This window comes from Streptomyces sp. NPDC056987 (genome assembly GCF_042673865.1).
Taxonomy (GTDB): domain Bacteria; phylum Actinomycetota; class Actinomycetes; order Streptomycetales; family Streptomycetaceae; genus Streptomyces.
Genome location: NZ_JBHURV010000019.1, coordinates 113239 through 154292, shown reverse-complemented (window position 1 = coordinate 154292; position 41054 = coordinate 113239). Strand labels below are relative to the sequence as shown.

Genomic DNA, 41054 nt, shown 5'->3' with positions numbered 1-41054 from the left:
ACCCTCTTTCCACCCCCCCCCCACCTTTTACGCCCCCCCCCCCCCCAAAACCCCCCCCTCCGCCGTCAACACCCCCCCCGCCCGCCCCCCGCGCCGCCCCCCGACAACCTGCTTCGCCCCTCAGGTTCTCACCACACTTTGCGTGAGCGTGCCTCGACGACCAGGTCGGGGTCGGGAACCAGCCGCTTGGCAGCGACGGTGGCGAGCATCTGCTGCGAGAAGTGGAAACCGAAATCTTCGGCAACGAGCTTGCGCCAGGGGCGAGACACGATGTTATGGGTTGCCCAGCGGGCGAACCGCGGGCGCTTCATGATGTCGCCCGCGATCGCCCACGCCTTCGGCAGGAGCTCCTCACGCGGAAGTACGTCGCTGACGAGTCCGTAGTCGAGTGCTTTTCGCGCAGGGATGGAACGGCCACTGTAGATGTCGTAGGCCGCCCGCTTCGTGCCCATCAGGTGCTGCAGGGCGAGCGAGAGCCCATCTCCCGGCGCGGTGCCCGCCATGAAGTGCGGATCCATGAAGTCTGCGTCTTCCGCGGCCAGAGTGATGTCGCAGAGTAGCGCGAACTCGGTGTGGATCCCGGGACCGTTTACCGCCGCGATCGTCGGGATGTCGAGGTTGTTGACGAAGTTCTCTATCAGCTTCCACGCATCGATGGTCTGCTGGAAGATGTAGTCGGGCTCCTCCTCGACGACGGGCCGCGGCCACGTCTCCTCCGGGTCGCCTCGGAACCAGGTCTCGCCGGTGCCGGTCAGGATGAGGACGTGGTTGTCGGGGTCGTTGCCCACTTCCTGCCACACCCGGTTCCACGCGTTGTGGGCGGCCCAGTTGTGGACGTACGGGCCGCCGTCAGTGTGGAGCCGAAGCTCGATGATCCCGTTCTCCCTGCGCATCTTGAAGAAGGCGGCGTACTTCTCGGAGTACTCCTCAAATGCGGTCGGTGGAACGTGGCCTTCCCACCGGGGGTCTGACATGGTCGCCAAGGTCGTCCTCCTTCGTCAGCGCCGGGATACCGACGCTCTCGTTGACGCGAAGATCATTACTCCGCGAGGAAGCGGCATGACCGGCGACGCAGGATAAATCCTCAGAGGTCGACCGCGGCGAGGTTTTACGTCAGGCAGGCATGCCTTTCTGCCGCAATTCGGCCAGGTGTCACGAGCTCCGCACCGGCACTCGATGGGCATCGTGATTTGCGTCGTCCGGGATCTCCGTACGTACGGTGCCACGGCAGGATGTTTCGGCGCACGGCACGTGAACAGCCGCATGCCCGCGGAAACAGCGAGCCTTCTTGTACCATAGAGTCAATTTTTATGAGTGATTTGGACGAGAGTCGGCAGGACTACGACCTGGATGAGCTCGATCGGCGGCTCATCCATGCCCTCCAGATCAACCCGCGATCACGCTGGGCTGCGCTGGCGCCGATTATCGGGGTCGACGCGGTCACCCTTGCCCGGCGCTGGGAACGGATCGTCGAGGCCGGCATCGCATGGGTGTCCGGACATCCCGGCCCGGAGCTGAGAGGGCCGTCGGCAATACTGGAGATTGAAGCCCACCCTGCCGCCACGCTCGGTCTCGCACAGGAGATCGCGGCGGACAGTGAAGCGTTCACGGTGGACCTCACGGCCGGGGGACGCGAGATGCTCGTGCTGGTGGCCACATCCAGCATGAATGCGCTGACGGAATACTTGATGATGCGGGTACCGGCACTTGACGGGATTCGGGCGACCCGGGCCCACTTGTTCTCGTCGCCGTTCGTGGACGGAGGACAGTGGCGCCTTCGCTCCCTGTCTGCCGAGGAGATCGCTGCCGTGGAGCGGAGCGTCGAGGTCTCGCGATCCCCGAGCAGCCGCGTCGACTCTCATCTGGAGGATCAACTCCTTCGCCTGCTGGGGCCGGATGGCAGGGCGACAGTGGCTTTCCTGGCGAGAACCCTCGACGTGGGCCAGCGTCGGGTGCGGGATGCGGTTGCTGCCATGACTGCACAAGGCCGATTGGACACCCGCCTGGATATGGCAAAGGCGCAATCAGGCCGGCCGGTTCATGCGTGGTACTTCCTCCGGGTCCCTGCCGCGCTCGTGCAGCGCGTCGGGTCTGTGCTCACGCGTATCGGCGAGATCCGCCTCGCGGTTTCAACCGTCGGTCAGTACAACCTCATCCTAGCCGTGTGGTTGCCGACGCTGGCTGATGTGCAGCGGCTCGAGGTCATCCTGGAGGAGAAGCTTCCCGGCGTCAGCATTGCCGACCGTTCCGTCGTGCTGCGCACGGTCAAGAAGGAAGGACACCGCCTCGATTCCCGTGGGCACGCCACCGGCGAATTCAGCCCTCTGCTGACCAATATGCCTCAGCCAAACGCGCGTTTCGAGTGAAATCCTGCACCAGGCCGGGACCATTAGGTGCACGGACTACCGTCCTGCTTCATGACCACTTCGACAGCTCCTGTCGGTGTCTTCGACCTGTTCACTATGGGGATTGGGCCCTCGAGTTCGCACACAGTCGGGCCGATGAAGGCAGCCGCCGCCTTTGCGAAGGACCTGCGACGAGCGGGCGCGGCGGACTGCGTCGAGTCAGTGCGAGTGGAGATCTTCGGCTCGCTCGCCGCGACCGGGCACGGGCACGGCACGTTCACCGCAGTTCTTCTGGGCCTGGATGGTGCGCAATCAGCCAGGATCGACTCCGGCGAAGTTGAGCGAAGGCTGGCGGACATCACGGCATCCGGCACGGTGAGCCTGGGCGCAGGGCAACGAATCCCCTGCCGGATCGAGGACTTCGTACTGCGACCGTTGACCGTACGTCCGCGCCATCCGAACGCGTTGACGATCACCGCATACGACCGTGCCGGCGCTGCTGTTCGATCGGATACGTACTACTCCATCGGGGGCGGGTTCGTTGTCCGCGACGGCGACGAGGAGCGTCCCGGCGGCGCGCAATGGACCTCGATTCCACACCCGTTCCGCACGGCGGCGGAGCTGCTTGCTGTCTGCGACCAGACAGGTTCCCGCATCTGCGACGTGATACGCGAAAACGAACTCGCAGGACGCTCACACGCGGACCTCAGCCGGGGATTGCGCGAACTGTGGGACACGATGCAAACATGCGTCACCTCGGCTGTATCGCGGACAGGGGTGCTCCCTGGCGGCCTCGATGTCCGTCGGCGAGCCGGTGCATGGGCGTCGCGTCTGGACCGCGAGGACCCCGAGCACAGTGAGCAGTACTGGCAGGAGCGTGTCAACTTCATCGCGTTGGCGGTGAATGAGGAGAACGCCAGCGGTGGTCGCGTCGTGACCGCACCGACCAACGGTGCGGCCGGCATCATCCCCGCCGTACTGTTTTACGCATTGAACTACACGGCTGCCGGCAAGGGCGCCGACGACGATTCACGCAACGACATCGTCGAGAGGTTTCTGCTCACCGCCACGGCGGTGGGCAGCCTCTGTAAGGCCAACGCCTCGATCTCCGGTGCCGAGGTGGGTTGTCAAGGCGAGGTCGGCTCTGCATCGGCGATGGCTGCGGCCGGACTGACCGAGATCCTCGGCGGTACACCGCGCCAGGTGGAGAACGCCGCCGAAATCGCGCTGGAGCACAATCTCGGCCTGACCTGTGATCCTGTTGCCGGCCTTGTACAGGTGCCCTGCATCGAACGCAACGCGATCGCCGCAGTGAAAGCGATCAACGCCGCGCGAATGGCGCTCTGGGGCGACGGCAACCATCACGTCTCGCTGGACCAGGTCATCGCCACCATGCGTGAGACCGGGGCGGACATGAACCACAAATACAAGGAGACGGCCCTGGGCGGGCTGGCCGTCAACGTTGTCGAGTGCTGAAGCCGCGTCAGGCGCCCCCCCCGTGCCCAACCTGCGCAGTCGAACCATCAGGAAATGAGGAGCTATGGCAGTCCGCACAGTCTTCAAGAATGGGACCGTCTTCGACGGAACCTCAGCAGGCATGGCCGACCTCGTCATCGAAGGCCGCCACGTCGTCGATGTCGGGACCGATCTGGACGGTGATCACGTTGTGGACTGCTCTGGAAAGTCGGTCCTCCCCGGGCTGTTCGACTGCCACGTGCACGTGATGACCCGAGACTTCAACCTCGCACGCGCCGAACAACAAGCCTTCTCCCTGCAGTATTACGAAGCAAAGCGCAACCTGTCACTCCTGCTCGACCAAGGCATCACCTCTGCCCGAGATGCCGCAGGCGCAGACCTAGGGGTGAAGCAAGCGATCGCACAGGAACTCATCGAGGGACCGCGACTGCAGATCGCGATCTCGATGCTGTCCCAAACGGGCGGGCACGGCGATGTCCATCTCCCCTCGGGAGGTCATCGATCGATCCCGATGATGACGGCACACCCTGGACGGCCCAACCCGGTCGTCGACGGCCCGGACGGAGTGCGGCGAGGAGTCCGTGAAGTCCTGCGCGCGGGAGCCGACGTAGTCAAGATCGCCACCACCGGCGGAGTCATGTCTTCAGGCGATAATCCCCGCCACGCCCAGTTTCGCGCCGACGAGCTAGCGGTGATCGTCGCCGAAGCCGCCGCGGCCGACACCTACGTATTCGCCCACGCGCAGGGGACCGAGGGAATCAAGGCAGCCTTGCGGGCCGGCGTCCGTTCCATCGAACACGGCTACTACCTGGACGACGAAGCAGTCGACCTCATGCTCGAGCGTGGCGCCTGGCTCGTTCCCACGCTGTCAGCGACACGCGCCATCATTGACGCCGCTGACAGCGGCATACCGATCCCGGAAGAGAACGCCAACCTTGCCCGTGAGGCCGTCGAAGCTCATCAGGCGAGCTTCGCACTCGCCGTCCAGGCGGGGGTGAAGATCGCTATGGGGACCGACAGCCCGCCCTACTGGAGCCCGGCAGCGAGCAACCTCAGAGAACTCGCTCTGATGGTGAACTCCTCGTCGATGTCCGCGCTGGATGCCTGGCGCGCCACGACGTCGAGCCCGGCCGAACTCCTCCGATTCGACACCGCCGGAAAGTTGGCAGCCGGCAAGCTCGCGGATGTGGTCGTCATCGCAGGCAGTCTGTCCGATCTCGACGACCTTCGCGGCCGGGTCCGTCAGGTGTGGCTCGACGGCACGCGAGTACGGTGACGCGTTGTGCGCATGCCCTCGATCAAGCCCAGCGAACTGACAGCCGAGCAGCGCTCGCTCGACGATCACGTCCGACAGCTCATGGCCGGCTTGCCCGCGCCGTTTACCTCGACTGATTCCGACGGCGCGCTGATCGGCCCTTTCCCGGTGTTGCTCCGCTTTCCCTGGCTCACCCGCCCGCTGCTGGAGTGGTTCACGGCCGGCACCGGCGCCTCAGTCCTGCCCGCCCGGGTGCGCGAGGTTGCGATTCTCACCACGGGCTCGCGGTATGCCGCGGCCTACGAGCTGTACTCACACTCTCGGGTTGCGCTCGCCGTCGGTCTGCCGGAGGACATCATCGAGGGCCTGGTCGCGGGGCAGCGCCCGGCAGGCATGACCGACGAGGAAACGGTCGCTCACGATGTGGCATCCCGGCTGCACAGCGGCGCGCCTTTGCCGGGAGCGCTTTACCGAGCCGGGATCCGCACCTTCGGCGACTCCGGTACGGCTGAACTCGTCTTCCTGGTCGCGCAGTATGCCGCCATCTCGACGATCCTCAATGCGTACGACGTGCCACTGCCGCCCGACGGCGACTGACTGTGCGTCAGCGAGCCCTGGCACGCCGGACCGGGTGCCCGCCGCTTCCCTGGCCCGGTGCGGCTGTCATACTCCGGCGCTGCTTCCGACGGGGTTTGTCAGCCTGCCCGCGCCTTTCATCTGACTTGTACGCCGTCGGCGATCTTCAAGCGTCCTGCCGTGTTTGGTGCTTTCGTCAGGATCACCCCGGATGGCGGGAGTCTGCCGGGCGCTCGGATCCGGGGATCCTGGGCTTGATGCACCGACGGCCTCGCGGCGCGTACACGGTCACGTCCACACCGGCGAGGCGGACAAGGACGCCGATTAGGTCGAAACACTAGGCCAGTGACCACGGCCTACTTCAACATGTTGAACTTGACAGGGAACAGACCCGGTCGGTGTAGAGCTTCGTCGTCAGCTGGCCGCCGCAGCACACCTGGGCAGCCGATCGCGAGCGGTGCCGCGAAGCCGGCGTGCCCGACGCCGTCCCCTTCCGCACCCGCCCGCAGCAGGTCCGGCTCGTGGTCGAGCGGGCGGTTGCGGCGAAGGTGCCCTTCGCTTGGTTCGGATGGTCAGGGTGAGCCCGCATGGGCGGTCGGGGGGGAGTTATCAGGTCGTACGGATCATCCGGCTGGCGACCGAGTTGTGGGACAAGGATTCTGTGGACGAGCAGGAGCGGATCACCGGGCGGCGCCGGGATGGCCGGTGGCTCGACGGGGCGCCCGTGGACGAGCAGCCGAACTACCGTGCCGACCCCCGGGGCTCGCTGACCCCGCTCGACTCCCATGTGCGGCTCGCCACTCCCGATCGCCGTAACCCGGCCCCGCTCGTCCGGCGCGGGTACAGCTACGACCGGGGTGACGGGGACACCGGGCTGGTCTTCTCCTGCTTCCAGCGCGACCTCGCCGACGGGTTCGAGGCTGTACAGAAACGCCTGGAGGGGGAATCGATGGCCAAGTACCTGCTGACCACCGGAGGCGGGTACTTCTTCGTTCCCCCGCCGGGCGACGCGTGGGCCGAGGCGCTGACTTCCGTGCGGTGAGCGGCCTCTGAAACCGACTTGCTGTACCGGTAGTCCCGCGTGCCGGGACTACCGGTACGGGTGCCGGGCGCTCACTGGTCCGGGGCGGTGTTCGGCGGGGTGCCGAAGATCTGCCGGAAGAGCACCGGATCGTCCAGCGCCCGAAGCTCCGCTCGGAGTAACTCGGCCCGTACGGTTTCGAGTTCCGCGCGCATGGCCTCGCGGTGGCGGCGCAGGGCGATGCGGCGCCGGAGCAGTTCCAGCTCGGACGGGCCGTGGACCGGGTTCCCGTAGTCCTCGTACAACGACCGTGCCTCGTGCGCCGGGTGTGTGCGGCGGGGGTCGAAGAGTCGCGCGGGCCTGCTGGACCGGCCCTCGCGGGCCCACCCCATCGCACCGGCCCTCCACTTGGCTGTCAGCCATGCCCGCGCCGCCCGTACGGTCCTCATCGCGCGTCCGGCTCGAAGTCGGCATCGGCGCCCGGCTGTTCGGGGTCGTCCGGGCTGCGGTAGTCGGGGCAGATGGCGTTGCCGCACTCGCAGGGCGGCCACGTGAGCGGTGCGCCGGGGGCGGTCTTCTTCACGACCAGGACTCCGTCCGTGCCGTACGTCTCGATGAGCAGCGACAGGCGTCGCCGGGCTTCACTCCGTGCCATTGCCGAGCCTCCTGTGGGTCGCGCCGGGCTGGCAGTTGCGCCAGCACCTGGCCTTGCGTCAGCATCTATCCGCCCGCCATGACGCGCAATCACCCTTGAGAGTGCAATTGCATGCAGCTTGGAAATTGGAGGCATGAGCGGCCAGACTGGTGGCCGTGACGACAACGAGCCCCGTAGTGCGGCGCAGACGGCTGGGCCTGGAGCTGAGGCGCCTGCGCGAATCGGCGACCCTCAAGGGAGCCGAGGTGGCGAAGGCCCTGAAGTGGTCGACCTCGAAGGTGTCCCGCGTCGAGGCCGGAAGGACGGCCCCGACCCTGGCCGATGTGACCCGGCTCCTCGATCTGTACGGAGTGGATGACCCGGAGCAGCGCGACAGGCTGGCGATACTCACCCGGGAGGCTCGTAAGAAGGGCTGGTGGCAGCTCTACAGCGACATTCCGCACTCGACCTACATCGGGTTGGAGGCGGAGGCCGAGTCCATCCTGACCTACGAGAACGTCGTTCCCGGTCTGTTCCAGACCCGTCGGTACGCCGAGGCGATCAACCTGGGTACGGTTCCGGGGCTGTCGGACGAAGGGCAGGAGCAGCGCGTCGACGTCAGGATGCAGCGTCAGCAAGTGCTGACCGGTAACAGCCCGCTTGAGGTTCGCGCCGTGCTCGACGAGTCAGCGCTGCGCCGGATGGTGGGCGGGGTGGACGTGATGCGCGAGCAGTTGGAGAGGCTGCTGGAGGTGGCGGAGCTGCCCAACGTCATCCTCCAGGTGATTCCCTTCTCCTGTGGCGCCCACCCTGGGACAATGGTGGGACCGTTCATTGTCCTGCGGTTCCCGCATCAGGAAGACCCCGACGTGGTGTACACCGAGGGCAACACTGATTCGTATCCCGCAGATATCCAGCGGTACGAGGTGCTGTTCGACTACGTGCGAGCCAACGCAATGAGTGTTGTCGACTCGGTGGCGTTGATCCGGAACATGGTGGACGAGCTGTGAGCTACGAAGGAGGCAAGGGCATGGACCTTGCTCACGCCCGCTGGCGAAAGTCGCGCCGGAGCCAAGGGGATGGCGCGTGCGTCGAAGTGGCCGACGGCGTGCCGGGGGTGGTTCCGGTGCGGGACTCCAAGGCTCCCGACGGCCCGGCGCTTGTCTTTCCGCTGCCCGCGTTCGGTTCGTTTGTGTCGGCCCTTCGGCAGGGCGAGCTCGGCTACCGCGCATGAGCGCCGGCTTGAGCCGCACCTCTGTCGAGTGGATCAAGTCCTCCTACAGCGATGCCAGTGGCGGGCAGTGCGTCGAGGTCGCCCACGGCCTTCCCGGCATCGTCCCCGTACGCGACAGCAAGGCCCCCGAAGGGGCTCCGCTCGTCTTCCCGGTCGGCGTCTTCGCCTCGTTCGTCGCCGCCGTTCAGGCGGACACCTTCGGCGACGGCTGACTCGCGGACGTGTAAGGGCCGGCACCGTTCCACGGTGCCGGCCCTCACACGTGCCCGATCAGGCGTGGACCGTCAGCACTTGACGGTCTTGCTGTAGGTCGCGAGATTCTTTCCGTGGTGCCAGCGTGTCTTGCCCTTCTTGATGGTCATGCAGCCGCTGTCCTTGCCGTACTTCATGATCACCTTCGCCTTCACGGTCGACTTGCAGTTGTTCTTGACCGCGACGTCGACGAACGAGGGCTGGTAGTACGCCGTCGTCTTGACGCAGCGTCCGACCGCCTTGCCCGGAGCCGCGTACGCCTGGCCCGAGGCGCCGACCACGCCGGTGCCCAGTACGGCCACGGCAGCGAGAGAGCTGATGAGCGACTTGGTTTTGGGTGATGCCTTCATGGTGTCCCCTCCGTTTGTTCTTGAGCCTGGTCCCGATGGCGTGAGCTGCATCGTTGTTCCGGCTGCTTGGGAGAGAGCTTCCCCGGAGCGCGGTCCGGAGCGGGAGGGGAGCTCGGCATGGTGGGACATCGTGGGACGTCCCACAGGACGAACTGCTGTGACACCGATGCACGTGAGGCACTTCTGGGACACCAGCCGCGCGCATTTCGTGAGTGAACGCCCCCACCTCGTCCGTGGCCGCCGGTCAGGCAGGCACCTTCGGCAGTGGCTGATCCGCGGCCTGGTCCGGGGAGCGGTAGCCCAGGCGGCCCCGGGTGGCGATGAGGAGGATGACGGCCACCACGCCTGAGGCGATCAGCGAGATCCGGCTGGCGTCGCTGTGCTCGAAGTTGATCGTCGGGAACATGTCGGACGCCGCCACCGAGGCGAAGTTGTTGATGCCCACGTGGAGCAGGAGTGCCATGGGCATGCTCTCGCCCGTCCGGTTGAACACCCAGGTGATCACCACGCTGATGGTCGTTGCGGCCAGCACGAACTCGGCGATGGCGAGCGCGCTGATGTGCGGGTAGCCGCCCCACTCGCTGAAGAACAGCGGCAGGTGCCACACGCCCCAGAGCGGGCCCAGGATCAGCGTGCCCACCAGCGGTCCGAAGCGGTCCTGGAGGCGCGGGAGGGCGAAGTCGCGCCAGCCGGGCTCCTCCGAGAGGCCCGTCGTGAGGATCTGGATGACCAGCATGGGGAGGTACGCGACCAGCACCGCCGCCGAGGGGAACCGGATGTCGCCGCCGGACAGGGGGAGCGTGGCGAGGATGAGGGCCGCGGGTACGCCCACGATGATCCCCGCGTACCAGCGCCAGCTCACCCGCCACTTCGTCAGCCGGCCGACCCACCGCTTGAGCCCTTCCCGGCCCTCCGTGGCCGCGGTGACGAGGAACGCCGACAGGATGGGGCCCAGGTAGGCGCCGGGCAGGACGCCCAGGAACTGAGTGGTGCCGAGGAGCGCCGGGAAGCGGAAATCCAGGACGCCGAGTCCCGTCGCCGAGAGGATATACGGCAGCCACGCGATCCAGCTCAGCACCATCGCACCGGCGAAGAACCAGAGCATGGGGCGGCGGTTGATCGCGCCGCGGATCCCGGCGTGCCGGGTGGTGGTCGGGTCGGTGGTGGTGACGGGTGGGTGCTCGTGAACGGCCACGGTGCTCCTCGGCGTGGGGGCGGTTTTCGGTGTGATCAGCACACCAAAAGCCGGGCAGGGTGGTCACTCCCGCTCACTGCCGAATGGGGGTGGAGTCAGCTCCACCTCGGTCACGGGGCAGCCGGGACGCCGGCCGCCCCGGCCGGCCGTCAGACGAAGAGGAACGCCGCCGCCGTCGAGGCGCCCAGCGCCGTGCCCGCGAGTGTCTGCGCGACCGTGTGGTACGTGAGGGCCACGCGGGACCAGCAGACCGCCGCCACCAGCGTGTACGCCGTCAGCCACCACGGGGAGTGCGCCGCCGAGAGCAGGGCCACCAGGCCGGAGGCCACCGCCGCGTCCACCGAGATCTTCCACACCGTGTTGACGGCCAGGATTCCCACGGTCATCACCCAGAGCGCGAGCATCGTCGCCAGGATGCCCGTCGGGGCGTTGCCCAGCATCATCGCGAGCGCCCCGGTGCCGATCGAGCCCAGGATGACGAAGAAGATCGGCGCGCGCTGCGTACGGTCGACCACGTGGCGGTCGCCCCACGCGCCGCGCTTGCGGCGCCATTCGATGTAGCCGGCGGGTATGAGCCCCGCGCACAGCGCCGCCAGCAGCCCCCAGGGGATCCCGGTCCAGTCGCCCGCCGTCGCGAGGCCGATGCCGGGCATCGCGGCCAGGATGATGTTGCGGGGCTGGAGGATGTTCGTGACCGCGAGCGCCCATGGCCGGTCGGGGGTCACGTACGGCTGGGGAGCGGCCGATGCGGTGAGGGACGGGGCGTCCGTGGTGTCTGTGGTGTTCTTGGTGTTCGTGGTTTCGGTGGTCATGCCGGTTGCTCCATGGACGCCAGCACCCGCCGCGTCCGCTCGTCGGTGATGGTCCGGTACGCGGCGGCCACCCGCGTCAGCCAGGCGACCTCGTCGTCCTGGTCGGCGGCGTGCTGCGGCTCCACGGCCGCCGCCGGGCCGGCGGGCGCGCCGTCGGTCCTGGCGGTCAGGGCCGCCTTGATCCAGTACGCGTCGGCCAGCGGGCCGGCCTGCTCCGGGTCGCCGGTCTCGGCCGCCGCCGCGCTCTTGGCGGCAGGAAGCAGGCTGTCCGGTACGTAGTGCCGCAGCTTCTCCATCGCGTCCGCGATGTCCGCCGCCCACCGGTCGACGCGCAGGTCCGCCGGGGTGTCGAAGCGGGTCAGCTCGCGGGACAGCGACGCGGGCGGCTCGAACGGCTGGTCCGGGAAGGCCGTCATCAGCTCGTACCAGAGCGGGTGCAGGGCGGCCTGGGCCCGCCACAGCCTGGCCCGCCGCCATCCCTTTCTGAAGGCGGGGATGGACGCGCCCAGCGCGAAGAAGGCGAAGAGCACGATCTGCGCGGCCTCGGTGACCTCGTCGAAAGTGAGCGCGAAGGAGGGGCTGGGGGTGTCGACGACGCTGACCCACATGAACAGGGTCCGGCTGACGGTGTAGCCGACGCCGATGAACATGGCGAACGTCATCATGCCGAGCCCCACCCGCAGATGGCGCAGCGTGGCAGCGCCGGTGGCCAGTGCCCACTGGTAGGCGCAGACGGCCGAGGCGGCGCCCAAGTAGAGGTAGAACACGCTCATGTAGAGCGTCGCGCCCCACTGGCCGGCGTGGTCGGAGACGAAGCGGTCCGACGGTACGGAGCGGTCGACGACGGTGAAGAAGAGGACCGTGAGCAGGATCAGCGTGGCCACGGACGCCTTCGCCGCCACGTGCTGGACCGTCCGCGCGAACCGTACGTGCCGGGGGACGTCCCCGTCGTCCGGGTAGCGTCCGTAGATCGCGACGATGTAGCTGAGAATGGCCAGAATCGCGATGGTCGCCGTGTAGTGCTTGATCAGTACGGCGAGATCGGTGACGGGGCTGTTGTTGAGGCTGATCCGTACGATTTCGGTCTTCGTCCACAGGGCGATCGCGAACCCCGCGTAACACCCCCACAGCGCGCGCCGGCGCTTGTCCTCCTCGTCGCCCCAGAGCGCGGCGGGCATGCGCCACAGGGCCACGGCCGTCATGAGGCCGGCGATGAGATATCCGGCGAGGTCGAGCGCGGTCACGGGCGTCCTTCCTTCAAGGCTTCAAGGAGCGGTACGGGAGGGGGGGGAGGGTGAGGGGGGACGTACGGGGCGCGGGTTACGTGGGGGGGGCGGGCTCGGGCCGCCGCCCCTGCGGCGGTACGCCACCGGCCGGGAGAGGGAGTTGGCCAGCCGGCCCACCACGTCGTCGCTCGTCAGGTCCCTGGCCATCCGGGGGATGAGCGACGCGCCGAACTCCGCCACCCGCTCGTCGTGGGCGTCGTACTGCGCGCGTGCCTGGATCGTCGGCGGTTCGTCGGTCGCGAGGACGCGGCTGATCAGCGAGGTGTCGAAGACGGGGAGGAAGCGGCGCAACTGCTCCTCGTCGAGCCCCGTACCGTGGTCGAACCACTCGTGGCACAGCTCGTGCAGGATCACGTGCTGGGTCTGGTACGCGGTCGGGCGCCGCCGGTACAGGACGAGGCTGGTGTCACCGGCCGAGATGCGCAGGCCGCACGCGGCGTCGAGGCGGGCCAGGGCGTCGGGGAGTTCGTGCAGCACGATCGTACGGCCGCGTGCCGCCGCCATGTTGGCCACCAGGCCCTCGACGGTGAACGGGGTGGGCAGGGGCAGATCGGCGAGGCCGGACTCGCACTCCCGCCGCAGCGCGCGCATGGATCGGCTGGAGCGCATGGACATGGCGGGCCCTTGATCGTCGTCGCGCGTGCGGGTGGCATGCGGTCGGCGATTCTAGCCAAAGGACATGTGCATGCCCGCTCGGCGCATCGGGATCCGGCTGATCTCGACAGCGCCCCCGACGGCCTCCCGGACGGCCCCGAACGGCCTACCGAACCGCCCCGGACGGCCTCCCGGGCCCTCGGTCAGGCGCCCGGCCCGGAACTCGGTCCGGAACCCGCGTCGGTTCCCGGGGCCGGCCGCTGGTCCCGCTGGGCCGCCTTCGTGTCCTCCAGGAGCGAGAGCGCGAACTTCAGCAGCTCGGGCGGGAGTCCGCCGTCGTCCAGGCCCCGCGCGGCCAGCCCGCTGATCTCGCCCGTACGGCGCTTCACGAGGAACTGGAGGCCGGCCACGACCTCGTCCACCACCTCGGACTCCTCCTTGAAGAAGCGCCAGTCGACGCCGAATCCGAGCCCGAGCGCCCGCAGGATGTCCTCGGAGGGGTGAGTGACCTTCCCGGCAAGGATGTTGGAGAAGTAGCTGTGCGAGAGGGAGCCGCCGCGTTCCTTGACCAGATCCGCGAAGACCCGGCCGGAGATCCGCTGGTCCGGGAAGGTCTTCTCCACCATGTACTCGACCTTCTGCTGCAGCGTGCGCAGTTCAGGGGTCTCTTCGCCGGTGGACCGCCGGTCGGCGGGGCGCTGCTCCGGGGCCTGCTCTTCGCCGCTGTCCATTCAGCCCCCCCACGTCCACGTACGGCTTTGGTCAACGGGCTCGTACTGTAACGGACCCTGAGCCGGCGGGGCACCGGCGGCGGTGAGAAGTGGAGCGTCCTGGTCCAGCCAGCAGTACAGGGTTGCGCAAACAATCACGGGCGCTGTTAACTCAAGAAAACATGGGCAGGGGACCACGAGGGGAGTCCCCTGCTCATGGCGGCGCGCGCACACGGAAAGGCCCCGGTCGCCTGGGGCGTGCCGGGGCCGTAGAGCTTTGGGCAGAGGTGTAGCCCTTCGCGACGGGGGATGCACGAAGGGCTACGCGAGCCATTATGACACCTTGTCAGCGCGTTCGACAGCCGACCTGCCAAAGAGTGTCTGTTTTTGCAGGTCAGATGCGTCTCTTGAATGCGGGTCAGGCTCTCGGGCGGTTCGGGGCCCTGATGGGTCGAAGGCGGGCCGCAGGTGGGCCGCAGGTGGGTCAGACCACCGCGTTCACCGGCTCCTCGCCGCGCAGGACGCGCACCACGTCGGCCGCGACCGTGGTGCCCATCGCCTGGTTGGCCTGGTCGCTGAACGCCGCGCAGTGCGGGGTCAGTACGACACCGGGTGCGTCCAGGAGCCGGTTGCCGACGGGCGGTTCGCTGCTGAACACGTCGATTCCGGCGCCGCCGAGGTGCCCGCTGTGCAGCAGATCGGCGAGGGCCTCCTCGTCCACCAGGCCGCCGCGCGCCGTGTTGAGCACCAGTGCGCCGGGGCGCAGCGCCGTCAACTCCCGGCGCCCGAGCAGCGGCTGCTCCGACGTCAGCGGCATGTGCAGGGTGACGACATCGCTCGCGGTGAGGAGTTCGCCGAACGGTACGGAGCGGACCCCCGCCGCCGCGAACACCTCGGCGGGCAGATGCGGGTCGTACGCGACGACGTCCATGTCGAAGCCCTTGGCGCGGCGTGCGACGGCCTGCCCGATCCGCCCGAACCCGATGATCCCGAGCGTACGGCCGCCCAGCTCCAGGCCGAAGAACCGGTCCCAGCGGCCCCCGGTGACCGCCGCGTGGGCCGGGACGATCTTCCGGGCGGCGGCGAGCAGCAGGGCGAAGGTGAGATCGGCCACCGCGCCGGTGTTGGTGCCGGGCGCGTTGACCACCCGTACGCCCCGCTCCCGTGCGGCGTCGAGGTCGATGTTGTCGGTGCCGACACCGTGTTTGGCGACGACCCTGAGCCGGGGCGCGGCGTCCAGGACGCCCGCCGTCACCGGGTCGAGGCCGACCACCAGGGCCGACATGTCCCGTATCTCGCCGGTGAGTTGCGCCTCGCCGAGAGGGTGGGTGAAGGCGCTGCGGCGGGCGGGGACGCCGGCGGTCTCGAAGACCTCCCAGGGGGCGCGGGAAGTCTGGCCGAAACTGGGCGTTGTCACGAGGATTTCGCCCAGGGGGCCATGTCCCGACGGGCCACGACCCGGGGTGCGCGCGGGGGCGCCCGCAGGCGCCGGATCCGTGGGGGTCTCTTCCGTGTCCGTGCTCATCGCGTACTCATTCCGTCCCGTACTCATTCCGTCGTCGCTCCGAACTCACTCCGGTTGTTCTCGGTGCTGTTGTCCTCAGCCCAGGCCCAGGCCGAAGACCTCCAGCACCGAGTACACGCCGAGGGCGCCGATCGCCGTACTGCTCGCCACGAGCGCGGCATTGAGGCCCTTGCTCCGCTTGAAGCGCGCGTCCACGTCCGCCGCCCGCAGGTTCCATACCGCGATGACCACCGCGAGCAGGAAGATCCCGCCCGCGACACCGCCGATCTGGACCATCAGCACCGGTGACTGGATGAACAGGTAGAAGGAGGCCCACAGCGGCGGCAGCGCCACCGTGAGGATGCGGATCATGCGCGTCCGCGCCCGTACGTCGGTCCAGTCCAGCAGGCCCAGCAGGCCCAGGGTGTTCGTCCACAGCCTGGGGACACTCGCGGTCGATCCGACGAGGGTCGAGCCGAGGACGGCGATGGCGCCCGCGAGGAAGAAGTAGTGGGCCCAGGGGCCGAGGGTGTCGGTGTAGATCCGGGAGAGGGTGGTGATCATCTCGTTGCCCTGCGGGACCAGGCCCTGCGGGTGCAGCACGGCCGCGCCGATGACGTAGAACGCGAGGGTGCACAGGGTGCACACGGCCCAGGAGACGAGCGCGTCGATCCGCATCACCCTGATCCAGCCCTCGGCGCGGCGGGCGCGCTCCTCGGTGCCGTCGTCGGGGCCGGTCCAGCGCGCGTAGCCCTTCTCCAGGCACCAGTAGGTGTACGTGGTCATCTCGTCGGCGCCGACGCCGGTGATGCCGAACATGGCGATCGCGAAGCCGACCGTGCCGGCCGGGATGGCGAAGGTCAGGCCGGAGGCGAGTTCCGCGCCGCCGTACGAGAAGTCGGTCCAGGGCAGGCCGAGCGCGAGGCCGACGGTGATGAGGGTGAAGATGACGACCGCGACGAAGGCGCTCTTCTCGACGGCGCTGTAGCGGCCCGAGTACATCATGGCGATCACGACGGCGACGACGATCACGGTCCAGACGGTCAGCGAGGTGGTGCCGAGGGCCGGGCCGCCGAGGGGCAGGAGGATGCTGCACGCCGCGGCGGTGCCGCCGATCAGGCCGCCGCGCTGGAGCATCTTGGCGAAGTCCATGAGGATCCACAGCACGTTGATCCAGCCGACCCCGGCGCCGGGCCGGCCGCGTCCGCCGAAGCGGGGGCCGACCTGTGCGTAACCGGAGAGCGCGGTACGGCCGGTGAGGATGGTCCAGCGGGCCAGTTCGATCTGCACCCAGACCTTGACCAGGGCGCTGATGACGACCAGCCACAGCAGGACGAAGCCGGCCTTCGCGCCGAGCGCGGTGGTGGTGATCAGCTCGCCGGAGCCGACCACGGCCGCGGAGAGGACCATCCCGGGGCCCAACCGCCGTACGGTGCCGCGGAACCCGGTGGGGGGATCCAGGGCGTCGGAGGGGTGGAGCGCGTACGGATCCTCGGGCGCGGCCCCGGGCCCGGGGCCTGCCCCGGTCCCGCCCTTCGGTGTGGGCGCCGGTTGCGCCGCCACCGTCCCCGATGCCCCTGGTGTCTCCGGCGTGCTCCGTGTCGTCATGCTTCTCCCGCCTCAGCGCCCGCCGTTGGGCGTGTCCGGCCCATATCTCGCCTACTGCGATTGCGTGTTGCGTGCAGAACGCTGGCATGACTGCGCGATACGCGCAAGGGTCTGTACGGTGTCTTCTGTGCAACGGGGACAACGAGCCGGAGTCGGCCCGTAATCTGTCCGGTGACCCGGGTGACCAGAGGATGACGACGATGGATCCGCAGAACGCCCCCCACGGCCCGCACGACGCCGCCGCGCCCGATCCTGCCGCCGGCGCGGCGCCGGGCTCCGGCGCCGGGCCCGACTCAGCGCCCGGAGCCGGGCGCGACTCGGGCTCAGCTTCCGGCCGTGATCCCGGGGCCCCCGCCGGTCCCGATCGGCTGCGGGCGGCCGACCGCCGTGAGCTGATCCTGCGGATGGTCGCCGCCGACGGCACGGTGGCGGTCGAGGAGCTGGCGCGCACCCTGGCGGTCACGCCCTCCACGATCCGCCGCGACCTGGCCCACCTCACGGAGCAGGGCAAACTGGCCCGTACCTACGGCGGAGCCATCACCCCGGGCCACACACCCGAGCCCTCGCTCAATCAGCGCTCGGGGCTCGCGGTGGCGGAGAAGGACCGGATCGCGCGCTGGGCGGCTGCGCGGATCGCGCACGGCGATACGGTCATCCTCGACGCGGGCACGACGACCGGCCGGCTCGCCCACCACCTGCGCGGACAGAGCGAACTCACCGTCATCACCAACGGGTTGACCACCCTGGTCGAGCTGGCCGAGGCGGACGGTGTCGAGGTCATCACCCTCGCCGGCACCCTCCGCCATGTCAGCCACGGCTTCGTCGGCCCTCTCGCCGAACTGGCCCTGTCCCGGCTCACGGCCGACAAGGTCTTCCTCGGCGCGGACGGCCTCGACGCCAAGCTCGGCATCTGCGAGGCGAGCCTTCAGCAGACGTCCCTGAAGGAGCTGATGGCGGCGCGCGGCGCGGAGCTCTACGTCCTCGCGGACAGCAGCAAGTTCGGCCAGCGCCCCTTCACGGCGTGGGCGCCCCTGGACCGCGCGTGGACCCTGGTGACGGACACCGGCGCGACGGACGAACAGCTCCAGCCGTTCCGGGAGTTGGAGCACGTCACCGTCGTCATGGTGTGAGCCCCCCCGGGGCCCCGAGGCCCGCGAGGCCCGTGGGGCATGCGGGGCCGGGGGCCGCACCGGACCACGGCCCTACTCCGCCCTGATGGCGCCGAGCAGGTCGAGGCGCGCGGCGCGGCGGGCGGGCCAGAGGGCGGCGAGTACGCCCACCAGGCCCGCCAGCGCCAGGAAGAGGGCCAGGCGTCCCCAGGGCAGGACGAGTTCGAGGCCCGGGGTGTCGGAGGCGAGCAGCCGGCATCCGGCCCAGCCGAAGAAGGTGCCCAGACCGATGCCGAGGACACCGCCGAAGAGGGAGATGGTCAGTGACTCCAGGCGCACCATGCGCCTGGCGCCCCGCCGGTCCAGCCCGACGGCGCGCAACATGCCGATCTCCGGGGCCCGTTCGACCACGGACATGGCCAGGGTGTTGACGACCCCGAGGACCGCCACGACCACCGCCATGGCGAGCAGCCCGGAGAGGATGTTGAGCATCATGGTCGTACCGCGGGCGATGGCGTCGGAGAGGTCCTGCTTGCTCTGGACGAGTACGGCCGGGCTGTCCCCGAGCGCCGCGGCGATGCCCCGTCCGACGGCCTCGCCGGGGCCGTCCTCGGCCTTCACCAGGACCTGGCTCGCCCGTGGGGTCTCCAGGTGCGGGTCGAGGGTGCGGGTGTCCATGACGATGCCGCTCAGCAGATCGTCCGCCTCGAAGACGCCTGCGACGGTCAACCGGTCGCGCTGTCCGTCCGGGTAGGTGACCGGCACGGTGGTGCCGGTACGCCATCCGCGCCACTCCGCGGTGCCCGTGGAGACGATGATGCCGCGGCCGCCGAAACCGGCGAGCGAGCCGTCGGTGAAGTTCGGCCGGACCATGCTCCGTACGGTGGCGGCGTCGAGGCCCGTCACGTACGTCTCCGTCACGTTCGTCTCGTCGTCGGCGACGCGGACCGACGCCTCGCGCAGGGGGCTCACCGCGCCGACCCCGTCGACCTCGCGGAGGCGCTGCTCCACCGTCCCGGAGAGCGGTTCGTAGGTGGCCATCCGTACGACGTAATCCGCGGAGAGGGCGCCGGTGGCCCGCTGGTCGATGCTCCGCTCGCTGCTGACCCCGACCACCGTCAGCGCGGTGATCAGGGTGAGGCCGATGGTGAGGGCCGAGGCCGTGGCCGCGGTACGGCGCGGATTGCGCAGGGCGTTCTCGCCGGCGAGCCTGCCGCAGACACCGAAGGCGCGCAGGGCCGGCGCGGCGGCGGCGATGAACGGGCGGGAGAGCAGGGGGGTGAGGATGAGGACCCCGGTCATCAGGACCGCGCCGCCCAGCACCATGACCATCTGGCCGTCCTCCCAGTCCATGCCGGTCGCACCCAGCACCGTGACGGCGCCGACCGTGGTGATCAGCGCTCCGAGCGCGTTCCGTACGGCGAGCGAGCGCGGGGTGGCCACCGCGTGCACGCTGCCCATCGCGGCCACCGGCGGGATCCTCGCGGCGCGCCGGCCCGGCAGCCACGCGGCCAGCATCGTGACGCCGACACCGAGGACGAGCGAGGTGACGACCGCGGCCGGGGTGACGGTCAGCGGGCCGTCGGGCAGCGCGTGTCCCCCCTTGCCGAAGGACGAGGTCAGCGGGCGCAGCGCGGCGGCGATGCCGACGCCGGCGGCGAGCCCTGTCACCGAGGCCACCAGACCGACGAGGAACGCCTCGACGAGGACGGAACGGGTCACCTGGCGGCGGGTGGCGCCCACCGCGCGGAGCAGGGCCAGCTCCCTGGTGCGCTGGGCGACGAGCATGGTGAACGTGTTGGCGATGAGGAAGATCCCGACGAACAGCGCGATACCGGCGAAGGCCAGCAGGGTGGTCCGCAGACTGGTCACACTGCTCTCGGCGCTGAGGGCCTGTGCGGCGGCGAGCTCTTGGCCGGTGGCCGACGACAGACCCTCGGGGAGCACCTGGTCGACGGCGGCCGCGAGCCCCGCCTGGGAGGTGCCCGGCGCGGCCTCGACGTGGATCTCGCTGAACTCCCCCGGCCTGGTGAAGAGTTGCTGGGCGGTGGGCGTGTCGAACAGGGCGAGCGTGCCGCCCGCGGCGACCTCACCGCTGTCGGTGGTGAAGATCCCGACCAGCCGCGGCGCCCGGACCGGCCCGTCGACCGACAGGCGGACCGTGTCACCGACGCGGTACCCCGCCCGCTCGGCGGTCCGGGTGTCCAGGGCCACCTCGTCCCGCCCCTTCGGCGCGCGGCCTGCGGTGAGCGGGTAACGGGGGTCCGGGGCACCGCTGTTCGCGGCGTAATTGGCCCCCTGGGTGGGCCACCCTTCGCCCACCAGCTCGCCGTTCCCGCCGGCCACGGCGGTGAAACCGGAGACCACACCGGTCACCGACCGCACGCCGGGCACCTTCGCCAGCCGGCCGACGAGGTCCGGGGTGAGCGTGGGGGCCGTACCCGGCCAGGTGTCGGCACCGTCCGGCCGGACGGCGACGTCCACGCGGTCGAACCCCTGGTCCGAGCTGTTCCGGTACGCGGCGGAGACGGTCGAGGTGAAGACCAGGGTGCCGGCGACGAAGGCCACGCCGAGCGTCACGGCGAGCACGGTCATCAGCAGCCTGGCCTTGTGGGCGAGCACGGTGCGCAGGGCGGTACGGAACATGGGCGATCAGTCCTGGAGGGAAGTGGTCGGTCCGGGAGACAAAGAGGCGTAGGAGGGAGGGAGGGCGAGGGGAGCCGGCTACCGGACACGGGTGGCCCGCCGGCCGGCGGAGGGACCCGGCGATCGGGCCGCCGGCCAGGAGGTCCACGTGGACCATGCGGTCCACGTGGTCCGCGTGGACCACGCAGGTGGTCCCGAGCGAGCCCGGGGCGTCCCGAGCGGGCCCGGCCGGGTGGTCCCAAGTGGGCCCGGCTCTCGTCCCGTACCCCGATCATCCGGCGCGCCGGGCCCGCCGCGGATCAGCCGGAATGCCGAACGGTCCGGCCCGCCCGTATCGGCCGAAGGACCGAGGCGGGCGGGCCGGTCGGCGCCGTAACGTCGGGTGGCATGATGCACGCCTTCCGGGGCCGCTCCCGCACCCATCAGGTCCTGCTGGTGGTGGCCGGTGCCGCCGTCCTCGCGGTGCTCGTCGCCGAGGGGCTCAACACCGGCTACGCCCCCACCGCGGCCGCCACCACCGTCACCGGTGCACTGTGCGTGGTGGCCCTGTTCGTGCCGCCCGCGCGGTTCTCACTCGTCGCCGGCTGCGCCGTGGCCGCGTCCCTCGCGCTGTCGGTGACGGAGATGCAGCTGCCCCAGCGGCCCGAGAACACCCCGGGGATGACGGAACTGTGCGCGCTCCTGCTGCTGATCGCCCGTACCGTGCGTCATCAGTCGCCGCTGTGGAACATCGTGCTGCTCCCGCCGACCGGCGTGGCCGCCCCGCTGCTGCTCCTGCGGATCCCGGAGACCGAGTACGAGTACGTGAAGACGATCGGGGCGCCGGTGCTCCTCTTCGCCACCGTGCTGATGGTCGTACTGGGCCTGTATCTGCGCCTCGTCGACACCCTGCGCGACCGCGAGCGGAACGCCGCCGAGCAGGCCGCCCGCCAGGCCGAGCGACTGGAGCACGCCCGGGAGCTGCACGACTTCGTGGCCCACCACGTCACCGCGATCGTCGCGCAGGCCAAGGCGGCCCGCTATGTCACCTCGGCCGGCCAGGCACCGGCCCCCGCCGACCTGGACCAGGTGTTCGCCGGGATCGAGGAGGCCGGTTCACAGGCGATGGAGTCGATGCGCGGCATGGTCTCCATGCTGCGCGCCCCGGGACATCCGGCCGCCACCCTCCCCGGAGGCGACCTCACCCGCGTGCGCGACCTCGTCGAGAGCTTCGCCGCCGCGGGCCCGCCCGCCCGGCTCGCCCTCGACCCCCGGCTCGCCGGACGCTCCCTGCCTCCGGAGATCAGCACCACCGTGCACCGCCTGGTGCAGGAATCCCTCACCAACATCCGCAAGTACGCCGACGCCGCCGGGCACATCACCGTGGACATCCGCCTCCGGGCCGGTGAACCCGGCCAACTGGATGTCTCGGTCAACGACGACGGCCGGACCGCGAGCGGGGCGCCGCCAGGACAGCACCGCGGCGGCTACGGCCTCCTCGGACTCGCCGAACGGGTCGAGGCCCTCGGCGGTCACTTCACCGCCGGTCCCCGGCGCGGCGGCCCCGGCTGGGAGGTCACGGCCGGCATCCCCCTCCCGCCGTCACCCCGGACGGACCGTCAGGACCGCGCGGAAGGCCAGGACCGCGCGGAAGGCCAGGACCGCGCGGACCGGCAGGACAGCTCTGCGACCATTTCCCCATGAAGATCCGGGTCCTGATCGCCGACGACCAGGACATGATCCGGTCGGCCTTCCGCATGATCCTCGGCGCCCAGCCGGACATGGACGTCGTCGCCGAGGCGGCCGACGGCACCGACGCGGTGGAGGCGGCCCGCCGGCTCCGCCCGGACGTCTGCCTCCTCGACATCCGCATGCCCGGCATGGACGGTCTGGCGGCCACCCGCCTGCTGGCAGGACCGGACGTTCCCGACCCGCTCAATGTCGTGATCGCCACCACCTTCGACCTCGACGAGTACGTCTACCAGGCCCTGCGCAACGGCGCCTGCGGCTTTCTCCTCAAGGACGGCGCCCCCGCCCTCCTCGCCGAAGCCGTACGCGCGGCGGCCGCCGGCAACTCCCTCATCTCCCCCTCCGTCACCGTCCGCCTCCTGCGGCACATGGCACCGCCCCCGCGGGAGCACTCCGGATCCCGCCCAGCCCCCCTCGCCCCCCGTACGACCGCCCGGCTCACCGACCCCCTCACCCAGCGCGAACTCGACGTCGTCCGCCTGGTCGCCCGCGGTCGCACCAACGAGGAGGTGGCGGGGGAGCTGTACGTCACCCACTCCACGGTCAAGACCCACCTGGGCAACATCCAGCGCAAACTCGCCGCCCGCAACCGCGTCGAGATCGCGGCCTGGGCCTGGGAGACGGGCGTCTGCACCGGCGGGCGCTGAGTCCCCGGGCGTACTCCGAACGGCCGCGGCCTAGCTGATCAGGCCCTTCCCCCGCAGATACGGCAGCGGGGAGACGTCCGAGCCGAAGTCCGGGCCCGTACGGATCTCGAAGTGGAGGTGCGGGCCCGTCACATTGCCCGTGGCGCCGGAGAAACCGATGACCCGGGAGCCCTCCACGCGCTGGCCGGCGGTGACCCGTATCTCCAGGAGATGGGCGTACTGGCTGTACGTGCCGTCCTCGTGGCGGATGACGATCTGGTTGCCGTAGTCACCGCCCGGGCCCGCCGTGACCACCTCGCCCGGGCCGATCGCCCGGACCTCGGTCCCCGTGGGCACGACGAAGTCGATGCCCGTGTGGAAGCCGGTGGACCAGGAGGAGCCCTGCTGGTGGTACGGGGCGCCCGCCGGGCCGACGACGGGGAGGGTCCAGTTCCCCGGCAGTGAACCGCCGGCCGGGACCACCATGTAGGAGGAGGACTTCACGACACCGCGGACGTACTCGTACGTCGCCCCGTCCGACCAACTGGCGCGTGGCACACCGCGGTACGTCTCCACCGTCTCCCACCCGGCGTGGTACGCGGCCAGGGCCACCTCGATCGGTTTGCCGCGGTAGTCCGGGTGTTCCTTTGCCTTCACGAGGAGCTTGCACATCGCCCGGCCCTGCGACGGTATGGCGTCGGCGGGGTCCCAGACGTCCACCCGGCCGTCCTCGTTGGCGTCGTAACCCTCGGCCTTCCACACGTCCGGCCGGAACTGGGCGATGCCCTGCGCCGGCGGACGGTCCCCGGACTCGATCGACTGGGCGCGCGCCTGGAAGTTGCTGCCCTGCTTGAGCTGCGCCGCCAGGACGGTGGCGGGCAGCTTCTCGTCGCAGTCGGCCGCCGCGTCGAGGATGAGCTGCCCGTACTCGGGGGGCACACCACCGTCGCCGGCCTTCAGCTCGGTCCCCATCGGCGCGGGCGCGCCGAGGTCGGCATCCTGCCCGTCGTTGACCGACGAGATCAGCAGAAAGCCGAGGCCGACCGCGATCGGGGTCATCACCAGCCCGGCCATCACCGGGACGATCCAACGCGCGTTTCCCACCGGTTCTCCCAGGACGGGTGTTCGAAGTCCCGACGGCGCACGACCCTATGCCATCGGCCGATCAGGTCCGGACCCCGCCCCTCCCACCGGGGCAGGGTCCGGGCCGTCAGCTGGAGACCATCCGGAAGGCGGTGTCCGCCCGGTAGAGGCTGCTGTTCTGGTACGGGTCGAGCAGGAGCTGGAAGTTACGGTGGCGGATGAAGCGGCCGGGGTAGTTGACGGCCTCCAGCATGATCGTGCCGTTGCCGGCGGAGCGCGGGCAGAAGGTGGCGTCCTTGCGGAAGGTGCCGCCGTTGTCGGAGTCGGCGCGCAGCCGGAAGTTCGCGTGGCGCAGGTAGCGGCCGTTGCTCAGGGCGAAGGAGTAGCACTTCGGGTCGCTGAGGCCCTCCTTGACGGTGAAGGCCGCCGCACCGCGGCTGACCTGGTCGAGGTAGCCGACGCCGTTGCCGCGAACGTACCAGTAGCGGTCCGGGTAGTTGACGGCCTGCATGGCCGCCTTGTGGTCCGGCGAGGAGGTCGGCCGGCCGATCGAGCCGCCGTTCCAGCCGCTGCCGCCCCCGCCGTTGCTGCCGCCGTCGCCCCAGCCGCCGGCCGATCCGGGGCCCGGGGCGGGGTTGCCGCCGGATCCGGAGCCCGAGCCGGAGCCTCCTGACGCGGAGTCACCCTTCTCGCCGTCGCCGTCCGCGCCGCCGGTGGTGGCGTCCTTGCCGTCCTCGGAGCCCGGCTCGCCGGTGTTCGCGGCGCGCGGCGGATCGTTCGCGGCCTCGTTGTGCTGGACGCCCGGGGAGACCGCGGACTCGGCCTCCGACAGGGACCCCGCGGAGTCGCCGCCGTCGCCCGGATTGCCCTCCGGGGGCTCGGGGTAGCCGCGCAGCCCGGGGACGGTCGCTCCGGTGACCGGCGCGGCGGCCTTCACGGCCTCCCGGTCCTGCGATCCGGCCATGACGACGAACGTGGCGCCGCAGGCGAGCGCGGCGACCCCGGCGAGCACGGTGACCCACAGGGAGCGGCCGTGCTGCTCGGGCTGCTCGAACGGGATCCGCCCGCCCGGCAGTGTGCCCGGCCCGGGCCCGGGCGGCGGCCCCGGCGGCGGCACGGGCAGCAGCGCCGAGGGCCCGACCGAACCGCGCGGCCAGCCGAGCCCGTTGGGCAGCCCTTCCGGGGGCAGCCGGCCGGGGTCGGTGCCGGCGAGGGGGTCGGCGGAGATCACGGCGGTGGGTGCGTCCAGGGCCGCCGGGGCGGTTCCGGGCGCGTCCTCGAAGAGTTCCAGGTCCGACGGGTCGGGGCCGGCGGACGGATCGGGCGCGCGCAGGGCAGCGAGTTCCTTGCCCGGACGGTGCGGGGGTACGGGGCCGGCCGGGGCTATGGGGGCGACCGGTGGTGCGGGGGCGACCGGTAGTGCGGGGGCGTGAGCGTTCACGGGGCCGGGCGGGACCGCCGGGGCGGGGAGTCCGCCCGGAGGCACGGGAACGGCGCCCGGCGGCTCGGCGGGAGATCGCTGATCGATGGGCCGAGTGGGGTCGGCACCGCTCATCTCTGACATGCGCAGCTTGCCTCCAGCGTCACCCGCGGGGACGGGGTACGCGGATCCGTGACCGAGTTCCGGGATCAGAGGTCCGGGATCTGCGATCGGTCGGCAAAGGGGGAGGGGGGTGGAGAGGGATGGAGACGGGGGTGGAGACGAGGGAGGGGTGGGCGTCGCGGTGGACGCGGATGGCCCAACAAGGCCAGGGGTGTGGCGTGTTGAGTGTATGCAGTGTGTTGCTTCGGTGTGACAGGTGGAAGAGTAGTGGACCAAGTGACCTTTGCGTAAAGGCTTCGGCGCCCGGTTCCCGGGGCGCAAACGCGGAAGGGGCGGTTTGGCGCGATGAATTGCCTCGCACCGCTACCCGATCTCCGCGCGTCTGCCGAGGTCCTGACGGGTCTGGCCTCGGGCTGACCCGGACGGCGATGCTGGCACCGAATCGCCGTCCGCGCCCCGCGATCGCTCAGATATGGCGGAATTCATACGCTCCCGAGCCCGCTCCGGCGCGTATCCGCATCCCCCCGCGCGTATCCGCATCCTCCAGCGCGTGTCTGCATCCCCCGGCGCCTGTCTGCACCCCTCGGCGCGCAACTGCGCCCGCCCCGGCACGTATCGGCGCGCCCCACCGGTTCAGTGCGCTGCGGCGGAGGCGGCGGCGGGGGCCGGCGCCTCCGCGACGCCCCGGGTGACCCACCGGCCGATCCGGGCCACCAGCTTGCGCGGGCGCCGCGGTGTGAGGTGGGCCGTCGCGAAGTTGCCCCGGCCGGGCACCACATAGCCGCGGTCGCGGTCGAGCGCGCGCAGGGCCGCGGCGGCGACGTTCTCCGGTGTGTTCAACGTCCCCCCGAGCGCCGCCTTCAGGGCGCCGAGCCGCTCGAAGAACGCCGTCTCGACGGGACCCGGCGCGACGGCCAGCACCGTGACCCCCGTACCGCGCAACTCGCTCCACAGGGCGAGGCTGAAGTTGAGCACGAACGCCTTGGACGCGGCGTAGGTCGCCAGGTACGGCGCGATGTTGAGGGCGGCCGTGGAGCTGATGTTCACCACGGCCCCCGAGCCGCGCGCGAGCATGCCGGGGACGAGGGCGTACGTCAGATCCGCGAGCGCCACCACGTTCACCATGAGTTCGTCGTGCTCGCGGCCGGCGTCGAGGTGCTGGACGCGGCCCGCCGTGCCGAAGCCCGCGTTGTTCACGAGCAGGTCGACGGTGAGCCCGCGCGCGGTCAGCTCCCCGGTCACCCGCGCCGCGGCATCGGGCGCGGCCAGGTCCTGGACGATCACCTCGGCCCGTACGCCGTACCGCCCGCGTACCTCCTCGGCCAGGGCCCGTAGCTTCTCCTCGCCGCGCGCGACGAGGACGACATCGTCGCCGCGCGCGGCGAGCCGGCGGACGAATGCGGCGCCGATGCCGGAGGAGGCGCCGGTGACGAGGGCGAGTGAGTTCCTGGTGCTGGTCATGAGTACGTACGCTCCTTGATCACGCGGCAATACTGCGTCTACGTGTTCGAGTTAAGCACATAACTGCAACGTGAAGTAGCAGTTAGTCAGGAAAGTCGGACGGTGATGTAACTTCTGGCCATGGCCACCACACCAGGAAGACGCCTCAGGGCGGACGCCGAACGGAGCATGCGCGCGATCATGACCGCCGCCGAGCGGCTGCTCGGCGAGAACCCGGCGGCCACGACCGAGCAGATCGCCGAGGCCGCCGGGGTCGCGCGCACCACCATCCACCGGCGGTTCGCCAGCCGTGAGGCGCTGATCGAGGCCATGGAGGCCACCGCCTGGCGGGAGATGGACGAGGCCGTCGAGGCGGCGCGCCCGCGCACCGCCCCGCCCCTGGTGGCGCTCCACCAGGCCACCGCGAACATCCTCAGGACCAAGCCGGGTTGGCGCTTCACCCTGGCCAGGTCCGTACCGCTGGGCGCGGAGGCCCGTACGCTCCAGGCGTCCGTCATGGAGAAGTGCGACGCGGCCTTCCACCGCGCCAAGGAGGCCGGGATCCTGCCCCCGGACGCCGACGCGGCCTGGGCCCGGCGCGTCTACCTCGCGCTGCTCACGGAAACGGTGGACGGCATGACCGCACCGGCGGGCCCGGACGCCGACGCCGATCCGGACGCGCTGGCGTCACGCCTGCTCGACACACTCCTGCGCGGGGTGGCGACACACTGACCGGGTTTCCGCCTCACAGCTCGCCCGTGACGAAGTCCCCCAGCGACCCGAAGTCCTCGCCGAGGGCGAAGTCCGCGCCCCCGCCGGACGCGAGTCCCGCGCGGTACTCCTCCGTTCCCGGGAGCGCCTGCTCGGTCCAGATGCACTTGCCCGTCGCCGTGTAGCGCGTCCCCCACCGCTGCGAGAGCGCCGTGATGAGCTGGAGCCCCCGTCCGCCCTCGTCCGTCGCCGAGGCGCGCCGGATTCGGGGGGTGGTCAGGCTGCCGTCGCCGACCTCGCAGACCAGTTCGGCGCTGCGCAGCAGCCGGAGCCGTACGGGGCCCTTGGCGTGCCGTACGACGTTGCCGACCAGCTCGCTCGCCAGCAGTTCCGTGGTCATCGCCAGGTCGTCGAGGCCCCAGGCGGCGAGCTGTTCCCGTACGTGCTTGCGCGCCTCCCCGGCCGCCTGCGGATGCGAGGGGAGCGGCCAGGAGGCCATGTGGTCGGCGGCGAGCGCGTGGACGCGGGCGACCAGGAGCGCCGCGTCGTCGGGGGTGGGCTGGTCGGCGGGGAGCAGTCCGGCCGTCAGGGTGTCGCAGAGCTGGTCCAGGTCGGCGGTGGGGGAGGTGTCCGCGCTGCGGAGCAGGTCCGCGAGGGCGGTCATCCCCTCGTCGATCTCGCGCCCCTTCGCCTCGACGAGGCCGTCGGTGTAGAGGACGAGCAGCCCCTCCTCGGGGACCGTCAGTTCCACCGTCTCGAACGGCGGCTCGGCCGCGCCGAGCGGCGGGTCGGGGGCCAGGTCGGGGAAGTGGACGGTGCCGTCGGGGTGGACCACGGCGGGCGGCGGGTGTCCGGCGCGGGCGAAGGAGCAGATCCGGGTGGTCGAGTCGTACAGCGCGTACAGGCAGGTGACGAACGAGTCCTCGCCGAGGGCGCCGACGATGTCGTTGAGGTGGTTCATGATCTCGTCGGGCGGCAGTTCGAGGGCGGCCAGGGTGTGGACGGCGGTACGGACCCGTCCCATGGTGGCCGCCTCGGAGAGCCCGTGGCCCATCACGTCGCCGATGACCAGCGCGACCTGTCCGGCGGAGAGCGGGATGACGTCGTACCAGTCGCCGCCGACGTCCATGCCCTGCCCGGCGGGCAGATAGCGGGCGGCGGCCGTGCACGCGGGGAGTTCGGGCAGCGTGTGGGGGAGCAGGACGCGCTGGAGTTCGCGGGACCGGGTGTGCTCGGCGTCGTACAGCCGGGCCCGCTCCAGGGCGTGGGCGACGAGCGCGCTGATCGCGGTCAGCAGCGTACGGTCGCTGTCGGAGAAGTGGCGCGGCCGGTCGAAGGCGAACACGCAGATGCCGAAGGTGTGGCCGGAGGCGGTCAGCGGCAGGAACGCCCACGCCTGTTTGGCGGACTCGGCGGGCCGTCCCCGCATCGCGGGGTAGCGCGCCATGAATTCGTCGGCGGAGGAGAGGAAGAGCGGCGACGCGGTCAGGATGGCCTCCCAGACCGGGCCGCCCCGCTCGGGTGAGCTTCCGATGATCGCGTCGACGAACTCGCGTGGATAGCCGACGGATCCGATGTACGAGAGCCGGCCGCTGCCGCCCTCCACGGCCAGCACCATCAGTCCGGTGGCGCCGAACGGCGTCAGCACGCGCTGTGCGACGGCGTCCACCACGTCCCGTGAGCTCGTCGCCCCGGCGAGCGCGCTCGTCAGCTCCGCGATCCGGGCGGAGCGTTCGGTGGCGGCCCGTTCCGTGGCGGCCTGCTCGGCCTCGCGGCGGCGGCGCTCGGTGACATCGGTGAAGTAGAGGGTGACGCCGTCGGGCACGGGAACGAGCCGGAGGTGGTAGCTGCGCCCGTCGGCGACGGGCGCGCCCGTGTCGTCGCGCACCACCACCCCACCGGAAGCCGGTACGTCGCCGGGCGTCCCTCCGTAGTCGGGTGGCTGGTCTCCCTCGGGCGGCTGTCCGGCGTCGGGCACCCGTACGTCGAAACCGGCGGGGCGGCCCGCGGCGGCGGCCTGCCGGCAGTGTGTCTCCAGGTCGGGCACGCCGCGGACGGAGGGCAGTTCCCACAGGACCCGGCCGACCAGCTCCGCCTCGGAGGAGCCGAGCGTCTGCTCCGCCGCGAGGTTGACGAAGGTGATCCGCCAGTCCTCGTCCACGGCGAGGAAGCCGTCGCTCATGTGGCGCAGGGCGCGGCCGAGGGCGTCGCGGGCGGCGGGCGACTCGTTGCTGTCCCAGGCCCGGCCGACCATACGGACCGGCTCCCCCCGGTCGTCCAGGACGACCCGGCCGCGCGCCTGCGTCCAGACGTAGCCGCCGCCGGGGCGCCGTACCCGGTACTCGGCCTCGAAGACGGCCCGGTCGCGGATCGACCGCTGGACGGCGGCGAGGGTCCAGGGGAGGTCGTCGGGGTGGACGACCTTGAGCCAGCTCTCGATGCTGTGGAGGAAGTCGGCCGGGTCGGTGCCGTAGATGTCCATGGCGGCGTCGTCCCAGGCCAGCTCGCCGCTCTGGATGTTCCAGTCCCAGGTGCCGACCTGGACGGCCTTCAGCGCCTGCCGCAGTTGCCGCCCGCCCGACTCCTCGCCGGGGGTACGGACCCGCGCGGGCGGTGGCGCCTGCCCCATCCGCTCCTCGGCCCAGGCGACGACGGCCCGCAGGAAGGCCCACTGCGCGTCGGTCGGCCGGCCCTGCTCCCCCATGACGAGGGTGAGCGCGCCGACGGGACGCTCCGGGCCGGACACCGGTACGGCCGCGAGCCCCGTTCCCGGCCAGGTGCCGCCGTGCCCGGTGGGCACCCACACCCCGGCCCCGGCGCCCCCACCGGCGCCGCCTTCGCGCAGGGCGCGCGCGGGGGCGGTCGGCCCCTCCTGGTCGATGATCTCCCAGGGCCGTACCAGGCGCGGGGGCAGCCCGGTCGAGGAGACGAGCCGCAGCGCGGACATCGGGCCGCGCAGATGCACGGTCCCGCCCAGGCCGCCGAGCTCCGCCACCGAGTGCTGGAGGGCCAGCCGGAAGATCTCACTCTCCGTGACACCTTGGTCCACGGTGGCCAGCAGATCCAGCCGCGCTTTCATTATTTAAGGCTACATGTTGCGGTATCTGCGGTTCCTGCTTATTGCTGCGAAGTGATGACGGTGAGGGGTGCCGACGGCAGGTCGATGCTGCCATGGTCCAGCCAAGATTACGAAGGCCTGAAAGAGGACTTAACGTGACTGAAATACATCTACAGAGCGGCTGATTGAAATGTGAAGATGTTATATGTGAGGTTATGAAGGTTTTTGATTCGTCTTGATTCATCTTGACGTGGTGCGCGCACGGGAGGGTTGACCGGGGGGCGCGGCACGGAATGGCGAATTCTTCGCTCTTGACCAACGGGGGTACGGGGCTTTCATGTTCAGCGAGGAGTACGGGCCGCGCGTTGCCCGGTACATCGTGATCGTGGTGGCCGTCTGTTTTTTCGCCGCCTCCGTGGTCGCCACCGCCGGAAATCGTGACGGTCTCCCCCATCTGTCGGGAGCGCTGATCTTCCTGGTGCCGGTACTGGGGCTCCATCTGCTGCACTCGGCGCCCGCCGCCCTGCGCCGCCGCCGTCCGTGGTGGCCGTGGAGCCTTGTCGTCCACGGAACGCTGACCTATCTGCCGTACCTGATTTTCCAGGGATCGTGGGTCGGTATCCCCGGCTCGTTCGAGGCGGCGCTGTTACTGACGCTTCCCCTGCCGCATTCCTGGGCGGTCTTCGCCGGGGCGGTCGGCCTGCAGTTCCCGCTCACCCTGGCGGTGGGCGAGACCACGGGCCAGGCGGTCAGCGCGCTCATCTCGGCGACGGTCGGCGGCCTGGCGGTGTACGGGGTGGCCCGCCTCGCGGACCTGGCGGGGGAACTGAACGCGGCCAGGTCGGAACTTGCCAGGGAGGCCGTGGGCGAGGAACGCGTGCGGTTCGCGCGCGATCTGCACGACCTCTGCGGGTACTCCTTGTCGGCCGTCGCCCTGAAGTGCGAACTCGTCCACGGGCTGGTGTCCACCGATCCGCGGCGCGCCCAGGCGGAGCTGCTGGAGACGCAGGTGATGGTGCGCGAGGTGCTCGCCGAGGTCAGATCCGTCTCGGCCGGCTACCGGAACCTGTCGCTGGCGAAGGAGGCGACGGCCGCTGCCTCGCTGCTGGAGACGGCGGGCGCCGAGGTGGTGACGGACCTCGCCGCCGGCCCCCTTCCCCCGGGCGTCGACGGGCTGTTCGCGACGGTGGTGCGCGAGGGCTTCACCAATGTGATGAGGCACAGCAAGGCCCGGCGCTGCTCCATCGTGGTCCGGATCCAGGAGGACGCCGGGACGGTCCGTCTGACGATGTCCAACGACGGGGCGCCGGTCGAGGGGACACGGGCCCCTGCCGTGGTACGGGGCCGCTGCCCGGGGGCCGGCGGCAGCGGCATCCGCAACCTCGCGGAGCGGAGCGCCGAGCTGGAGGGGAGCCTGTCCGCGGTGACCGACCGCGAGGGGTGGTTCCGGCTCACCGTGACCGTACCCCTGGTCCGGCGGAGCGCTCCCCGGAGGGGTCACCCGGCGGTTCCCCGGACGCTTCCCGGGGGGCTTCCCGGGGCGGTTCCCCGGCACGCAGGGACAGGCGGGCGCTCAGTACCACGGTGACGACGCCCAGCAGCGCCGCGCCCGCGAGCACCGCCCCGACCGGCGCGGCGGGCACCGCGGGGACCGGTGACCCGGTGGCCGCGAGGCTCACCGGCACCAGGACCGCCGCCGTGACCACGGTGCCGACCGCGAGCGCGACCAGCACGGTGATCACCCCCTCCCAGCCGGTCATCCGCAGCACCTGGCCCCGGGTCGCGCCCGCCGACCGCAGCACCGCGAACTCCCGGACCCGGCCCGCCGTGGCCATGGCGAGGGTGTTGACGACGGCGATCGCGGTGAACGCGTTGACCATCCCGAGCAGCAGCAGCCCGAAGGCGGCCGACGGACCCGGGCCCCCGCTCCGCGCGTCTCCGCCCTCCCCCGCGTCTCCCTCCCCCTTCCCGCCGGCCCCGTCCGGGCGCGCCGTCGGGTAGGCCGCCGCGAGCGCGTCCAGCCGTTCGGCCGTACGGTCCCGGTCCGCGCCCGGCGCCGTCCGCACCAGAACGGATTCGTCCATCGGGCTCGCGGCGTGCGGCGCGGCGAACGCCCGCGGCAGCAGCACGCCGCCGAGGCCCCGCTCCCGCTCGTACACGGCCACCACCCGGGCGGTGGCGCGGGTCCCGTCCTCCCACCGGATCCGCACGGTGGCGCCGACCCCTGCGCCGGTCTCCCGCGCGACACCCGCGCCCAGCGCGACGGTCGCGCCCCGCAGCCCGGCGAGCGATCCGGCCCGTACCTCCAGGTCGAGCAGGCCCGCCAGGCCCTCAGGGCGTACGGCGACCCCCTCGGCCGAGGCGAGGCTCTCGCTGTCGTCACTGTCACTGTCACCGGCGCCCGCGCCCGCCGGGGCCGCGGCGAGTTCGACCGGTGTGTACAGCAGGCCCGTCGCCGCGCGGACGCCGGGCAGCGCGGCGGCCTCCTCGGCGAACCCGGCGGGCAGCCCCGCGCCCGTGGCACGCACCACCTGGTCGGCGAGCACCCGGCGCCGCTCCTCCCGTTCGGCGCCGTCCGCCTTGATCCCCGGGACGGACAGCACGGTGCAGGTGAACGCGACGGCCAGGACCAGCGGCGTGACGGCCGCCGCGAGCCGGTGGTGCTCCGCCCGGAGGTTGGCCGCGGCCAGGAAGCCGCCCACCGGGAAGAGCCGGGCGACCGGACCGCCCAGCACCGCCCCGGCCACCCGGGCGATCAGCGGCCCCAGCAGCGCGACGCCCACCATCAGGACCAGCACCATGCTCTCGGCGGTACCGGACCCCCCGTCACCCCCGCCCGAGGCGACCGACGCCAGCACCGCGCCGCCGACGGCCAGCACCGCCAGCCCGGCCACGATCCGCGCCGGACCGGTGCGCCCGGTGGGGCCCGACGCCTCGCGCAGCACCTCGGTGGGCCGGACCCGGGACGCCTTGCGGGCCGCGCCGAGCACCGCGAGCTGTGCGGTGACGACGGCCACGGCGACCGCCGCCCACGGGGCGACCGGGCCGGCGTGCAGGGCGAGCGAGGGCGGCAGCACCCCGCCGTCGACGAGCCGCCCGTGGAGCACGGTGGCGAGCGCGATCCCGGCCGGTACGCCCACGGCCGCCGCCGCCAGGGTCACCAGCAGGGTCTCGGCCGCGATCATCCGGCGGATCTGCCGGGGAGTGGCCCCCACCGCCCGGAGCAGCCCGATCTCCCGCAGCCGCTGGCGTACGGAGAGGGCGAGCGTGCCCGCGGTCACGAAGGCGGCCACCGAGAGCGAGATGACGCCGAGGGCGCCGACGAGGGAGGACAGGGTGTCGCCGGGCGAGCCGATCCCCCAGAACTCCACGCCGGCCCGGCCCTGGCCGGTCGCGACGGAGGGCTCGTTCGCCGCGTCGTACGCCCGGTCCTCCTCCGGGGCGCCGCCGCCCGTGCCACCGGCGCCGGCACCCGTTCCGCTCCCGGCGGCCCCGTCGGGATAGCGCGCCGCGACGACCCGGCGCACCTCCCGCAGCAGCTCCGCCTGATCCGTGCCGGCGCGCGGCAGGACCCCGATCGCGCGTACGGGCCGGGCGGTGGCGGCCAGTTCGGACGCCTCGCCCGGCGAGAAGAACACCGCGAACTGCCGGAGCGGGGCGCTCGGCGGGTCCGCCACGCCGACGACGCGGAACGTCCTGGGCGCGGCGGTGGTCGTCAGCCGTACCCGGTCCCCGGTCCCGGCCCGCGCCGCGGCCGCGAGCCCGCTGTCGAGGACGACCTCCCCGGCCGCCCGCGGGGCCCGCCCCTCACGCAGCCGGAACGGGGCGAGCCGGGCGCTCTCCCAGGAGTGCCCCAGCGACGGGCCGTCCCACGGCGCCTCCAGCACCGCGCCCGTGCCGCCGACGGCCGTGACCGGGAAGGACAGTTCGGGCACGGCCGCCGCGACGCCGGGTGCCGCTGCCAGCTCCTCGGCCAGCGGTCCGGCATCGGTGACGACGGGCTGGCCGCCGATCACGACGGGGGTGGCCGCGTACCGTTCCGTGGGCGCCTCGGCGCGCAGGGCGGACTCCATGAGGACACCGCAGGTGGTGACGAGCAGCAGCGCGAACGCCAGTGCCACGAAGCTTCCGGCGAACCCCGCTTTCCGGCCGTTCGCCGTCTGCCAGGCGAGACGTAACACCGGTCAGTCCTCCCCGAGTCGGGCCAGGCGCTCGGCCACCGCCGCGGCGGTGGGCGCGGGGAGCGAACCGGCGAGCTGCCCGTCCGCGAGGAACAGCACGTCATCGGTGTGGGAGGCGGCGGCGGGATCGTGGGTCACCATGATCACCGTCTGGCGGAGGCCGTCCACCGCGTGCCGCAGCAGCGCCAGGATCTCCCGGCCCGTACGGAGGTCGAGGGCGCCGGTCGGTTCGTCCGCGAAGACGACCGTGGGCCTGGCGATCAGGGCGCGGGCGACGGCGACCCGCTGCTGCTGCCCGCCGGACAGCTCGGCGGGCCGGTGCCGGAGCCGGTCCCCGAGCCCCGTACGGCCGACGACGTCGTCGAGCCACGCCCGGTCCACCCGGCGGCGTGAGAGCCGCAGGGGCAGGGTGATGTTCTGCTCGACGGTCAGGGAGCGGACGAGGTTGAAGTCCTGGAAGACGAAGCCCAGTTCCTCGCGGCGCAGCACGGTCAGCGCGGTCTCGTCCAGGGCCCCCAGCTCGGTGCCGCCCACGTACACGCGCCCGGCGGTGGGCCGGTCGAGCCCCGCCGCGCAGTGCAGGAACGTGCTCTTGCCGGACCCGGAGGGCCCCATGACGGAAGTGAAGCCGCCGCGTGCGAAGGAGAGGGAGATGCCGCGGAGGGCATGGACCTCGTTCCGTGCCGTCCCGTAGACGCGCCGTACGGACTCCAGCCGGACGACCACGTCCCCGGGGTCCGGGTCGGCGGCCGTACGGTCCGTGCCGGCCGGGGAGTTCTCACCCGTTCCCGTTCCCGTTCCCGTTCCCGATCGCCTGCCCGCGCGTAAGAACATGGTCCCTTCCTCCGTGCTGTGGGGGGATTCGAGCGTACCGCCTCAATTCCCGGCCCCGGGGGGAACCGGGTGTTTCCCATGAGACCACCCATGGGTTTTTCACGGGTAATTAAAGGTATTCCGCACTGGCTGTTCCCCGAAGTGTCTGGCAGGATTTTCCTTGCTCAGGGGGAAGCTGGACGAGCGGGGAGGGAAAGCGGATGGAAAAGCGATACGACGTCTACTGCATTGCGGATCCCGTGTTCTTCGACTCGCCCGCGACGGCGGCGGACAAGGATCTCGCCTTCGGGGTCACCGACCGTCCGCTGCCCGCCGGTTGGACCCGTTCGCCGCAGGACGACTGGCTGGTCTGCCGGCCTGACGGGGCACGACGCCCCGGGCAGGGCTGGAAGATACACGCCTCGGCCCGCATGGACAACGCGGAGAAGGTACTCGACGCGGTCTGGAATTACTGTCTCGACCGGGGAATTCCCTTCAAATTCCTGAAGGGCCGTCATGTCCTCCAGACCCGCAACATGAAGTACGCGCCCCGCGCGGCCAGCGGAAAGCTGGTCACGATCTATCCGCAGGACGAAAAAGAACTGCGGGAGACCCTGGAAGGGCTGGACCGGGAAATCGGCGGTGAGCCGGGCCCGTACATCCTGAGCGACCTGCGCTGGGGCGCGGGGCCGCTGTACGTCCGGTACGGGGGCTTCACCGAGCGCCATGTGATCTCGGACAAGGGGGTGCTGGAGCCGGCGGTGGAACGCCCGGACGGCACCCTCGTGCCCGACCGGCGGGAGCCCGGTTTCCATGTGCCGTCCTGGGTGACGCTGCCCGGCTTCCTCGAACCGCACCTGCGGGCCCGCGAGGCGGATTCCGTCGCGGACCTGCCGTACCGCGTCCAGCGGGTGCTGCACTTCTCGAACGGTGGCGGTGTCTACGTGGCCGAGGACACCAGGGACGGACGCCAGGTGATCCTCAAGGAGGCCCGCCCGCACGCCGGGCTGACCGTGGACGGCGCGGACGCGGTGACGCGGCTGTGCTGGGAGCGGGACATCCTCCGGCGGCTGGCGGGGCTCGACGCCGTACCCGCCGTGCTCGACCACGTCCTCCTGGGCGACCACCACTTCCTCGTCCAGGAGTTCATCGAGGGGCAGCCGCTCAGCAAGACGTTCGCCCAGCGCTATCCGTACACCGGGGCGAGGACGGACGCGGCGGGGATCGCCGAGTACACCGAGTGGGCGGTCGGGGTCTGCGAGCGGCTGGAGAGCGCCGTGGCCACGCTGCACGAACGGGGTGTGATCTTCGGGGACCTGCATCCGTATAACGTGATGGTGCGTCCCGACGGCCGGGTCTCCCTGATCGACTTCGAGGTGGCCACCCTGGCGGGCGACGGTAAACGGCCCACGCTCGGCCACCCCGCGTACGCCGCGCCGCGCGACCGGACCGGCTTCGACGTCGACCGGTACGCGCTGGGCTGTATCCGGCTCGCGGTCTTCCTGCCCCTGACCGCGCTGCTCCGGCAGGACCTGGGCAAGTGCGTCCAGTTCGCCGACGAGATCGCCGAACGGTTCCCCGTGGACCGGGAGTTCCTCGACAGAGCGGTACGGGACATCCTCGGCGAGGGGCCCCGGGACGGATCGGCCGGACCGCCGGTCCCGGCCGGATCCTCGGGGGAGCGGCGGCCGGCGTACTCCGCGCCGGTGCGGCTCACGGCGGACCCCGCGAGCTGGCCGGCCACCCGCGACGCCCTGGCCGGAGCCGTCCTGGCCAGCGCCACCCCCGAACGGGACGACCGGCTCTTCCCCGGTGACATCGCGCAGTTCGGCGCGGGGGGCGGCGTCAGCCTCGCCTACGGAGCGGCGGGTGTCCTGTACGCGCTGGGAGCGACCGGAGCGGGCCGAAGACCCGAGCACGAACAGTGGCTCCTGCGCTCGGCGTTACGCAAGGACCAGCGAGGACGCCTGGGGTTCTACGACGGCTTGCACGGTGTGGCACACGCGCTGCACGGCCTCGGCCACCGGGGCGCGGCCCTCGACCTGCTGGAGCTGTGCCTGCACGAGAAATGGGAGCGCCTGGGCTCGGACCTGTTCAGCGGCCTGGCGGGGGTGGGGCTCAACCTCGCCCACTTCGCGGCCCTCACCGGGGACGGCTCACTGCGTGAGGCGGCCCTGCGCGCCGCCGCCCTGGTGGCCTCGCGGCTCGGCGGTGAACAGGACGTCGCCGAGGTGAGCGGAGGCAAACACCCCTACGCGGGCCTGATGCGGGGCTCCGCCGGTATCGCGCTGCTGTTCCTGCGCCTGTACGAGCAACAGGGCGACGAGGCCTTCCTCGACCTGGCCGCGACCGCGCTGCGGCAGGACCTGCGCCGCTGCTTCACCCGCGCGGACGGCGCCCTCCAGGTGAACGAGGGCTGGCGCACGATGCCCTATCTCGCCACCGGTGGCGCCGGGCTCGCGCTGGTGCTGGAGGCGTATCTCCGCCACCGGGAGGACGAACAGTTCGCGATCGCCGCGGCCGGTGCCCGGCTCTCCTCCCGGTCGGAGTTCTACGTCCAGTCCGGGCTCTTCAACGGACGGGCAGGCATCCTGGCGCATCTCGCCGCCACGACCCGGCACCCCTCTCCGGCCGACGACCCCGAGATCGCCCGGCAGGTGCGCGCCCTCAACTGGCACGCGCTGTCGTACCAGGGCCGTCCGGCCTTCCCCGGCGAGCAGTTGCTCCGGCTCTCGATGGACCTCGCCACAGGCACGGCGGGGGTGCTGCTCGCGCTGGGCTCCGTGCTGCACGACCGCCCCGTACACCTGCCGTTCCTGAGTCCGCACCATCCCACAGACCAGCTCTCCGATGACGGAGGGCGCCCGCAGGACGGGCATCGCGTATCCACGCAGGAAGGAGGTGACCAACCATGACGCTTCTCGATCTCCAGACGATGGAACTGCCGTCCGAGACCGCTGACGAGGCGGCTCTGGACAGCGGCCAGAGCCGTGACTGCTCCGACGCGAGCTGGGTCTTCTGCTGAGTGAAGCGGAAGTGACCTGAACATCCGTTCACGGTCAGGACCCGGGTGGCGAGTGCACCAATCACCCGCCACCCGGGATCCCGGCGGGCCTGTGCTCAGGCCCCATTCTCGCAGCCGCCCGACGCGAAAGCGATCCGAACGGAGGACACCATGACGGGGAGTGTCCTCGACCGGTCCGACGCCATCCGGAACCGCCGGGGCGCGGATCGTCTGCTGTTACGGGTGACCAGGAACAGCGGGCCCTGGGCCCCCGCCCTGATGGTGACCGCGCTGATCGTGACGGTGGCTCAGCTCTGCCTCCCCGCTCTGCTCGGCAGGGCGCTGGACGACGCGCTCTCGGGACGGTTCGCGGGCCCCTGGACCGCCGGATGCGCGGCGGTGGTCCTGCTCCTCGTCACCGGAGAGGCCCTCTCCGAGCTGGCGACGGGCCACAGCGCCGCCCGCGCCACCGCCTGGCTCCGCCACCGCCTTCTCGACCACCTGCTCGCCCTGGGGCCCCGCACCGGTTCCCGCTTCCCCGGCGGCGATCTGGTGAGCCGGGTGGTGACGGGCGCGGCCGACGCCGCCGGCGCGGTCTCCGCCGCGACCTGGCTGGTGCTGTCCCTGGTCCCCACGGTCGGCGGCGTCGTCGCGCTGTGGCTCATCGACCCCTGGCTCGCCGTCACCTTCCTGCTGGCGCTGCCGCCCCTGCTGCTGTGTCTGCGGGCCTTCACCCGTGACGTGTCCGAGGTGATCACCGGCTATCAGCGGACCCAGGGCGCCCTGGCGACGGCGCTGGTCGACGCGCTCGCGGGCATCCGTACCATCGCCGCCGCGGGCACCGCCGACCGTGAGGCCGTACGCGTACTGGACCGCCTCCCCGAGCTGAACCGGCTCGGCCACGGGATGTGGCGCGCCCAGACCCGGATGGCCGCGCAGACCGCCCTGCTGATCCCGCTCCTCGAAGTGGCGGTCCTCGGCGTCGCCGGGTTCGCGCTCGCCGGCGGCCGGATCAGCCTGGGCCAGATGGTGGCCGCGGCCCAGTACACCGCCCTCGCCGCGGGGCTGGGGATGACCACGGTGCAGCTGGGGCGGCTGGCACGGGCCCGGGCCGGCGGCCGCCGCGCGGCGGAGGTGCTGGCGGAACCGGGGATGAGCTACGGCACCGGCCGGCTGCCCGAGGGCCCCGGCCGCCTCGAACTGCGCGATGTCGCCGTGAGCAGGCGGGGGGTACGCGTCCTCGACGGGATCGACCTGGTCGTCCCCGGTGGGACCGCCGTGGCCGTCGTCGGCGGTTCCGGCGCGGGGAAGTCGCTCCTCGCGGCCGTGGCGGGCCGCCTCGCCGACCCGGACCGCGGCACCGTACTCCTGGACGGCGTACCCCTGCCCCGGCTCTCCCGGGAGGAGCTGCGCTCCGCCGTCGGCCACGCCTTCGAGCGGCCCGCCCTCTTCGGGGCCACGATGGCCGGAGCGATCGGTTACGGGGCCCGGGAGCCGTCCCCGGAGCGGATCGCCTGGGCGGCCGGCCGGGCCCGTCTCGACCATTTCGTCCAGCACCTGCCCGAGGGGTACGGGACGCCGCTGGCCGATGTGCCCATGTCGGGTGGCGAGGCGCAGCGGATCGGGCTGGCCCGGGCCTTCGCGCACGCCGGGCGGCTGCTCGTGCTCGACGATGCCACCTCCAGCCTCGACACCGTGACGGAACGGCAGGTCACCCTCGCCCTCACCGAGGCGCTGGGCGACCGCACCAGGATCCTCGTCGCCCACCGGGCCTCCACGGCCGCGGCGGCGGACCAGGTCGTCTGGCTGGACGGCGGCCGCATCCGGAACCGGGGCACCCACCGCGCGCTGTGGCACGACCCGGAGTACCGGCGGCTGTTCCGGCCGGTACGGGGCAACGGGACGGCTCCGGACGACCGGACGGCTCCGGACGACCGGACGGCTCCGGACGACGGGACGGCCTCGAAGTGACCCGGACCCCGTCCCTTCCCTCCGCCCCCTCCGCCCCGTCCGTTCCTTCGCGGAGCCTGCGCCAGGAGCTCGGCGCGCCGCTGCGCGGCCGTACCCGGGTCCTGGTCCGGCTGGTTCTCTGGTCGCTGGTCGAGGCGCTGCCCGCCTTCCTGACCGGGCAACTCGTCGCCAGGGCGGTGGATTCGGGGTTCGCCGCGGGGCGCCCGTGGGCCGGTCTCGGCTGGCTGGGTCTCATGGGGGCCGGCATCTTCGCCGGGTCCTGGGGGACCCGGCAGGTCTACCCCCTGCT

Annotated in this window: 34 protein-coding genes and 1 pseudogene (1 of these 35 running past the window's edge); 17 read left to right on the top strand and 18 right to left on the bottom strand. The window is 71.4% G+C overall.

The genetic code is table 11. The annotated features are described in order from the left end of the window. Positions 1–128: 128 nt before the first annotated feature. The gene (locus ACFTZC_RS22495; RefSeq protein WP_382892417.1) at positions 129–974 is read right to left on the bottom strand and encodes an enoyl-CoA hydratase/isomerase family protein; all 846 of its coding nucleotides are present in this window, start codon (positions 972–974) and stop codon (positions 129–131) included. Positions 975–1310: 336 nt separating this feature from the next. On the opposite strand from ACFTZC_RS22495, the gene ACFTZC_RS22490 reads away from it, so the two are divergent. The 5 genes from ACFTZC_RS22490 to ACFTZC_RS22470 all read left to right on the top strand — a co-directional run bounded on the left by ACFTZC_RS22490 (position 1311) and on the right by ACFTZC_RS22470 (position 6694). Then, entirely contained in the window at positions 1311–2366 is a 1056-nt protein-coding gene (locus tag ACFTZC_RS22490; protein WP_382892380.1) for an Lrp/AsnC family transcriptional regulator, read from the top strand. A gap of 51 nt (positions 2367–2417) precedes the next feature. Continuing rightward, the gene (locus tag ACFTZC_RS22485; RefSeq protein ID WP_382892378.1) at positions 2418–3821 is read left to right on the top strand and encodes an L-serine ammonia-lyase; all 1404 of its coding nucleotides are present in this window, start codon (positions 2418–2420) and stop codon (positions 3819–3821) included. 121 nt (positions 3822–3942) lie between these two features. Further along, entirely contained in the window at positions 3943–5097 is a 1155-nt protein-coding gene (locus ACFTZC_RS22480; protein ID WP_382892376.1) for an amidohydrolase family protein, read from the top strand. Positions 5098–5109: 12 nt separating this feature from the next. Then, the gene (locus ACFTZC_RS22475) at positions 5110–5673 is read left to right on the top strand and encodes a carboxymuconolactone decarboxylase family protein (protein WP_382892374.1); all 564 of its coding nucleotides are present in this window, start codon (positions 5110–5112) and stop codon (positions 5671–5673) included. Between the two features lie 556 nt (positions 5674–6229). Further along, positions 6230–6694 carry a Dyp-type peroxidase gene (locus ACFTZC_RS22470; RefSeq protein WP_382892372.1) on the top strand — a complete coding sequence of 155 codons (465 nt, stop codon included), beginning with the start codon at positions 6230–6232 and terminating at the stop codon, positions 6692–6694. Positions 6695–6765: 71 nt separating this feature from the next. Here the strand turns inward: ACFTZC_RS22470 and ACFTZC_RS22465 are convergent, their stop codons facing one another. Further along, positions 6766–7122, bottom strand: a complete 357-nt coding sequence (locus ACFTZC_RS22465; RefSeq protein WP_382892370.1) for a hypothetical protein — start codon at positions 7120–7122, stop codon at positions 6766–6768. Further along, on the bottom strand, positions 7119–7328 hold the full coding sequence (locus tag ACFTZC_RS22460; RefSeq protein ID WP_382892369.1) for a hypothetical protein: 210 nt from the start codon (positions 7326–7328) through the stop codon (positions 7119–7121). Before ACFTZC_RS22460 ends, ACFTZC_RS22465 begins: the two co-directional genes overlap by 4 nt. A 155-nt stretch (positions 7329–7483) precedes the next feature. Between ACFTZC_RS22460 and ACFTZC_RS22455 the strand changes: the two genes are divergently transcribed. Genes ACFTZC_RS22455 through ACFTZC_RS22445 form a run of 3 tightly spaced genes read left to right on the top strand, consistent with a single transcriptional unit; the run spans position 7484 to position 8753 of the window. Next, the gene (locus tag ACFTZC_RS22455; protein WP_382892367.1) at positions 7484–8317 is read left to right on the top strand and encodes a helix-turn-helix domain-containing protein; all 834 of its coding nucleotides are present in this window, start codon (positions 7484–7486) and stop codon (positions 8315–8317) included. Positions 8318–8337: 20 nt separating this feature from the next. After that, positions 8338–8541, top strand: coding sequence for a DUF397 domain-containing protein (locus tag ACFTZC_RS22450; RefSeq protein WP_382892365.1), 204 nt, complete (start codon positions 8338–8340; stop codon positions 8539–8541). Positions 8542–8549: 8 nt separating this feature from the next. Further along, positions 8550–8753, top strand: a complete 204-nt coding sequence (locus tag ACFTZC_RS22445; protein ID WP_382892363.1) for a DUF397 domain-containing protein — start codon at positions 8550–8552, stop codon at positions 8751–8753. A gap of 72 nt (positions 8754–8825) precedes the next feature. On the opposite strand, the gene ACFTZC_RS22440 is transcribed toward ACFTZC_RS22445, so the two are convergent. From ACFTZC_RS22440 to ACFTZC_RS22405, 8 genes are all read right to left on the bottom strand, one after another. Beyond that, entirely contained in the window at positions 8826–9143 is a 318-nt protein-coding gene (locus tag ACFTZC_RS22440) for a hypothetical protein (protein ID WP_382892361.1), read from the bottom strand. 244 nt (positions 9144–9387) lie between these two features. Then, positions 9388–10338, bottom strand: coding sequence for a CPBP family intramembrane glutamic endopeptidase (locus ACFTZC_RS22435; protein WP_382892360.1), 951 nt, complete (start codon positions 10336–10338; stop codon positions 9388–9390). Between the two features lie 149 nt (positions 10339–10487). Next, the gene (locus tag ACFTZC_RS22430; RefSeq protein WP_382892358.1) at positions 10488–11150 is read right to left on the bottom strand and encodes a hypothetical protein; all 663 of its coding nucleotides are present in this window, start codon (positions 11148–11150) and stop codon (positions 10488–10490) included. Further along, positions 11147–12394, bottom strand: coding sequence for an MAB_1171c family putative transporter (locus ACFTZC_RS22425; RefSeq protein ID WP_382892356.1), 1248 nt, complete (start codon positions 12392–12394; stop codon positions 11147–11149). Before ACFTZC_RS22425 ends, ACFTZC_RS22430 begins: the two co-directional genes overlap by 4 nt. A gap of 21 nt (positions 12395–12415) precedes the next feature. Further along, positions 12416–13045, bottom strand: a complete 630-nt coding sequence (locus ACFTZC_RS22420) for a toxin (RefSeq protein ID WP_382892354.1) — start codon at positions 13043–13045, stop codon at positions 12416–12418. A 188-nt stretch (positions 13046–13233) separates the two neighbouring features. Beyond that, the gene (locus tag ACFTZC_RS22415) at positions 13234–13761 is read right to left on the bottom strand and encodes a hypothetical protein (protein WP_382892353.1); all 528 of its coding nucleotides are present in this window, start codon (positions 13759–13761) and stop codon (positions 13234–13236) included. Between the two features lie 463 nt (positions 13762–14224). Then, positions 14225–15157, bottom strand: a complete 933-nt coding sequence (locus tag ACFTZC_RS22410; protein WP_382892351.1) for a phosphoglycerate dehydrogenase — start codon at positions 15155–15157, stop codon at positions 14225–14227. A gap of 183 nt (positions 15158–15340) precedes the next feature. Then, positions 15341–16852 (bottom strand): Nramp family divalent metal transporter, encoded by a 1512-nt coding sequence (locus ACFTZC_RS22405; protein ID WP_382892349.1) that lies wholly within the window; start codon positions 16850–16852, stop codon positions 15341–15343. A 200-nt stretch (positions 16853–17052) separates the two neighbouring features. On the opposite strand from ACFTZC_RS22405, the gene ACFTZC_RS22400 reads away from it, so the two are divergent. Continuing rightward, entirely contained in the window at positions 17053–17982 is a 930-nt protein-coding gene (locus ACFTZC_RS22400) for a DeoR/GlpR family DNA-binding transcription regulator (protein ID WP_382892347.1), read from the top strand. A 72-nt stretch (positions 17983–18054) separates the two neighbouring features. On the opposite strand, the gene ACFTZC_RS22395 is transcribed toward ACFTZC_RS22400, so the two are convergent. Next, positions 18055–20607 (bottom strand): ABC transporter permease, encoded by a 2553-nt coding sequence (locus ACFTZC_RS22395; protein ID WP_382892345.1) that lies wholly within the window; start codon positions 20605–20607, stop codon positions 18055–18057. Positions 20608–20994: 387 nt separating this feature from the next. Here ACFTZC_RS22395 and ACFTZC_RS22390 point away from each other — a divergent pair, with 387 nt between their 5' ends. Together ACFTZC_RS22390 and ACFTZC_RS22385 are read left to right on the top strand one after the other, a co-directional pair. Further along, a complete protein-coding gene (locus ACFTZC_RS22390) occupies positions 20995–22290 on the top strand; it encodes a sensor histidine kinase (protein WP_382892343.1) in 1296 nt (431 codons plus the stop codon). After that, positions 22287–22982, top strand: coding sequence for a response regulator (locus tag ACFTZC_RS22385; RefSeq protein ID WP_382892341.1), 696 nt, complete (start codon positions 22287–22289; stop codon positions 22980–22982). Before ACFTZC_RS22390 ends, ACFTZC_RS22385 begins: the two co-directional genes overlap by 4 nt. 30 nt (positions 22983–23012) lie before the next feature. Here the strand turns inward: ACFTZC_RS22385 and ACFTZC_RS22380 are convergent, their stop codons facing one another. The 3 genes from ACFTZC_RS22380 to ACFTZC_RS22370 all read right to left on the bottom strand — a co-directional run bounded on the left by ACFTZC_RS22380 (position 23013) and on the right by ACFTZC_RS22370 (position 27048). Further along, positions 23013–24065, bottom strand: coding sequence for a peptidoglycan DD-metalloendopeptidase family protein (locus ACFTZC_RS22380; protein ID WP_382892339.1), 1053 nt, complete (start codon positions 24063–24065; stop codon positions 23013–23015). Between the two features lie 106 nt (positions 24066–24171). Next, a complete protein-coding gene (locus ACFTZC_RS22375) occupies positions 24172–25608 on the bottom strand; it encodes an AbfB domain-containing protein (RefSeq protein ID WP_382892337.1) in 1437 nt (478 codons plus the stop codon). 612 nt (positions 25609–26220) lie between these two features. Then, positions 26221–27048 (bottom strand): SDR family NAD(P)-dependent oxidoreductase, encoded by an 828-nt coding sequence (locus tag ACFTZC_RS22370; protein ID WP_382892334.1) that lies wholly within the window; start codon positions 27046–27048, stop codon positions 26221–26223. A 120-nt stretch (positions 27049–27168) separates the two neighbouring features. On the opposite strand from ACFTZC_RS22370, the gene ACFTZC_RS22365 reads away from it, so the two are divergent. Further along, positions 27169–27759 (top strand): TetR/AcrR family transcriptional regulator, encoded by a 591-nt coding sequence (locus ACFTZC_RS22365; RefSeq protein ID WP_382892332.1) that lies wholly within the window; start codon positions 27169–27171, stop codon positions 27757–27759. A 13-nt stretch (positions 27760–27772) separates the two neighbouring features. Here ACFTZC_RS22365 and ACFTZC_RS22360 read toward each other — a convergent pair whose 3' ends face one another. Further along, positions 27773–30817 carry a SpoIIE family protein phosphatase gene (locus ACFTZC_RS22360; protein ID WP_382892330.1) on the bottom strand — a complete coding sequence of 1015 codons (3045 nt, stop codon included), beginning with the start codon at positions 30815–30817 and terminating at the stop codon, positions 27773–27775. A gap of 316 nt (positions 30818–31133) precedes the next feature. On the opposite strand from ACFTZC_RS22360, the gene ACFTZC_RS22355 reads away from it, so the two are divergent. Then, a complete protein-coding gene (locus ACFTZC_RS22355) occupies positions 31134–32384 on the top strand; it encodes a sensor histidine kinase (protein ID WP_382892328.1) in 1251 nt (416 codons plus the stop codon). 28 nt (positions 32385–32412) lie between these two features. Here the strand turns inward: ACFTZC_RS22355 and ACFTZC_RS22350 are convergent. Together ACFTZC_RS22350 and ACFTZC_RS22345 are read right to left on the bottom strand one after the other, a co-directional pair. After that, positions 32413–34869 (bottom strand): annotated as a pseudogene (locus ACFTZC_RS22350) (FtsX-like permease family protein); the annotation flags it as partial. Between the two features lie 111 nt (positions 34870–34980). Continuing rightward, a complete protein-coding gene (locus ACFTZC_RS22345) occupies positions 34981–35811 on the bottom strand; it encodes an ABC transporter ATP-binding protein (RefSeq protein WP_382892326.1) in 831 nt (276 codons plus the stop codon). 200 nt (positions 35812–36011) lie between these two features. Between ACFTZC_RS22345 and lanKC the strand changes: the two genes are divergently transcribed. The 4 genes from lanKC to ACFTZC_RS22325 all read left to right on the top strand — a co-directional run. After that, positions 36012–38705 (top strand): class III lanthionine synthetase LanKC, encoded by a 2694-nt coding sequence (gene lanKC, locus ACFTZC_RS22340; protein WP_382892324.1) that lies wholly within the window; start codon positions 36012–36014, stop codon positions 38703–38705. Continuing rightward, positions 38702–38815, top strand: coding sequence for a SapB/AmfS family lanthipeptide (locus tag ACFTZC_RS22335; protein WP_365815889.1), 114 nt, complete (start codon positions 38702–38704; stop codon positions 38813–38815). Before lanKC ends, ACFTZC_RS22335 begins: the two co-directional genes overlap by 4 nt. 150 nt (positions 38816–38965) lie before the next feature. Further along, the gene (locus ACFTZC_RS22330) at positions 38966–40765 is read left to right on the top strand and encodes an ABC transporter transmembrane domain-containing protein (RefSeq protein ID WP_382892322.1); all 1800 of its coding nucleotides are present in this window, start codon (positions 38966–38968) and stop codon (positions 40763–40765) included. After that, a protein-coding gene (locus ACFTZC_RS22325; RefSeq protein WP_382892320.1) for an ATP-binding cassette domain-containing protein crosses the window boundary here: on the top strand, positions 40762–41054 show its 5' end (the start). Its footprint extends 1660 nt past the window's final position; the window shows 293 of its 1953 coding nt (coding positions 1–293); it begins with the start codon at positions 40762–40764; its stop codon lies off the right edge, out of view. The genes ACFTZC_RS22330 and ACFTZC_RS22325 overlap by 4 nt, the downstream gene beginning before the upstream one ends.

Coding starts and splice junctions, on each gene's coding strand:
- ACFTZC_RS22495 (WP_382892417.1), bottom strand. CDS start 974: ATGTCAGACCCCCGGTGGGAAGGCCACGTTCCACCGACCGCATTTGAG.
- ACFTZC_RS22490 (WP_382892380.1), top strand. CDS start 1,311: ATGAGTGATTTGGACGAGAGTCGGCAGGACTACGACCTGGATGAGCTC.
- ACFTZC_RS22485 (WP_382892378.1), top strand. CDS start 2,418: ATGACCACTTCGACAGCTCCTGTCGGTGTCTTCGACCTGTTCACTATG.
- ACFTZC_RS22480 (WP_382892376.1), top strand. CDS start 3,943: ATGGCCGACCTCGTCATCGAAGGCCGCCACGTCGTCGATGTCGGGACC.
- ACFTZC_RS22475 (WP_382892374.1), top strand. CDS start 5,110: ATGCCCTCGATCAAGCCCAGCGAACTGACAGCCGAGCAGCGCTCGCTC.
- ACFTZC_RS22465 (WP_382892370.1), bottom strand. CDS start 7,122: ATGAGGACCGTACGGGCGGCGCGGGCATGGCTGACAGCCAAGTGGAGG.
- ACFTZC_RS22460 (WP_382892369.1), bottom strand. CDS start 7,328: ATGGCACGGAGTGAAGCCCGGCGACGCCTGTCGCTGCTCATCGAGACG.
- ACFTZC_RS22450 (WP_382892365.1), top strand. CDS start 8,338: ATGGACCTTGCTCACGCCCGCTGGCGAAAGTCGCGCCGGAGCCAAGGG.
- ACFTZC_RS22440 (WP_382892361.1), bottom strand. CDS start 9,143: ATGAAGGCATCACCCAAAACCAAGTCGCTCATCAGCTCTCTCGCTGCC.
- ACFTZC_RS22430 (WP_382892358.1), bottom strand. CDS start 11,150: ATGACCACCGAAACCACGAACACCAAGAACACCACAGACACCACGGAC.
- ACFTZC_RS22420 (WP_382892354.1), bottom strand. CDS start 13,045: ATGCGCTCCAGCCGATCCATGCGCGCGCTGCGGCGGGAGTGCGAGTCC.
- ACFTZC_RS22415 (WP_382892353.1), bottom strand. CDS start 13,761: ATGGACAGCGGCGAAGAGCAGGCCCCGGAGCAGCGCCCCGCCGACCGG.
- ACFTZC_RS22405 (WP_382892349.1), bottom strand. CDS start 16,852: ATGACGACACGGAGCACGCCGGAGACACCAGGGGCATCGGGGACGGTG.
- ACFTZC_RS22400 (WP_382892347.1), top strand. CDS start 17,053: ATGGATCCGCAGAACGCCCCCCACGGCCCGCACGACGCCGCCGCGCCC.
- ACFTZC_RS22395 (WP_382892345.1), bottom strand. CDS start 20,607: ATGTTCCGTACCGCCCTGCGCACCGTGCTCGCCCACAAGGCCAGGCTG.
- ACFTZC_RS22390 (WP_382892343.1), top strand. CDS start 20,995: ATGATGCACGCCTTCCGGGGCCGCTCCCGCACCCATCAGGTCCTGCTG.
- ACFTZC_RS22385 (WP_382892341.1), top strand. CDS start 22,287: ATGAAGATCCGGGTCCTGATCGCCGACGACCAGGACATGATCCGGTCG.
- ACFTZC_RS22375 (WP_382892337.1), bottom strand. CDS start 25,608: ATGTCAGAGATGAGCGGTGCCGACCCCACTCGGCCCATCGATCAGCGA.
- ACFTZC_RS22370 (WP_382892334.1), bottom strand. CDS start 27,048: ATGACCAGCACCAGGAACTCACTCGCCCTCGTCACCGGCGCCTCCTCC.
- ACFTZC_RS22365 (WP_382892332.1), top strand. CDS start 27,169: ATGGCCACCACACCAGGAAGACGCCTCAGGGCGGACGCCGAACGGAGC.
- ACFTZC_RS22360 (WP_382892330.1), bottom strand. CDS start 30,817: ATGAAAGCGCGGCTGGATCTGCTGGCCACCGTGGACCAAGGTGTCACG.
- ACFTZC_RS22355 (WP_382892328.1), top strand. CDS start 31,134: ATGTTCAGCGAGGAGTACGGGCCGCGCGTTGCCCGGTACATCGTGATC.
- ACFTZC_RS22345 (WP_382892326.1), bottom strand. CDS start 35,811: ATGTTCTTACGCGCGGGCAGGCGATCGGGAACGGGAACGGGAACGGGA.
- lanKC (WP_382892324.1), top strand. CDS start 36,012: ATGGAAAAGCGATACGACGTCTACTGCATTGCGGATCCCGTGTTCTTC.
- ACFTZC_RS22335 (WP_365815889.1), top strand. CDS start 38,702: ATGACGCTTCTCGATCTCCAGACGATGGAACTGCCGTCCGAGACCGCT.
- ACFTZC_RS22330 (WP_382892322.1), top strand. CDS start 38,966: ATGACGGGGAGTGTCCTCGACCGGTCCGACGCCATCCGGAACCGCCGG.